The sequence below is a fragment of the Actinokineospora inagensis DSM 44258 genome (assembly GCF_000482865.1).
Lineage (GTDB): Bacteria > Actinomycetota > Actinomycetes > Mycobacteriales > Pseudonocardiaceae > Actinokineospora > Actinokineospora inagensis.
Map to the genome: position 1 here is coordinate 1 of NZ_KI519518.1, position 56588 is coordinate 56588.

General features: G+C 69.3%; 56 protein-coding genes and 4 tRNA genes (1 of these 60 running past the window's edge). 19 read left to right on the forward strand and 41 right to left on the reverse strand.

Annotated features, from left to right (window positions below; all coding sequences use genetic code 11):
• Positions 1 to 429 precede the first annotated feature (429 nt).
• Positions 430 to 816, reverse strand: coding sequence for a 50S ribosomal protein L7/L12 (gene rplL, locus H504_RS0129525; protein ID WP_026425735.1), 387 nt, complete (start codon positions 814 to 816; stop codon positions 430 to 432).
• A 61-nt stretch (positions 817 to 877) separates the two neighbouring features.
• Positions 878 to 1432 carry a 50S ribosomal protein L10 gene (rplJ, locus tag H504_RS0129530; RefSeq protein ID WP_026425736.1) on the reverse strand — a complete coding sequence of 185 codons (555 nt, stop codon included), beginning with the start codon at positions 1430 to 1432 and terminating at the stop codon, positions 878 to 880.
• A 263-nt stretch (positions 1433 to 1695) separates the two neighbouring features.
• Here rplJ and H504_RS39125 point away from each other — a divergent pair, with 263 nt between their 5' ends.
• A complete protein-coding gene (locus H504_RS39125; RefSeq protein ID WP_051386392.1) occupies positions 1696 to 2466 on the forward strand; it encodes a hypothetical protein in 771 nt (256 codons plus the stop codon).
• A 337-nt stretch (positions 2467 to 2803) separates the two neighbouring features.
• Complete coding sequence (locus H504_RS0129540; RefSeq protein ID WP_026425737.1) at positions 2804 to 3028, forward strand: hypothetical protein; 225 nt, start codon at positions 2804 to 2806, stop codon at positions 3026 to 3028.
• 43 nt (positions 3029 to 3071) lie between these two features.
• Here H504_RS0129540 and rplA read toward each other — a convergent pair whose 3' ends face one another.
• The 13 genes from rplA to H504_RS0129605 form a co-directional block, all read right to left on the reverse strand.
• Positions 3072 to 3797 carry a 50S ribosomal protein L1 gene (gene rplA / locus H504_RS0129545; RefSeq protein ID WP_026425738.1) on the reverse strand — a complete coding sequence of 242 codons (726 nt, stop codon included), beginning with the start codon at positions 3795 to 3797 and terminating at the stop codon, positions 3072 to 3074.
• A gap of 109 nt (positions 3798 to 3906) precedes the next feature.
• Positions 3907 to 4338: a 50S ribosomal protein L11 gene (gene rplK, locus H504_RS0129550; protein ID WP_026425739.1), complete on the reverse strand. Its 432-nt coding sequence runs from the start codon at positions 4336 to 4338 to the stop codon at positions 3907 to 3909.
• 112 nt (positions 4339 to 4450) lie between these two features.
• Positions 4451 to 5269 (reverse strand): transcription termination/antitermination protein NusG, encoded by an 819-nt coding sequence (gene nusG, locus H504_RS0129555; RefSeq protein WP_026425740.1) that lies wholly within the window; start codon positions 5267 to 5269, stop codon positions 4451 to 4453.
• 50 nt (positions 5270 to 5319) lie between these two features.
• Positions 5320 to 5742, reverse strand: coding sequence for a preprotein translocase subunit SecE (gene secE, locus H504_RS0129560; protein WP_026425741.1), 423 nt, complete (start codon positions 5740 to 5742; stop codon positions 5320 to 5322).
• A 65-nt stretch (positions 5743 to 5807) separates the two neighbouring features.
• A tRNA-Trp gene (locus H504_RS0129565) sits at positions 5808 to 5880 on the reverse strand.
• Between the two features lie 206 nt (positions 5881 to 6086).
• A complete protein-coding gene (locus tag H504_RS0129570; RefSeq protein WP_026425742.1) occupies positions 6087 to 7184 on the reverse strand; it encodes an aminotransferase-like domain-containing protein in 1098 nt (365 codons plus the stop codon).
• A 32-nt stretch (positions 7185 to 7216) separates the two neighbouring features.
• Positions 7217 to 7615 (reverse strand): MaoC/PaaZ C-terminal domain-containing protein, encoded by a 399-nt coding sequence (locus H504_RS0129575; protein ID WP_051386393.1) that lies wholly within the window; start codon positions 7613 to 7615, stop codon positions 7217 to 7219.
• Positions 7615 to 8073: a MaoC family dehydratase N-terminal domain-containing protein gene (locus tag H504_RS0129580; protein WP_026425744.1), complete on the reverse strand. Its 459-nt coding sequence runs from the start codon at positions 8071 to 8073 to the stop codon at positions 7615 to 7617. Before H504_RS0129580 ends, H504_RS0129575 begins: the two co-directional genes overlap by 1 nt.
• A 105-nt stretch (positions 8074 to 8178) precedes the next feature.
• Complete coding sequence (gene rpmG, locus H504_RS0129585; protein WP_026425745.1) at positions 8179 to 8343, reverse strand: 50S ribosomal protein L33; 165 nt, start codon at positions 8341 to 8343, stop codon at positions 8179 to 8181.
• Positions 8344 to 8506: 163 nt separating this feature from the next.
• Positions 8507 to 8579: transfer RNA gene (locus H504_RS0129590), tRNA-Met, on the reverse strand.
• Positions 8580 to 8641: 62 nt separating this feature from the next.
• Positions 8642 to 8714: transfer RNA gene (locus H504_RS0129595), tRNA-Thr, on the reverse strand.
• Between the two features lie 64 nt (positions 8715 to 8778).
• Positions 8779 to 11418, reverse strand: a complete 2640-nt coding sequence (locus tag H504_RS0129600) for a putative bifunctional diguanylate cyclase/phosphodiesterase (RefSeq protein WP_026425746.1) — start codon at positions 11416 to 11418, stop codon at positions 8779 to 8781.
• Between the two features lie 141 nt (positions 11419 to 11559).
• Positions 11560 to 12324, reverse strand: coding sequence for a PhzF family phenazine biosynthesis protein (locus H504_RS0129605; RefSeq protein WP_026425747.1), 765 nt, complete (start codon positions 12322 to 12324; stop codon positions 11560 to 11562).
• 905 nt (positions 12325 to 13229) lie between these two features.
• Here H504_RS0129605 and H504_RS42205 point away from each other — a divergent pair.
• Together H504_RS42205 and H504_RS0129615 are read left to right on the forward strand one after the other, a co-directional pair.
• Positions 13230 to 13736, forward strand: a complete 507-nt coding sequence (locus H504_RS42205; protein ID WP_026425748.1) for a sigma-70 family RNA polymerase sigma factor — start codon at positions 13230 to 13232, stop codon at positions 13734 to 13736.
• Positions 13733 to 14953: a hypothetical protein gene (locus tag H504_RS0129615; RefSeq protein ID WP_157440714.1), complete on the forward strand. Its 1221-nt coding sequence runs from the start codon at positions 13733 to 13735 to the stop codon at positions 14951 to 14953. The genes H504_RS42205 and H504_RS0129615 overlap by 4 nt, the downstream gene beginning before the upstream one ends.
• 44 nt (positions 14954 to 14997) lie before the next feature.
• Here H504_RS0129615 and H504_RS0129620 read toward each other — a convergent pair whose 3' ends face one another.
• Together H504_RS0129620 and H504_RS0129625 are read right to left on the reverse strand one after the other, a co-directional pair.
• On the reverse strand, positions 14998 to 15243 hold the full coding sequence (locus tag H504_RS0129620; RefSeq protein WP_026425750.1) for a hypothetical protein: 246 nt from the start codon (positions 15241 to 15243) through the stop codon (positions 14998 to 15000).
• A gap of 1234 nt (positions 15244 to 16477) precedes the next feature.
• Positions 16478 to 17572 carry an NsdA family TPR-like regulatory protein gene (locus H504_RS0129625; protein WP_245614506.1) on the reverse strand — a complete coding sequence of 365 codons (1095 nt, stop codon included), beginning with the start codon at positions 17570 to 17572 and terminating at the stop codon, positions 16478 to 16480.
• Between the two features lie 226 nt (positions 17573 to 17798).
• Here H504_RS0129625 and H504_RS0129630 point away from each other — a divergent pair, with 226 nt between their 5' ends.
• Together H504_RS0129630 and H504_RS0129635 are read left to right on the forward strand one after the other, a co-directional pair.
• Positions 17799 to 18254 carry a hypothetical protein gene (locus tag H504_RS0129630; RefSeq protein WP_026425752.1) on the forward strand — a complete coding sequence of 152 codons (456 nt, stop codon included), beginning with the start codon at positions 17799 to 17801 and terminating at the stop codon, positions 18252 to 18254.
• Positions 18251 to 18490 (forward strand): hypothetical protein, encoded by a 240-nt coding sequence (locus tag H504_RS0129635; protein WP_026425753.1) that lies wholly within the window; start codon positions 18251 to 18253, stop codon positions 18488 to 18490. Before H504_RS0129630 ends, H504_RS0129635 begins: the two co-directional genes overlap by 4 nt.
• A 156-nt stretch (positions 18491 to 18646) precedes the next feature.
• Here H504_RS0129635 and H504_RS37675 read toward each other — a convergent pair whose 3' ends face one another.
• Genes H504_RS37675 through H504_RS0129655 form a run of 4 tightly spaced genes read right to left on the reverse strand, consistent with a single transcriptional unit; the run spans position 18647 to position 21565 of the window.
• Positions 18647 to 20638, reverse strand: coding sequence for an FtsK/SpoIIIE domain-containing protein (locus H504_RS37675; RefSeq protein WP_157440715.1), 1992 nt, complete (start codon positions 20636 to 20638; stop codon positions 18647 to 18649).
• Complete coding sequence (locus H504_RS0129645; RefSeq protein ID WP_026425754.1) at positions 20635 to 20964, reverse strand: hypothetical protein; 330 nt, start codon at positions 20962 to 20964, stop codon at positions 20635 to 20637. Before H504_RS0129645 ends, H504_RS37675 begins: the two co-directional genes overlap by 4 nt.
• Positions 20961 to 21290 (reverse strand): WhiB family transcriptional regulator, encoded by a 330-nt coding sequence (locus tag H504_RS0129650; RefSeq protein WP_026425755.1) that lies wholly within the window; start codon positions 21288 to 21290, stop codon positions 20961 to 20963. The genes H504_RS0129645 and H504_RS0129650 overlap by 4 nt, the downstream gene beginning before the upstream one ends.
• Positions 21287 to 21565 (reverse strand): helix-turn-helix domain-containing protein, encoded by a 279-nt coding sequence (locus H504_RS0129655; RefSeq protein WP_026425756.1) that lies wholly within the window; start codon positions 21563 to 21565, stop codon positions 21287 to 21289. Before H504_RS0129655 ends, H504_RS0129650 begins: the two co-directional genes overlap by 4 nt.
• A 159-nt stretch (positions 21566 to 21724) precedes the next feature.
• On the opposite strand from H504_RS0129655, the gene H504_RS0129660 reads away from it, so the two are divergent.
• The 3 genes from H504_RS0129660 (at position 21725) to H504_RS43920 (ending at position 23374) form a co-directional block, all read left to right on the forward strand.
• Positions 21725 to 22102 carry a helix-turn-helix domain-containing protein gene (locus tag H504_RS0129660; RefSeq protein WP_026425757.1) on the forward strand — a complete coding sequence of 126 codons (378 nt, stop codon included), beginning with the start codon at positions 21725 to 21727 and terminating at the stop codon, positions 22100 to 22102.
• Between the two features lie 117 nt (positions 22103 to 22219).
• Positions 22220 to 22789 carry a hypothetical protein gene (locus H504_RS43915; RefSeq protein ID WP_342668810.1) on the forward strand — a complete coding sequence of 190 codons (570 nt, stop codon included), beginning with the start codon at positions 22220 to 22222 and terminating at the stop codon, positions 22787 to 22789.
• 45 nt (positions 22790 to 22834) lie between these two features.
• Positions 22835 to 23374 carry a hypothetical protein gene (locus H504_RS43920; RefSeq protein ID WP_483756973.1) on the forward strand — a complete coding sequence of 180 codons (540 nt, stop codon included), beginning with the start codon at positions 22835 to 22837 and terminating at the stop codon, positions 23372 to 23374.
• Here H504_RS43920 and H504_RS0129670 read toward each other — a convergent pair.
• The 3 genes from H504_RS0129670 to H504_RS0129680 all read right to left on the reverse strand — a co-directional run bounded on the left by H504_RS0129670 (position 23336) and on the right by H504_RS0129680 (position 25405).
• Positions 23336 to 23908, reverse strand: a complete 573-nt coding sequence (locus H504_RS0129670) for an NUDIX domain-containing protein (RefSeq protein ID WP_026425758.1) — start codon at positions 23906 to 23908, stop codon at positions 23336 to 23338. The two genes, H504_RS43920 and H504_RS0129670, sit on opposite strands and share 39 nt — an antisense overlap.
• A gap of 46 nt (positions 23909 to 23954) precedes the next feature.
• The gene (locus H504_RS0129675; protein ID WP_026425759.1) at positions 23955 to 25223 is read right to left on the reverse strand and encodes a tyrosine-type recombinase/integrase; all 1269 of its coding nucleotides are present in this window, start codon (positions 25221 to 25223) and stop codon (positions 23955 to 23957) included.
• A gap of 98 nt (positions 25224 to 25321) precedes the next feature.
• A tRNA-Tyr gene (locus H504_RS0129680) sits at positions 25322 to 25405 on the reverse strand.
• A gap of 159 nt (positions 25406 to 25564) precedes the next feature.
• On the opposite strand from H504_RS0129680, the gene H504_RS0129685 reads away from it, so the two are divergent.
• Both H504_RS0129685 and rfbA read left to right on the forward strand, forming a co-directional pair.
• Positions 25565 to 26056 carry a YajQ family cyclic di-GMP-binding protein gene (locus tag H504_RS0129685; protein ID WP_026425760.1) on the forward strand — a complete coding sequence of 164 codons (492 nt, stop codon included), beginning with the start codon at positions 25565 to 25567 and terminating at the stop codon, positions 26054 to 26056.
• Positions 26057 to 26282: 226 nt separating this feature from the next.
• Entirely contained in the window at positions 26283 to 27164 is an 882-nt protein-coding gene (gene rfbA, locus H504_RS0129690; protein WP_026425761.1) for a glucose-1-phosphate thymidylyltransferase RfbA, read from the forward strand.
• 772 nt (positions 27165 to 27936) lie between these two features.
• Here the strand turns inward: rfbA and htpX are convergent.
• From htpX to ddaH, 4 genes are all read right to left on the reverse strand, one after another.
• A complete protein-coding gene (htpX, locus tag H504_RS0129695) occupies positions 27937 to 28854 on the reverse strand; it encodes a zinc metalloprotease HtpX (RefSeq protein WP_281173677.1) in 918 nt (305 codons plus the stop codon).
• Positions 28855 to 28886: 32 nt separating this feature from the next.
• Positions 28887 to 29666, reverse strand: a complete 780-nt coding sequence (locus tag H504_RS37685; protein ID WP_169735480.1) for a siderophore-interacting protein — start codon at positions 29664 to 29666, stop codon at positions 28887 to 28889.
• Between the two features lie 44 nt (positions 29667 to 29710).
• Positions 29711 to 29845: a hypothetical protein gene (locus H504_RS43740; protein WP_281173678.1), complete on the reverse strand. Its 135-nt coding sequence runs from the start codon at positions 29843 to 29845 to the stop codon at positions 29711 to 29713.
• A 165-nt stretch (positions 29846 to 30010) separates the two neighbouring features.
• Complete coding sequence (gene ddaH, locus H504_RS0129710; RefSeq protein WP_245614507.1) at positions 30011 to 30868, reverse strand: dimethylargininase; 858 nt, start codon at positions 30866 to 30868, stop codon at positions 30011 to 30013.
• 75 nt (positions 30869 to 30943) lie between these two features.
• Between ddaH and H504_RS0129715 the strand changes: the two genes are divergently transcribed.
• The 8 genes from H504_RS0129715 to H504_RS39130 all read left to right on the forward strand — a co-directional run bounded on the left by H504_RS0129715 (position 30944) and on the right by H504_RS39130 (position 39975).
• Complete coding sequence (locus tag H504_RS0129715; RefSeq protein ID WP_026425764.1) at positions 30944 to 31393, forward strand: Lrp/AsnC family transcriptional regulator; 450 nt, start codon at positions 30944 to 30946, stop codon at positions 31391 to 31393.
• Between the two features lie 9 nt (positions 31394 to 31402).
• Complete coding sequence (locus H504_RS0129720) at positions 31403 to 32179, forward strand: enoyl-CoA hydratase (RefSeq protein WP_026425765.1); 777 nt, start codon at positions 31403 to 31405, stop codon at positions 32177 to 32179.
• A gap of 213 nt (positions 32180 to 32392) precedes the next feature.
• Positions 32393 to 34288 (forward strand): 2-oxoacid:acceptor oxidoreductase subunit alpha, encoded by a 1896-nt coding sequence (locus H504_RS0129725; RefSeq protein WP_026425766.1) that lies wholly within the window; start codon positions 32393 to 32395, stop codon positions 34286 to 34288.
• The gene (locus tag H504_RS0129730; RefSeq protein ID WP_026425767.1) at positions 34285 to 35343 is read left to right on the forward strand and encodes a 2-oxoacid:ferredoxin oxidoreductase subunit beta; all 1059 of its coding nucleotides are present in this window, start codon (positions 34285 to 34287) and stop codon (positions 35341 to 35343) included. Before H504_RS0129725 ends, H504_RS0129730 begins: the two co-directional genes overlap by 4 nt.
• 107 nt (positions 35344 to 35450) lie before the next feature.
• Positions 35451 to 36113, forward strand: a complete 663-nt coding sequence (locus tag H504_RS37690; protein ID WP_084468386.1) for a Crp/Fnr family transcriptional regulator — start codon at positions 35451 to 35453, stop codon at positions 36111 to 36113.
• A gap of 93 nt (positions 36114 to 36206) precedes the next feature.
• Positions 36207 to 37040, forward strand: a complete 834-nt coding sequence (locus tag H504_RS37695; protein WP_051386396.1) for a hypothetical protein — start codon at positions 36207 to 36209, stop codon at positions 37038 to 37040.
• On the forward strand, positions 37037 to 38926 hold the full coding sequence (locus H504_RS0129745) for a hypothetical protein (protein ID WP_026425768.1): 1890 nt from the start codon (positions 37037 to 37039) through the stop codon (positions 38924 to 38926). The genes H504_RS37695 and H504_RS0129745 overlap by 4 nt, the downstream gene beginning before the upstream one ends.
• Positions 38923 to 39975 (forward strand): hypothetical protein, encoded by a 1053-nt coding sequence (locus H504_RS39130; RefSeq protein WP_157440716.1) that lies wholly within the window; start codon positions 38923 to 38925, stop codon positions 39973 to 39975. The genes H504_RS0129745 and H504_RS39130 overlap by 4 nt, the downstream gene beginning before the upstream one ends.
• Here H504_RS39130 and H504_RS0129755 read toward each other — a convergent pair.
• From H504_RS0129755 to nuoE, 13 genes are all read right to left on the reverse strand, one after another.
• A complete protein-coding gene (locus tag H504_RS0129755) occupies positions 39972 to 40367 on the reverse strand; it encodes a sunset domain-containing protein (protein WP_157440717.1) in 396 nt (131 codons plus the stop codon). The two genes, H504_RS39130 and H504_RS0129755, sit on opposite strands and share 4 nt — an antisense overlap.
• 136 nt (positions 40368 to 40503) lie before the next feature.
• Positions 40504 to 42630 (reverse strand): sunset domain-containing protein, encoded by a 2127-nt coding sequence (locus H504_RS43425; RefSeq protein ID WP_026425770.1) that lies wholly within the window; start codon positions 42628 to 42630, stop codon positions 40504 to 40506.
• Between the two features lie 146 nt (positions 42631 to 42776).
• Positions 42777 to 43784: a polyprenyl synthetase family protein gene (locus H504_RS0129765; RefSeq protein ID WP_051386398.1), complete on the reverse strand. Its 1008-nt coding sequence runs from the start codon at positions 43782 to 43784 to the stop codon at positions 42777 to 42779.
• 143 nt (positions 43785 to 43927) lie between these two features.
• Positions 43928 to 45508, reverse strand: coding sequence for an NADH-quinone oxidoreductase subunit NuoN (gene nuoN, locus H504_RS0129770; protein ID WP_051386415.1), 1581 nt, complete (start codon positions 45506 to 45508; stop codon positions 43928 to 43930).
• Complete coding sequence (locus tag H504_RS0129775) at positions 45508 to 47133, reverse strand: NADH-quinone oxidoreductase subunit M (RefSeq protein ID WP_035306835.1); 1626 nt, start codon at positions 47131 to 47133, stop codon at positions 45508 to 45510. The genes nuoN and H504_RS0129775 overlap by 1 nt, the downstream gene beginning before the upstream one ends.
• Positions 47130 to 49037, reverse strand: coding sequence for an NADH-quinone oxidoreductase subunit L (gene nuoL / locus H504_RS0129780; RefSeq protein WP_035306926.1), 1908 nt, complete (start codon positions 49035 to 49037; stop codon positions 47130 to 47132). Before nuoL ends, H504_RS0129775 begins: the two co-directional genes overlap by 4 nt.
• A 63-nt stretch (positions 49038 to 49100) precedes the next feature.
• Positions 49101 to 49400 (reverse strand): NADH-quinone oxidoreductase subunit NuoK, encoded by a 300-nt coding sequence (nuoK, locus tag H504_RS0129785; RefSeq protein WP_026425775.1) that lies wholly within the window; start codon positions 49398 to 49400, stop codon positions 49101 to 49103.
• Positions 49397 to 50224 (reverse strand): NADH-quinone oxidoreductase subunit J, encoded by an 828-nt coding sequence (locus H504_RS0129790; RefSeq protein ID WP_026425776.1) that lies wholly within the window; start codon positions 50222 to 50224, stop codon positions 49397 to 49399. The genes nuoK and H504_RS0129790 overlap by 4 nt, the downstream gene beginning before the upstream one ends.
• Before the next feature lie 8 nt (positions 50225 to 50232).
• Positions 50233 to 50760: an NADH-quinone oxidoreductase subunit NuoI gene (gene nuoI / locus H504_RS0129795; protein ID WP_026425777.1), complete on the reverse strand. Its 528-nt coding sequence runs from the start codon at positions 50758 to 50760 to the stop codon at positions 50233 to 50235.
• The gene (gene nuoH / locus H504_RS0129800) at positions 50757 to 52055 is read right to left on the reverse strand and encodes an NADH-quinone oxidoreductase subunit NuoH (protein WP_026425778.1); all 1299 of its coding nucleotides are present in this window, start codon (positions 52053 to 52055) and stop codon (positions 50757 to 50759) included. The genes nuoI and nuoH overlap by 4 nt, the downstream gene beginning before the upstream one ends.
• Positions 52052 to 54493 (reverse strand): NADH-quinone oxidoreductase subunit G, encoded by a 2442-nt coding sequence (locus tag H504_RS0129805; RefSeq protein ID WP_026425779.1) that lies wholly within the window; start codon positions 54491 to 54493, stop codon positions 52052 to 52054. Before H504_RS0129805 ends, nuoH begins: the two co-directional genes overlap by 4 nt.
• Positions 54490 to 55782, reverse strand: a complete 1293-nt coding sequence (nuoF, locus tag H504_RS0129810; protein WP_026425780.1) for an NADH-quinone oxidoreductase subunit NuoF — start codon at positions 55780 to 55782, stop codon at positions 54490 to 54492. The genes H504_RS0129805 and nuoF overlap by 4 nt, the downstream gene beginning before the upstream one ends.
• Positions 55779 to 56588 carry the 3' portion of an NADH-quinone oxidoreductase subunit NuoE gene (gene nuoE / locus H504_RS0129815; protein WP_026425781.1) on the reverse strand. The gene runs 51 nt beyond the window's last position, so 810 of the gene's 861 nt are visible here — the last part of the coding sequence; its start codon lies beyond the right edge, outside the window — the gene reads right to left on this strand; it ends in the stop codon at positions 55779 to 55781. The genes nuoF and nuoE overlap by 4 nt, the downstream gene beginning before the upstream one ends.

The window sequence follows — 56588 nt, forward strand, 5'->3', positions numbered from 1 at the left end:
ACGGGTCCCGGGCGGCCCCCACCCATCCCGGGGGGCGTCCCCGAAGCCAGTCTACCGCCCCACCACCACCACAACCGACCCACGACGTTCCCTGTGGACACCCACCAGCTTGTGGACAACCCCGACCACCCCGGCCGGACACGACCGGCCGACGCCGCGCCGCCACCAACCACCCAATCCAGCGATTGACGCCCCCGCGCCACCCCCATACGGGTCCCGGGCGGCCCCCACCCATCCCGGGGGGCGTCCCCGAAGCCAGTCTACCGCCCCACCACCACCACAACCGACCCACGGCGCTCCCTGTGGACAACCCACCGGCCTGTGGACAACCCGGCTCGCGCAAGGCGGATCCCGAACCGCAACCCGGCAGGCCGGAAACGCCGCGAGGCCCGACACCACACCGGGTGTCGGGCCTCGCGGGAAAGCGAACTACTTGACGGCGACCTTGGCGCCCGCGGCCTCGAGCTTCTCCTTGGCGGCCTCGGCGGCCTCCTTGGCGACCTTCTCCAGGACGGCCTTCGGGGCGGCCTCGACCAGCTCCTTGGCCTCCTTCAGGCCAAGGCCGGAGACGATCTCGCGGACGACCTTGATGACCTGGATCTTCTTGTCCCCGGCGGACTCCAGGACGACGTCGAACTCGTCCTGCTCCTCGACGGCCTCGGCGGCGGCCGGGGCACCCGCGACGGCGGCGACGGCGACCGGGGCGGCGGCGGTGACCTCGAAGGTCTCCTCGAACTGCTTCACGAAGCCGGACAGCTCGAGGAGGGTCATCTCCTTGAACGCGTCGAGCAGCTCGTCGGTGCTGAGCTTCGCCATGGTGGCGTTCCTTTCACTGACACACCCGGGCTAGCGGGCGCGGATCTTCCGGGTGGGTACTTCAGCTCTCGGCTGCGGCGTCCTCGGCGGGCGCGCCGCCCTCGGCGGCGCGCTTCTCCTGCAGGGCCGCGGCAAGGCGGGCGATCTGCGAGGCCGGGGCGTTGAACAGCCCGGCGGCCTTGGCGAGGTTGCCCTTCATCGCGCCCGCCAACTTGGCGAGCAGCACCTCACGGCTGTCGAGGTCGGCGATCTGGTCGACCTCGGCGACGGTGAGCGGGCGGCCTTCCATGTAGCCGCCCTTGATGACCAGACCCTTGTTGTCCTTCGCGAAGTCACGCAGCGCCTTCGCGGCGTCAACCGGCTCGCCCTCGACGAAGGCGATCGCGGTCGGGCCGACGAACAGGCTGTCCAGGCCCTGGACCCCCGCGTCAGCGGCGGCCAACTGGACCAGGGTGTTCTTCGCGACGCGGTAGGTCGTGCCAGAGCCGAGAGCGCGACGCAGCGTGGTGAGCTGGGCCACGGAGAGACCGGTGTACTCGGTGATGACGGTGGCCGAGCTGGAACGGAACTTGTCCGCGATCTCGGCGACTGCACTCACCTTGTCGGGCTTCGCCATGGGTCGCCTCCTCTCGTGTTCGGTCGCAGGCCGACCCAGGAGACGAGAAACGCCCCGGCGCAGAACGGCACGGGGCGTGGCGGGCGGCGCGAGCCACCCGGTTGATCCGTGTCCTCCTGCGCGGGCCGCCCACATCTCGGTGGGACCTTCGCCTCCCGTTCGCACGGGAGGGACCAGCGGTCTTCGGTGAACCGGGGACAAGCGTACGCCCGGGTCGGCGCGGGCTCCAAACCGGGGTCGACGGACACGGCATGATGTGTGCCATGGTCGATCACGAGCCGCCGGACCCCGACCAGCACGCCGGACCGCCCGCGCTCCGGCCGAGCCACCCGCCCGCCGCGCCGCCCCCGATCCAGCCCGGCCCGCCGCCGGTCCACCCCGGACCGGCGCCGCTGCCGCCGGACCAGGAGCAGTGGCGGCAGTTCCAGGAGTTCCAACGGTTCCAGGAGTTCCAGCGCGCCAACCCGCCGCGCAGACCGCGCCCACGGTGGCTGCGGATCCTGCTGCACCGCTGGTTCCGCAGGCTGGCCTTCCTGCTCGTGGTGATCTTGGCGATCTCCTGGACGTACCAGCACTTCTTCGGCGGCCCCGACCCGGACCTCCCCGCCTCCCAAACTGGCGGCGGCAAAACCCACCGCACAGTCCTGTTCGCGACATCGCCGAAAGAAGCCGTCCGCGCCCTCTACGACAACGTCGCCCAGGACGTCCTCCCCGACGCGTGCACCCGCTTCGAGACGCAAGAGGTCGAGGACCAGTTCGCCCGCCACTTCAACGCCCCCGACTGCCCCACCGCCATCCAACGCCTGCACGCCGAGGTCACCCACGTCAACGACTACGCGGAACCCCGGTTCCCGGTCACCATGGACCTCGCCCCCCGCGCCGACGGCACCGTCGTGATCAGCTCGTGCGCCATGCAGGTCACCAGCGGCCCCCACCTCGGCCGCTTCACCCTGCACATCATCCCCGGCTCCCGCGCCGACCAGTGGACCATCAGCCACCACGACGCCGAACCCGACCCGTGCCCGAAGAACTGACCGAGCGACCGACTGCTACCACTACACCGTGGACGATGCACTGACCAGCGTCTTGGACGCGGGTGACAGTCGGCGCGCGAGCCGTGAACGACTCCGAACAGCGGGACTCCTGCTCGTTCCCGAGGTGACCGGCCAGGTGCCGACACGCGAAGAGGTGCTCGCCGCGGGCGCGGAATCCGGCGACTCCGTAAGCAAGGCACTCGAGGGGAACGGGCAAACCGGTGATCACCTGAAGTCGAGCGGATCACCTGTCAGGGTGACTAAGCCAGAAGGTGGACGGGAAGCCCAGACCACGGCATGACTCGATCGCAGTCCGCCGTTGCCTACCGTGCTCGGTATGGATGAGCGGGGGTATGACGGGCTGCAGGCGGTCGTGTTCCTGGCCGGGATCTACGAGGGCGTGTTGCCGTTCGTGTCGAAGGTGTTCGGGTGGGAGCCGATGTTGGCGCTTCCATTGCGGTTGCCGGGGCCGTTGTGGTGGATCGTGGCGGGGGCGGCGGTCGTGGTGTGCGTGACGTTGTTGGAGTTGTTGGACCGGGGCAAGAAGAAGGCCCGGCAATGAGAAACGGCCCCCACCGCGGTGGGGGCCGTTTTCCGAGCTACAGTCAGGAAGCCGGGGTGGCGTCCTCTTCGAGGAGGTTCCGCAGCTTCGCCGGGTCGACCGGGATGCCGGGGCCCATGGTGGTGGAGAAGGTGACCTTCTTCAGGTAGCGGCCCTTGGCGGCGGACGGCTTGGCCCGCAGCACCTCGTCCAGGGCGGCCGCGTAGTTCTCGACCAGCTTGGCCTGGTCGAAGGAGACCTTGCCGATCACCAGGTGCAGGTTGGACTGCTTGTCCACCCGGAAGTTGATCTTGCCGCCCTTGATCTCGTTGATCGCCTTGGTGACGTCGGGGGTCACCGTGCCGGTCTTCGGGTTGGGCATCAGGCCGCGCGGGCCGAGGATGCGGGCGATCCGACCGACCTTGGCCATCTGGTCCGGGGTGGCGATCGCGGCGTCGAACTCGAGCCAGCCGCCCTGGATGCGCTCGATCAGGTCTTCGGAGCCGACCGCGTCGGCACCGGCGGCCTCGGCCTCGGCGGCCTTGTCGCCGGTGGCGAAGACGATGACGCGGGCGGTCTTGCCGGTGCCGTGCGGCAGGTTGACGGTGCCGCGGACCATCTGGTCGGCCTTGCGCGGGTCGACGCCGAGCCGGATGGCGACCTCGACGGTCGCGTCCAGCTTGACCTTGGAGGTCTCCTGGGCGAGCTTGGCGGCCTCGAGCGGGGTGTAGAGCCGCTCGCGGTCGATCAGCTCGGCGGCCTGCCGGTAGGCCTTGCTGCGCTTTGCCATTGCTGTTCCTTACGAAGTGTGTGTGCGGCCGGTCGGGAAGCGGACCCGCCGCGCGCGGATCAGTTGTGGTGCGGGCCAGCGCGTGGCCCTCCCACGTGGTGCTGGGGTCTTATTCGACCGTGATGCCCATCGACCGTGCGGTGCCCGCGATGATCTTCGCGGCCTGCTCGATGTCGACGGCGTTGAGGTCGGTCTTCTTGGTCTCGGCGATCTCGCGCACCTGGTCCCAGGTCACCTTGGCGACCTTGAGGCGGTGCGGCTCAGCCGAACCCTTGGCGACACCGGCGGCCTTGAGCAGCAGCTTCGCGGCGGGCGGGGTCTTCAGCTTGAAGTCGAACGAGCGGTCTTCGTACACGGAGATCTCGACCGGGATGACGGTCCCGCGCTGGGCCTCGGTCGCGGCGTTGTACGCCTTGCAGAACTCCATGATGTTGACGCCGTGCTGGCCGAGCGCGGGGCCGACCGGCGGCGCCGGGTTCGCCTGGCCCGCGGTGATCTGCAGCTTGATGATCGCCGCGAGCTTCTTCTTCTTGGGGGGCATCTCGTGCTTCCTTAGTGCTTCCGGTGTGCGGCGCGCACGGCGCCGCGGTGGACATACCCAGGACGAATGGCCGCGTCCCGGTATGTCTGCCCGGCCCGATCGCTCGGACCGGTCAGATCTTGGAGACCTGGTTGAACGACAGCTCGACCGGGGTTTCCCGACCGAAGATCGACACCAGGACCTTGAGCTTCTGCCCGTCCGCGTTGACCTCGCTGATCGTGGCGGGCAGGGTCGCGAACGGGCCGTCCATGACGGTGACCGACTCGCCGACCTCGAAGTCCACCTCGACCGTCGTGCCGCGGCCCGACGTGCCGCCCGCGCCACCCTTGGCCGCCGCGGGCTTGGCCTCCTCCACCTGGGGCAGGAGGAACTTGAGCACCTCGTCGATGGTCAGCGGCGACGGCTTGGAGGTCGCGCCGACGAACCCGGTGACCCCGGGGGTGTTGCGCACCGCCGACCAGGAGGAGTCGGTGAGCTCCATCCGGACCAGGATGTAGCCGGGCAGCACCTTGCGCTGCACCTGCTTGCGCTGGCCGTTCTTGATCTCGGTGACCTCTTCGGTCGGCACCTCGACCTGGAAGATGAAGTCCTCCTGGTCGAGGGTCTGGATGCGGGTCTCCAGGTTGGTCTTGACCTTGTTCTCGTAGCCCGCGTACGAGTGCACCACGTACCAGTCGCCGGGGGCCGAGCGCAGCGCGGCGCGCATCTCGGCCACCGGGTCGGCGGGTGGGGCGTCGATCGGGGCCTGGTCGGCCGCGTCGTCCTCGTCCTCGGTCTCGCCCGCGGCTTCGGCCGCGCCGTCCTGCTCGGACTCCGCCTGCTCGTCCTGCTCGGGGTCGACCTGGGAGATGACCTCGTCGGTGTGCTCGGCGTGGTCCTCGGAGAGGTCGCTCGCTTCGCTCCCGTCGGGCACGCCGTTCTCGGAGGTCACAGTTGGTCTCGCTTCCTTTCGTGTGGCGCGCGGCCTGCTCGGCGCCGAACTCAGCCGAACAGCCAGAACACGCCCTTGCCCAGGGCAACGTCCAGGCCGGCGACCAGCGCGACCATGAAGGCCACGAACACCAGCACCACCGCGGTGTAGGTCAGCATCTGCTTGCGGGTCGGCCAGATGACCTTGCGCAGCTCGGACACGACCTCGCGGAGGAACCGGGCGAACCGGCCGAAGATCGAGCCGCGGCTCTCCTTGCGGTCCCTGGCCGGTGTCGGGCGGCCCTTGCGGTCCGCGGCCGGGGTGGCATCGGATTTGGCCTTCGCGGCGGGCGACTTGCCGCGCGCCGCGGGCTTGGTCTCGGCGTCCTCGCGGGCGGCCGGGCGAGCCGTGCCACGGCGCTCTCGCCGGGCGGCGGCGGTGGACGGACGCGACGGGCGTTCCTGCCCGGCTTCCGGCTCCTGGTCCTCGGCCACGCCATTCCTCCGCTCGGTGGGTTTACCCGGCCCGGCGCGGGGTCAGCCGGACCGGACGACAAACGCAGGGGCGACAGGAATCGAACCTGCAACCTGCGGTTTTGGAGACCGCTGCTCTGCCAATTGAGCTACACCCCTTCGCACCCCACCGACTCTACCCGGTGGACCACGTTCGGACGCACTCCACTATCCCCACCGAACGACGCATGGGGACTGTCGAGGCGTTCCAAGCACGGAAGCATACGGTACCCGCTTCCCGGCGCCGAAATCGAGTCCCGATCACGGCCCTGACCTGCCGGTTCGCCGCGGTGATGGAGATCACGGCGAACCGGCCGGACCGATCTTCAGGCGTCCAGCGACCGGACGGCGGCGGCGAGTCGGGCGATGCCCTCGTCGATCTCGTCGGCGCGGACCCCGGAGAAGGCGAGGCGCATGGTCGAGTGGCCGCCGTCGAGGAGGAAGTCGGTGCCCTTCACGAAGGTCACCCCGCGCTCCTCCGCGGCGGGCAGCAGCTTGGCCACGTCCACCGTCTCCGGCAGTTCGACCCACATGAAGTAGCCGCCCTCGGGGGCGGTGAACTTCGCCTCGGGCAGGTGCCTGGCCAGCGAGTCGCACAGCACGCGGACCCGCTCGGCCAGCGCGGCGTTGACGTTGCCGACCGCGTCGGTGAACCGGCCGCCGATGCTGAACTGGTGGACGATCGCCTGGGCCAGCATGTTCGGCGAGATGTAGGTGTTGGTCGCCGCCACCCGGATCTTGTCGACCAGGTCGGCCGGACCGACCAGGTAGCCGACCCGGGTGCCCGGCGCGACCGTCTTGGAGTACGAGCTGGCGTAGACCACCCGGCCGCGGCCGCCGTCGAGTTCCAGCATGGTCGGCAGCGACTCGCCAGCGAACCGGATCTTGACGTACGGGTCGTCCTCGAAGATCAGGAAGTCGTACCGCTCGGCCAGCTCCAGCAGCCGCTCGCGCTTGGCCAGGCTCAGCGTGTACCCGGCCGGGTTCTGGAAGTTCGGGATGATGTGCGCGAAGGTCGGCCGCAGCCCACCCTCCAGCAACCCCGCGAGCTCCTCGGTGTCGATGCCGTCGACCTGCAGCGAGACCGGGCGCACGTCGGCCTGGCGCTGGCGCAGGCCGAGCAGGGTGCGGTCGTAGGTCGGCCGCTCGACCACCACCGGCCGACCGGCGACGACGAGCTGGTCGAACAGGAACGCGTCCGCCTGCATCGACCCGTTGGTGACCAGCACCTGGTTCTCGGTGACGCCGTGCTGCTCGGCGAGCAGCTTGCGCAGCGGGGGGTAACCGACCGCGGTGCCGTAGCCGAGCGCGGCGCCGGGGTCCTTGGACAGTGCGGCGTCCGCGGCGATCTTCAGTCCGTCGACGTCGATGATGTCGATGGAGGGGGCACCGCGGGCGAAGGAGATGAGGTCGTTAGCTGCCACACCCGGAATCTAAACCAGCCCCGGGCGAGCCCTTACGGCCGCACCACCGCGATCGCCTTGCCCAGCACCGCCCGACCCTCGAACTTCGCGGACAGGTCGACCCGGATCGTCCCGTCGTCGTTCACCGCGCCGACCTTGCCGGACAGCTCGACCAGCGCGCCCTCGTCGTCGTTGGGCACCACGACCGGCCGGGTGAACCGCGCGGTGTAGTCCACCAGCGCGCCCATGCCCCAGTCGGTCACCACGCGCCCGGCCAGGGCCATGGTCAACATCCCGTGCCCGATGACGTCCGGCAGCCCGACGCCCCTGGCGAACGCCTCGTTCCAGTGGATCGGGTTGAAGTCCAGCGCCGCCCCCGCGTACTTCACCAGGTCGGCCCGGGTGATCCGCACCCGCAACACCGGCAGCGCGTCGCCCACCTGCACGCCCATCAGCCCTGCTCCTCGTCCGTGTCCCGCACGACCAGCAACGCCCGCGTGGTGACCCTCGGTTCGCCGTCCTCGGTGCGGATCTCGGCCCTGAGCGTGATGAAGTCGTTCCCCGCCCGCCGGGAGATGCTCTCCACCGTCGTCGTCAACGCCAGCCGATCACCCGCGACGACGGGCTGGTGGAAGGTGAAGCTCTGGTCCCCGTGCACCATCCGGCTGTAGTCCAGCCCCAGCTCGGGGTCGTTCACGATCTTGTTGATCGCCGCCAGGTTCACGATCGTGGTGAACGTCGGCGGCGCGACCACGTCGGCGTACCCCAAGGCCCGAGCGGCCTCGACGTCCAGGTACTCCGCCCGTAGATCCCCGATCGCCTCGGCGAACTCCCGGATCTTCTCCCGGCCCACCACGTACACCGAGTCCGGCGGGTACTCCCGCCCCACAAACCCCTGCTCCAGCGCCACGCGGCAACCCTACCCAACCCAAGACAGCACAAAGGCCACCCCGCACGACGACGAGATGGCCTCCACGCACCCGGCGCCCACCCGGCCGGGTGGGCGCGGACCCGACTAGCGGGTCTCCTTGTGCAGCTTGTGCGAACCGCAGTTCGGGCAGAACTTCTTCAGCTCGATGCGGTCCGGGTCGTTGCGCCGGTTCTTCTTGGTGATGTAGTTGCGGTGCTTGCAGCTCTCACACGCCAGCGTGATCTTCGGCCGCACGTCAGTAGAAGCCACAACAACCAGCCCTTCGAAAGATCAACCGAGGTACCCGAGAAGCCAAGGCCCCCCGGCGGGGGTCCGGGGGCTTGCCCCCGGCTGGGGTCTGGGGGTTTGACCCCCAGGACAATGACGGAGCGACTTGGTTGGCGCCTTCCGCCAACACACGTCGCCTATCGCGTAGCGGTGGCCGGACTTGAACCGGCGACACAGCGATTATGAGCCGCTTGCTCTACCGACTGAGCTACACCGCTATGACATGGTTCAGGCCGCGCCACACCGCTGTCGTTCCCGGTGTCTCGCGGCCGAACTGCCGAGCCCCTTTACGGAATCGAACCGTAGACCTTCTCCTTACCATGGAGACGCTCTGCCGACTGAGCTAAAGGGGCCGTGTCCCTGGGGACGTGGAGTACTTTACACAGCTCGTGGTGCAGTTCCAAAACGGGGGGTCGATCACGCGAGCAGGGTGAGCACCATCTCGTCGCGCAGCCCTCTGGCCTGCGTCGTTCTGGCCTGCAGCCAAGCTTCCAGGCGGCTCTCGGAGAGCGGCCGGGAGATCAAGTAGCCCTGGGCGACGTCGCAGCCCATGCCCGCGAGCTGGTCGCGGGCGGCGTCGTCCTCGACGCCCTCGGCGACGACGGTGAGGCCGAGGGAGTGGCCGAGCTCGACGATCGAGCGGACGACGGCGAGGTCGCCGAGGTCGGTGCCCATACCCAGCACGAAGCTCTTGTCGATCTTCACCTCGTCCACCGGGAGCTGGCGGAGGTAGGCCAGCGACGAGTAGCCGGTGCCGAAGTCGTCGACCGCCAGCACCACGCCGAGGGTGTGCAGCGCGCGCAGCACGGGCAGGGCGCGTTGCGGGTCGGCCATGACGCCGGACTCGGTGAGTTCCAGGGTCAGCAGTTCCGGCGGGACGCCGTGCCGGTCGAGCGCGGCGGCGACGCGCTGCGGGAAGTTGGGGTCGTCGAGGCTGCGGACCGAGAGGTTGACGGCGGCGGCGATGCGCAGGCCGCGGTCCATCCACTTGCGGACCCGGATCAGCGCCTGGTCCATCACGAACCCGGTGAGCGCGTCGACCAGGCCCGCCGCCTCGACGGCGGGCACGAACTCGTCGGGGTCGAGGCGGCCGAACTCGGGGTGGCGCCAGCGGACGAGGGCCTCGACGCCGAGGACCTGGCGGCTGGGCAGGGCGACCTTGGGCTGGTAGTGCACCTTGACCTGGCCGGTTTCCAGCGCGTGCCGGAACTGGGTGACCAGTTGGAAGCGGCGCAGGAAGATCTGGCCCATGGTGGGCAGGTAGGCCTTGACCGTGTCGCCGCTGGAGCGGGCGGCGCGCAGGGCGACATCGGCGCGTTGCAGCAGGGCGTCGACGTCGGACTCGGGCTGGTCGCCGTCGCCGGAACGCGGGGTGGAGTAGCCGACGACGGAGTTGGCCTCGACGGTGAGCCGGTCGACCGGGTACGGCGCGGCGAGTTCGGCGCGCAGCCGTTCGGCGATCAGGTGGGCCTCGTCGGTGGTGGCGTCGACCAGCAGGGCGGCGAACTGGCCGCCTTCCAGCCGGGCGAGCGCGACGTCCGGGCCGAGCGCGTCGCGCAGGCGGCGTCCGGCGGCGACGACCATGCGGTCGCTCCAGGCGTAGCCGAGGGCGTCGCTAACAGTGGACAGCACGTCGAGGTCGATCCGCAGGACCACTGAGTCGGGGTGTTTGCGCAGCGGTTCCCCGGCGGCGCGGCGGAATCCCGGCCGGTTGAGCAGGTTGGTCAGCGGGTCGTGGTAGGCGTCGTGGCGGAGGGTGGCCAGCAGCCGCCGGTTGTCCATCGCGGTGGCGAGGTGACTGGCCATGGTGCCGATGAGCCGGTGGTCGGCTTGGCCGAAGCCGCGCCAGCGGGAGAGCTTGTCGTGCGCCTCGACGACGCCGAGCAGGTGGCTCGCGCTGCGCAGCGGGACGATCAGCACCTCGTCGGCGGCGCGGCGGAGCAGGGCGTGCCGGATGTCCGGGGTGGCGTCGCCGCGGCGGAAGTGCCGGACGTGCGAGCCGGGCAGCCGGAGCAGGGCGTCGGCGCGGGAGCCGGTGGCCTCGACGTCGCGCACGTCGGGCGGGAGGTCGTCACCGGAGACGACGGTGTGCAGCGGCAGTTGGGGTTCGAAGCGGAGCCGGAGCACGACCCGGGCGGCACCCAACTGGTCCTTGATCCGGTCGGCGATGGTCTGCCACTCGTCGCTGTCCGCGATCTCGGCCAGGTCGTTGGGTTCGGTGCGGCCCAGCGACGGCTTGGCCGCGGCCTGGTGCCCGGAGCGGGCGACGATGAGGCTGATCTCGGACAGCGCCTCCAGGTCGCGCTGTTCGCGCAGCAGACCGGAGTAGGCGAGGTAGAGGGCGGACAGGCCCGCCAGCGCCAGGACCAGCAGCGGCCAGCCCGCCTCGGCGTGCACGACGACCTGGTAGCCGACGACCCCCATCGAGGCGTTGACCAGGCCCAGCACCAGGGTCCGCAGCACCAGCCGGACGGCGGCGTTGAGCCGCATCGTCCGACCGAGGACGCGGACGCAGACCAGTGCCAGCAGGGTGCTCGACAGCGGCGCGACCAGTGCGCCCGCCAGCACGCCCGCCCAGGCGGGCCCGATGCCCGCCAACGCGTCGTTGACCCACTTGGCGACGGCGAACGCGCTGGTGATCTCGAAGACCATCGCGCCTGCGTTGTAGAGGATGCGGTCCTGCACCCGGCGGACCAGCAGCGTGCCGACCCCGGCCAGCAGGTGCGCGGCCAACACGACCTCGAACGGGGCGACGAACAGCCCGATCACCAGCGGGATCTCGCAGAACGAGATGGACCAGGAGACGCCGCTGCGGACGTCGATGTTGATCGCGAGCTGCTCGGCGAGCAGGAAACCCAGCGCCAGCAGCAGACCGGTGACGACCACCCGCGGGGTGGCGGGCGAGGGCAGCCACCAGGACACCAGCGCCGCCGCGGTCACCGCGGACACCAGGACGAGGACGGAGAAGGCGAGGAACCGGCGATCCGGACCCTGGTCCTCGGTCTGCCACTGCGCGGCCACCCGCTCCTGCTCGGCCGCGCCAGGGTGGTCCGACATGCAACCTCCTCCGACGGCCGGTGGGTGGCCCTGCTGCACGCCCCACGCGTGCGGGGGCCCCGACGGCCCGCTGACTGTACCCCGATCAGGCGATCAAGGCACGTGTGCTAGTTACGCGCGGACACCGGGTTCAGCGGTCGGTCAGCAGCCCAACCGCCCGGTCAAGATCGTCACCGCCCGGCCGGTCAACCGCACCCGGTCACCGTCGAGCACCACCCGGACAATCCCGCCGCGCGCCGACAGTTGGGCGCCCACCAGTGAAGACCGCGTGAGTTCCCGCCCCCAGTAGACCGCGAGCGTGCAATGCGCCGACCCGGTCACCGGGTCCTCGTCGATGCCGACAGCCGGGTAGAAACAGCGGCTCACGAAGTCAGCCCCACGATCACCGGGTGCGGTGACAATCACCCCTCTGGCGGACTCCCGTGCGAACACAGAGAGATCAGGACGGACCGCCCGAACCTCGTCGGCCGAGGCAACCCGGACGAGGAAGTCCTCCCGCCCACGGCGAGCCTCCAGCACGGTCACTCCCGGCAACCCCGCCACCAACTCCTTGGGCGGCTCAACCGGCTGCAGATCATCGGCCGGAAAGTCCAGTTCCACACCGCCGTCTTTAGCGGAACACGACAGCACGCCACCGCGGGTCTGAAACCGCCGATCCCCACCCAGCACATGCGCCGCCGCCAACGTCGCATGCCCACACAGATCCACCTCCGCGACCGGGGTGAACCACCGCAACGGAATCGGATCCACACCCCGCACATCCACGAACGCGGTCTCCGAGTGCCGCATCTCCGCCGCCACCGCCTGCATCCACGCCGCGGGCCGGTCCTCGGTCAACAGCACAACCCCCGCCGGATTCCCCTTGAACGGCTCGTCGGTGAACGCGTCGACCACAAAAACATCCATGTCAACGACCGTACTGCGCTTGAACACCCCTCATAGACGCCACCAAGATCGACCCGCTGCTGCCCCCATTCACACCCCTGTCCCCCCGGCCACCTGCTCAAAGCCCCCGCCGCCCGATCCCAGCCCTCCCCACCGACCCACAGGCCCCCGCACCTCAATGTCCTCATCGCCCCCCGGAGGCGATGGCCACCCTCCTCAACCGCCGGCTCGACCTCATCCACTCATTCGGTGCCCCGGGACAACCTCAACTCCACCGCCGCCGTCGAACTCCCCACCCACCACACCGCCCCACAAAGCCCCGTAACGCCCACACGAACACCCCCCAGCAGTCCACCCACCCAACACAATCGAGCGAACCCAACCCCCACTGCTTGACACACACCCCCCACCCCACCCAAGGGCGACCCCCACCCTCCCGGGGGCGGCCCTCGATGCCAGCCTACCGGGGTTGAGCTGTGAAAACAGATCAACCCGAAGGCTGTGGACAACCGACGAGATTGTGGATAACTGAGCAGCAGCAGGCAGTGCGGGTCGCCGAGAAGGCGCGGCCGTGGGAGGCCGAGGTCCGGTGCGCCGATCCGTCCGGCGTGCCCAGGCAGGGGGTAGCTCCGAGGCGAGCCGGGTCAGATGGGCAGTGCGGATCTCCGTTAGGCACCACACGCACAGCGGGGCGAACGGCAGTGGGCAGCAGCCGCCCTGCCAACGAGAGCGCCAACAAGTCCGGCGTGAACAGGCAGGCGAACAGCAGGGGCCGCCAGCGCCTTGAACTCAGACGATCGACCCAGCACCGTGCCGTACAAAGCGCGCAACGGTCAGGTCGTCAACGCGTACCGCCGGGAACTTTCCACGCGGCGGCAACCATCCCAGGCCCGCGCGTGGTCTTAGGTCGTGAGGGAGGTGGCGGCGTGCGCGGTGTCGAGACCGGTTTCGACCAGTTTGTCCGGGAGCGGTACGACCAACTGCTGCGGTACGCCGTCATGCTCACCGGTCGCCGGTGGGATGCCGAGGAAATCGTGCAAGAGGCGCTGTTGCGGTGTCTGCGCCGGTGGCGTCGGGTTCCGGCGGACAACGCTGTCGCGTACGCGCGCAAGGCGATCTACCACGAGTTCTTGCGCGTGGCGAAGCGGAAGACGCCGGTGCCCTTGGACGAGTTGGTCGAGCAGGTGGACTTGGCGGACTTCGCGCATTCCGTGGTCGAGCGCGACCACGTGCTGATCGTGCTGCAGCAGTTGCCACCCCGGCAACGGGCGGCGGTGCTGGCCAGGGTCGTGCTGGACCTGTCGGAAGCGCAGGCGGCGACCGAGTTGGCCTGTTCGGTGGGCACGGTCAAGTCGTTGACCAGTCGGGGGATGGCGAAGGTGCGGCAACTGTGGGCGGCGGAGACCGCCACGCCGGGAAGGAGGGGGACGTGATCGCCGAGGAGCAGGACCGCGCCGCGTCCCGGTTGCGCGACGAACTCGGCGCGGTGTGCGTGCGGACGCGACCCGACCAGGTCGACCGGGTGTTGCGGCACGTGCACGGGCGCAGGCGGGCGCAGCGCCACCAGCGGATCCAGATGGTGGCGGCGTTGACGGTCGTGGCGATCGCGGTCGCCGGGGCGTTCGTGGTCGGCAGGCGCACCGACGAGTCCGCGGTGACCGTGGCCAGCACGGTCGGCGACTGGCAGTTGCGCGGCGACCTCGCGGGCGACCAGGCCCTGTTGACGTCGGCGGAGCAGGTGTGGCGGTCGTCGGCGAACCCGCCGTCGGGATCGGTGCGGCCGGTGTACGCGGGGGTCTCGCCGAACCTGTCGATGTGCTTCGCGGCCGTCGTGTTGATCTCCGCGGCGCCCGGGGGGACCGAGCAGGTCGCGTTCGTGACGACGGCGGTGTCGGTGAATGGCAAGCCGGACAAGGGAAAGCTGCTGTTGCGCGCGGTGACGACGGTGCCTGCGGCGCAGCGCGCGGTCGGGTTCCTCGCGGCCGCGCCCGCGGCGGAGGACGAACAGGTCACCGAGGGCGCGGCGATCGGGTTGGCGTTGACGGCACCGGGAACGACCGATGTGGACGTGTACACGTCGTCGGTCAACTTCCTGTCACCGTTGACGAACGTGCAACCCGGCGTCGCGTGGCCCGCGTTCGAGACCGGGGCGGGCGCGTGGAACTCCGAACTCGTGCTGGTCATGCCGAACGACAAGAAGGAGCGGTACCCCATCGCGGCGGGCATCAACGACGTCGAGGTCGGGCCGGTGACCATCCGGGTGGACAACCCGGCCAGAGCGGTGCGCGCAATCGGGGCAGGCGTGCGGCCCGGCGACGTCATCGCCACGACACAGGGCGTGCTCGGCGTGGTCAGCGACGCGAACGGCACCATCGACACGTCGCTGCCCAGGCTCGCCGCGGTCGGCAAGGTCGAGACCGCGATCTCCGCGATCCCCGGGCGGCTGCGCGACTCCAGCCGCGGCGTGACCTTCGAACCCACCGCGGCGGGACCACTCGCCGACGGCAACCGGCTCGTGCTGCTCGCCTGGAACCGCCCCGAGATCCTGGTCAACATCGGCACCATCCAGGCGTTCGGCCGCGGCTGGCTCACCAACCGGGCCGCCGAGCCGACCGGGGTCACGACAGCGCTGCGGGTGAGCGGGCCGTGACCACCGAGCGGGACCATCCGGCTGGGAGCGGTGCGCTCACCCGGTCAACTCGCCGACGCCCACCCGTTGCCCCACACCCGCACCGTCGGACTCCAGTCCTTCACGAGCCGGAAATAGTGCTCGTGGTACGGGTAGGTACCGGTCCAGCAATAGCCGTAGGCGTTGCCGTTGAGGGAGTAGCGGACCGTCGGGCCGACCTTGGTGTCGGTGCCGTACGCGTCCCACATCTCCACCTTGACCTCCTTCCCGAAATAGGTCGGATCGCTACCGCCGGTCCCGCGCAGGCTCACGCAGGCCCTGCTGTCGTTGGACGGCCAGAACGTCCGCGAGGTCAACGAAACCGAGAAGTCGAAAGTGAAGTTGAAAGGCAGTGGAGTAGCTTGAACAACCCCACCCCCACCGGTCGACCGATCCCGGCCGTCATCGGGCAACAACGGCAGTGTCGGCGCACCGGGACTGGGCCCAGCCGAAGTCGGCTTCGCCTCGACCACCGCCCCGACATCAGACCCACCACCCGCCGCGGCGGCCTGCGGCGCAACCGCGGAAACCGCGAATACTGACAACAGAACAACGACCAATCGGTGCGACGCCGCCATAGGTGAAACTCCCCGCGAGTAGGACCCGGAAGACAGGATGCGAAAGCTAGCCAGTCCCGCCACACCCGCACGTCCGGCGATCGGGTGACACGTCGCGAAAATAGGCCGTTGACCAGGCATAATGACGCAGATGGTGGTAGTGTCAATGGCCGTTGGGACGAGCTGAGACGACCGTTCGGGTCAGCGCGGATATTCTGTTAATTACCCGCAGCGACCACCGGTTGCCCCACTCGGGTCGCCCCCACCCCCGGGTCCCACCCGACCCACCATTTTCCGCGGGGTTGGCTCCCCCACGGAAAGCGCGTCCCCACCGCGCCGCCCTCGCGCGCGATGCGGACGCCCCCCCGGGACCGGCCACACTGTGCAGGGGTGTGGCCGGTCCCCCTTTCCCCACATCAAGCCCTCCAGCCATTCCCCCCAATACCTTCAGGGGTTCAACTCAACCAGCAACTCAAGCCCGCGATCGCCAATTGGTTATCTCGATGTGAGGGCCGACAGGCCCGAGCGAGCAACGCCGGGTCGGGAGAGATCGCACCGTGGGGGTTTGGGGGGTCGCCCCCCAATACAACAACGGCCGACCCGGCCCACGCTCTCCGTGGGCACAGGTCGGCCGAGGCCGTGGCGGGTAGAGGATTCGAACCTCTGTAGCTTTCGCGACGGATTTACAGTCGCCTGACCTGCGAAGATGTGGGCGAACACCGGGGCAGAGTTCACCCGGACGGGGCAGCGGAAGGGTGTCCAGAGGCATCAACCGGCACGGGTTCGCACCCAAACTCGCACCCAATGGAGAGCAGACCCGGCCGACGCCGCCGTGAGGGTGGGGACGAGCTGGTCAAAGGCGTTGAACGGGTCAGCAAACCCGGCATCCGGCTGGTTTGCGGTTGCGCCCGGGACTGGCGCGTGAGCAGGCAACCTGTTCGGACGCGGGCTAGACGAAGGCCAGTGCGCGCTTGACCTGCCTGGTGGAACCGATTTCCGCAGCAACCGAGGCTGCTTCCCTGGCATGCGAAGACGCTCGGTCAGGCTCGTTCAGGGAGCAGTGCACGACGGCCAGGTCTATGCGTAGACCGGCGGCAGCGCGGACGAACGTCGGGTCGAGATCTGCCAAGGCTGCTTCGAGTACCGCTGGTGCTTCTCGCTTCCCCAGGCGGGCGAGGGCGTGGCCACGCCAGCGGGCAAGGTGGATGGCGTCGAGCGCGACGTATGGGCCGGTTGTCTCTGGGGTGGAGAGGTACTTGTCCGCTAGATCGAAGCTGGTCAGGCTGGCCCTCTCGTCACCAACTGCGGCGTGTGCCTCGCCGAGGGCGGCGAAGCACCACGAGCGTATTGACGGTGCGAGTTTCATCGCTCGGGGTAGATCCAGGGTGCCGACGAGATCGACTGCGGCCGTGGGGTGGTCGAGGTCCAGCAGCACGACGGACTGCTCGGCGGTGGCGTGGACCAGCCAGTTCGGGTCGGGGATTTCGCGGGCGGCGGCCTTGGCGTCTTCGTAGTGGCCCCATGCTTGCTGGGGGTTCCCCAAGTCAAGGGCTTGCCATCCTGCCAACGTGCAGAGTTCCGACTCGACGGTCGCCAGGGAGGCGCGGGTGTCGGGGCGGAGGCTGTGGGTTCTGAGGTGCCGGACTTGCTTGATCTTGGCCTTGACTTCGTCGTGGGTGACAATGGCGCCGAACTGGCGGTCCAGGCGGCGAATGCTGTTGAGCTGGCCGCGAAGCAGGTGAATCACCGATGCGTCGACCCGGCCGGAGAGTTGGACGAGGTGTTGGAGTTCAACGGCCGAGTTGTCTGAGGCAGGTAGGTCAGGGGGCCGCAGCAAGGCACTGATGTCCCGTTCGAAGAAGCGTTCGAGCAGACGGGCGGTGGCGGGGCGGATTGGGCCGAGTGGGGAGCCGTTGGGACGGCGGCCTGCGACTAGGCGCTGGAGATGACGGGTGCTGAGGGTGCCCGGCTCGCCTGAGTCGTAAGCGAGGCGGTCGAGGGCTTCAGCGCATTCGTCGAAGGTCAGGTTGCGGTCTCTGATCAACTTTTCCAGCAGGGTTCGCGCAGGTCTCTGGGGCATTGCTCCACGTCCGCTGATGTCGTGTGCATGTCGTTCGCAGGTCCTTCCCCGTGGAGGGCGCTGACGGAACGCTGATGTCAGTGTTGCACGGATAGCACATGGCAGGGGAGGTGGCGACGGGGGTGGAAGCAGATGCGCACCTGCGACGGGCGGGTGTACGTACGCTACGAAATCCGAGGTGGACCGTGGCATGAACGATCGACACAGCCCACCCGACATCAGTCCTGATGCGTTTGAGGACTTGCTGGCCAGCGCAGCCCAGGCGATCACGACGCACCTGAAGATCTACCGGCTGCCAACTCCGGGACGGATCGACATCACGTGCGTCCAGTCGGGCCTGATCAGCGCCCACGTGATCATCGATGGATCGCTGGCACTGGCCGAGATGTGCGCGGACTTGCTCGCGTGGCGGAACACCCTGACCGATCGCGGACTCATGTTCGTGCCGGAAAACGAATTCATCGAACCGATGTTCCGGCTGAAAGGGAAGCTCTACAAGGGCTGCGAGGTGACCGTGGAGGCGCGCACGGGCACGGACGGCATCCCCTCCGGGGACGAACTCGACACACCGCAATCGATCGTGGATTGGCTGCACGCGACGGCAACCACGATTGGCAAGCAACAGACGACGGGAGACGGATCATGAGCAACGTTTTCGGACAGGGGTACTCCGCGAGCATCGCGCTCGTCATCGACTTCTGCGAGATCACCACCAATGTGACCAGGGCAGGCACCGAGATCGACTTCAACGCGGCCGACGACTTCTCGATCATGTTCAGCCCGCGCGGGCTCGACAACCTGATCGCGAAGGCCACCGCCGCTCGCGAGGAATACCGGAAGCAGTATGGCCAGCACGCCGCGCCCGAGTCGGCGATGGTCTAGAGCAGGCTGGACCCGCTGTGACGGCGGCTGCCGGACCACTCGACAGTGGTCCGGCAGCCGCGTTTCGCGTCTTCGTGACACAGTCCGGCGAGCCGTCACAGGTGTCACAACGATGATTTCCGCTGATCAGAGGCTCCCGCCAATCACAGACAGGCGTCACAGAATGGCAGGGGAGGTGTCGTCCGGTGACGCTGCGCGGAGTCGGTCAACAGCGTCCCTGATCTCGGGGACCAGGTAACCGCGCACCTGCCGAACACCGTCTGCTGTGGTGATCCGGTCTCGGGTCGAGGCGCAGCCGTGGTCGCTCATCTGCCTGCCGAGCGCGCCCGCTTCGAGTCCCAGCGCCTCGGCCAACTCAGCGGTCGGGATGAAGTCCCGGCCGTCACCGTGGTGATCGACGAACTCCACCACCTGAGCGAGGACCGCCGGGATCGGCGCGGACACGACCGTGTGGACTGTCTCAGTGGGTGCAGGCTCGCCGTTGGCGTGGCCGGTCAAGGTGCCTTCATCGACACGCTGTGCCCGCCCTTGTTCGCAGATGGCCCGCCAGTCGTCGTTGGGCATGTAGAAGGTCCGCACGGTCGTGGCCAGGACGTCACCGCTCGTCTCGCCGTCCGGGCGGAGGATGCCGACGCCCTTGTGGGATGGGAGTAGGCGGCTCGCGTCGTAGCCCCTGGTGTTCATCTGCTCGCCCAGGACGATGTTGCTGTCGCGCCAGTCCATGACCCGCAGGGCAAACCGCGATCCGAGCACAGCGCGGAGTCCAGACGGGATGGTCTTCGAGTCGGGACGTTGCGTCGCCAGCACGAGGACCAGTCCGGCCGCCGGTCCCTTCTTGGCCAGCCACGTCAACTGCTCGCCGATGTGCTCACCGACCGGCATGCGCCTGCTGGCTACGTCCACGATGGTGTGATCTTCCAGCGGGACTTGGACCTCATCGATGACCACAGCCGTGATGGGCATGCCCAGTGCCTTGTCTCGCGACATGGCCGGGGTCACCTTCGACTCGGGGCACACGACATCGTCCATTGTGCGCATCCGGCGGTACCGGGCCTGGATCTCAGCGGTCAACTCAGCGAGCCAGCCCACCAGTTCCAGTACATGGGCCGCGTCGTCTCCAGACATGAACCGGTGGGCCACAGATCCGGCGGCGTCCCAGTCCTTACCTGCCTTGAAGTCCGCGACGTAAAGTCGGGTGTACGGGTCCAACACGAGTCCCGCCACAGCTAGCCGTGCGGCGAAAGTCTTGCCCTGCCTCGGGATCGCACCGACCAGCAGCGATGTCCACACCAGAGGTAGATCAACCTGCCTACCCCGAGCGTCCCGTCCGAACGGAACCGGGCGCCAAGCGTCCCAGCGATCGGTGACGCGTAGCGGCGTTCGCTCAACGGGCTTGTCGTACGGGTCGGAGTCTGCCACCCACATCGCCACCCGACCTGCGTGTCCGCCGTTACCTCGGACTCGTTCCACGACCAACTGCAACTCATCGACGGCCAGTGCTGATGCCAGGGCTTCACGGCTTCTGATCACGTCCGCCGCCTTCCTGGTCGCCGGAAGGTCGACGGTGACCGCCCACCCGGCACCCTGCCGGATGGGACGCTCGACCAAGCGCAGCGACTCATCCTTGCCGATCAGCCGTGCGTCGCGGAACGCCTCCGCCAAAGCCAGCGGATCGACGGTCCACGCCAAACTTCGAGGACCGGGCAGGACAGCCTTCCGTCCAGGTGAGCCATCCCGTCGCCGCCCGGTCATCGCCAACACTGACGAGAAGACGGCCGCGACGGCCCACCACACCAGATCGCCATAGAGCACGTCCAACACCGTGATGGTGCTCGCCGACAGCACTGTGAGTCCTGCGCTCATCCGGTACCGAAGCAGCGTCAACTCGCGAATCTCCCTGAACTTGTCGGCAAGCTTGTCCTGCTGTTCGGCCGCTTGACGGAAGTCGCGCACCGTCACCCATGCCCGCCACCAGCGAGCGACCACGACAAGCCCACGCAACACGGCACGCACATACCGCCACGGCAGCCCGAGGAACCACGCCGAGCCGTCTCGGAACCCTTGACGGAGATGAGCACGGTCCTTTGTCCAGGCCGGGAGGGGCAGCCGCACGATGGCGGCTGCCCCTCGGACACGACCTACCGTCATCGCTTCCCACCGCGACGCGGCGAGTCGGTGACGACGGTGAGCAGCCGAACCAAGGTGCTCGCTGTGAACAGGGCAGGCAGGCCGAGCACCACGGCGACCAACGTGGTGTTGTCCTCCGCGTAGGCGATGACCACCCACTGAACACCGGTGATCATGCCGCCCAAGACGAGCACCCGACCGAACAGCGACACGGCACGGGCACCAGCTCGGGCAGCAGTAGCGGCGGCCCGTGCCTTGCGGACGCCAGACCGCCACACGAGCAGGACGCCCAGCGCGATACCAGCACCTGCGAACAGGGCCATCGGCGTGATGGTGATCGGGTTCATCCCTGGTCACCTCCCAGGCGGCGTACGAGCCACACCGCGTAGACGGCTTGTCGATCCTCGACGTTCAGCGCTCCCCACACGCCGAGAGAGGCGCCTCCGACCAGGCGGAACTCTGACTCCAGGCACTCGTTCCGCACCAGGCAACCGGCGCAGATGCGCGCGGCCAGTTCCCGGTCGGAGAGGACATCGCCGGTGAAGTCGGGCGCTTGCCCGTCGGTGTAGACCGACATGCAGGCACCGTCTCTGGTCACGACATCCCACAACACTTCGTCGGGTACTTGTGCCAGCGGGTCCAAGGCCGCTGCGGTCTGTTCCTCGAAGGTCACCAGGTCCCCCCGGTGAGTCGCTGGACTTCCCGGGCGGTGCGACGTTCGGCAGCGACCCGGCCCGGGTCGACCAGGCCACCGGTGTCGGCGGCCTCGGCGATGAGCTTGTCGAGCGCGGCAGACGGGACGACGTAGCGCGACCTGACTCGCAGGGCGGGGAAGCCGTCTTCTCGGATCGCCCGGTAGAGGGTGGCCGGGTCGACGCGGAGGATCTTGGCGGCTTCGCGGACGGTGTAGAAGACGGGACTGCTGACACCTGGCATGACTGTGTCCATGGCCGAATTTCCCCTAGAGAACATATAGCGCTGACATTGAGCCTGATTTGCGACAACATCAGCGACTTTGCCGACATGCAGGATCGACGACCCGAGTTGGGCCGCGTACGAATTGGCAGCGCGCTAATCTCGCGGCAGAGGCGGAGCGCGGAGGAATACGTGGCGGAGGAGTGGTCTGCGGTCGCGGCGGCGATTAAGTCGCGTTCGCGCGAACTCGGCCTGCGCCAGAAGCAACTGGCGGAACGGTCGCAAGTGTCGCAGGCCATCATCCGCGAGTTGGAGAACCACACGGTGGAGCGCCGCCGCAACACCAAGACGCTGGAAGCGCTGTCGATCGCGCTGGAATGGCACCCGGGTCACCTGTACGCGGTGCTCCTCGGTCGCGAACCACTGCGACCAGGCCAGACCGGCGACCAGACCACCGACCTCATCCTCGCGCGGCTGGATGCGATCCAGGACCGTCTCGAAGACCTCAGCGATCGGATGGACGGCCTGACGATAGATGTCGTCAGCCTGGTCAACCGGCCCGACAAGTAGCGCCGATGACCGGACACACGATGACTGTTCCCTGTCCACACTTACAAGAAACGGCATCCGCGCACCGATAGAACAGGTGGCCGGAGTTAACCGCAGGCTCGATAATTCCAGTTAACTTTGCAGGTCAGCACGATTATTCGGGGGTCGGCGCTGATGGCGGCGACAAGACTGCAGGCAGTTCGAAAGTCGCTGGGGTACTCGGCGGACGCGGTGATCGGGATGCTCCACCAACGGGCGTCCATGCTCGGCGAATCCGTCATGTCGCGGGCGAGTCTCAAGACCAAACTGTCCCGTTGGGAGAATGGGCACGAGGCGGTCAGCCTGCCCGTGTACCAGCGCCTGTTCCGCGACATCTACGGCCGTACGAACGAGGAACTCGGCTTTCCACCGGAGGAAACCGACGTCGAAGCAGCGGAGCTTCGCGCCCGGCTTGGCGCGGCGAGAACGGTCGACTCGGCGACGATCGACCTGTTCCGGCGCCAAGTCGACCACGCCCGCCACGTCGACCGGCGATTCGGTGGAATCAGCCTGCTCGACCAGCTTCGGAACCTGATCAAGCAGATGGAAGACCTGCTGCGGTACGGCCCCCAACGTGGCCAACGTGAGGCATTGGCGGCTGTGCTGGTGGAGGCATCGACGCTGGCGGGCTGGGAGTCGCTGGACCGGAACGCGACCAATCAGGCATAGGCGCACTACGAACGGGCCAAGGCCGCAGCGCGTGCGGCGGGTTCGGTGCCACTGCTGGCCCACGCCGTGGCCGAGCAGGCATACGTGCTGATCGACGTCAACGAAACGGCTTTGGCGGTTGGTCAGGTTGGCGAGGCACGGAGCCTCGCCGAAGGCGCCGCTACCCCGCTGCTGCGCTCGTGGGTTGCGGCGGCACACGGTGAAAGCCTCGCCATGGCAGGCCATGGCGATGAAGCACTTGAGGCGTTTGACGACGCGAATGCGCTGCTGCCGAACGATCCGGTCGACCCGGATCTGCCGTTCGTCTTCCTCGGCGGCAGTCACCTTGACCGGTGGCGCGGCAACACCCTGGCAGGTCTCGGGGACCCCGACGCGATAAGCCACCTGGTCGACGCGTTGTACCGGACTCCGCCGGACTTCCTCCGCGCCCGGGTCACCATGCTGGTGGACTTGGCTTACGCCCACGCCGCAGCAGGTGACCGCACGGCTGCCCAGTCCTACGCCCGGGAAGCCCGCCGCCTGGGCATGCAGATCAAGACCGACCGGCTACTCCGCAGGCTCAGCCAACTCGTTCTGCCGTCGTGAGTTCAGGTAGTGGAGCAAGGCCACCAGTGTCCCGGACCCCAACAACTCCTGCCGCTGAGCCAGTTCGGTGACCCGGCTGAGCGGCACCCACTCCACCCGACCGGTCTCTTCGGTGTCCGTGGGGTCGCCGATGTGGTCAGCGGAGCGCCACAGGAACACATCGACCGGCGCGGTCACCTGCCCCGGTAGCGGCTCGAAGCTGATCAAGTGCTCGGCATCACCGGTCGGACGCCAGCCACTCTCCTCCGCCGCCTCGCGAGCGGCCGTGGCGACAGCCTCTTCACCATCGTCGACCAGGCCGCCGAGAAGTTCGTATCCCCACTGGCCGGTCGGGAAGCGGTAGCGCCACAACATCAACGCCTCGTCGCGCTCGTTCACGATCAGCGCGATGGCGATCCGAGCAAGGTGCACGACGTGGTAATCCCACCGCTCGCCATTGGGCGCCTCGACATCAGCGAGCCCGACCCGCACCCACCGGTTGTCGTAGACAGTTCGCTCACCGAAGACCGTCCAGGCACCGCGCTCGTCGCTCACGCGGACACGATACCGACGTGACCCGTGGGTGCGGACTACGCGTTGATCATGGCTTCGAACGGCGCTTGGGCATGCGCGACGCGAGGATCTCGGCGGCCTTGCGGTCAGCACCAGCCACCCAGGCCGCGTAGACGCGCAACGTCGTGGCGCCACCTCCGCCGTGTCCCAGGCGGCCGGCCACCGTCCGGAGGTCCACACCTGCGGTCAGGAGTTCGGTCGCGGAGTAGTGGCGGAGTTCGTGGATGTGCGTCTCGATGCCCAGCTTCGTTGCCATGTACTTGTACCGGCCGGAGACGCTGTCCGGCTTGCACGGAACACGCGGGTCAGGGTTCCGCGCGCCCACGAACACGTACAGGTCACCGGTGAATTCGATGTTGAGGGCCGCGCATCGTTGACCGCACCGCTGGCGCAATTCACGCAGCAAGACGGCCGTTTCCGTGTCCAGCGCGATCCGCCGCATCTGGTGAGTCTTGGTATCTTTGATCTTCTTGATCCCGCCGCGATCGATGTAGCTCTGGCGGATCTCCAGCACGCCCAGGTCCAGGTCGATGTGGTCCCACCGGAGCGCGCAGACCTCCCCGCGCCGCATCCCGGTGGTCATGACCAGCCAGACCAGCGTCCCCCAATCGTCGTCGACCTCGAACGCGGCTTCGATCAGCAGAGCGGCTTCCGCCGCCGATGGCGGGTTCGGCTGGGACGGGCTCTGACGCGGACGCTGGGCCTTGCGCGCGGGGTTGTCGTCCAGCCATTCCCAGCGCACGGCCGCCGCCAACGCACCGCTGATCACAGCGTGGATCTGCCGCACGGTCGACGCCGCCAGTGGCTTGCACATGTGCGGCTTGCACCCGACGCTGAGGCAGTCGTGAAGGCCGGTGGACTTGTGGGCGACGAACGGCTTGCCGTCGCATCGGTCACGGCACCTGCGGAGTTCAGCGTTGAACGACTCCAGGACGCGAGGGGTGATCTTGCGAGCGGCCAAGGCGCCTAGGGCGGGCCGTATGTTGCGCTCGATGTAGCCCCGATAGCCCGCGCGGGTGCTGTCTTCCATCTCGGCGACCTTGAGCCACTCTTCAAGTACCTCGCCGAGCGAGATAGAGGTCTCGGTGACCCGCTGCTTCTCGACTTGGGCGAGCAGGCGGGTAAGGACCGTGTTGGCTCGCTTGTAGGCAGCCTTGTCGTTGCCCTTGACCGACTCGCGGAGGTACGAGCGCTTGCCAGTGACCGGGTCATCGCCCGCGTAGACGACTACGCGGAGGTTGGACCCGCGCTGCTCGATGCGACCGCGCTGGCGGGATTCATCTGGCAAAACAGGCATGGCCTTGAGTGTACGTTCGCACCCAAAGCCGCACCCAAAGATCATCTTCGCCGAGGCGGACGATCTACTATTCGGTTATATGTCCTGGTCAGGACACGTGGTGGCGGGTAGAGGATTCGAACCTCTGTAGCTTTCGCGACGGATTTACAGTCCGCTCCCATTGGCCGCTCGGGCAACCCGCCGGGGTCCGGGTGGTGCCGGACGTGCGGAACCTTACCCAATGGGTCTGGGTGAGTTCCAGCGGGGACCCCCCTGCGCGACCGGGGACCCCCTCCTGGGTGGTGGCGGCGGTAGCATCCGTGCCGTCGGTGAACAACCCCTAGCGCGGAGGTGCGAGGCACGTGGCGGACCCGTCATTCGACGTGGTGAGCAAGGTCGACCGGCAGGAGGTGGACAACGCGCTGAACCAGGCGGCCAAGGAGCTGTCCACGCGGTTCGACTTCCGCGGTACCGGGGCGAAGGTGAACTGGGCAGGCGATGAGGCGATCACCTTCGAGGCGGACACCGAGGAGCGCTGCGCGGCCGCGATCGAGGTGTTCAAGGAGAAGCTGATCAAGCGGGGGATCTCGCAGAAGGCGTTCGACGTCGGCGAGCCCGCGCCGTCGGGCAAGGTGCACAAGGTGACCGGGAACCTGGTGCAGGGGATCTCGGCGGAGAAGGCCAAGGAGATCGCGAAGAAGGTCCGCGACGAGGGCCCGAAGGGCGTGCAGGCGCAGATCCAGGGCGACCAACTGCGGGTGTCCGGCAAGAAGAAGGACCAACTGCAGGAGGTCATCGCGCTGCTGAAGGGCGCGGACTTCGGGATCGCGCTGCAGTTCACGAACTACCGGTGAGGCGCGGCGGGCCCGCACCGGGCCCGCCCCTCCCCGGTTTCCACTGTGAGTGATGATTGGGCCGTCACCATCGAGGGTGGCGTGGGTCACCGGTAACTGTGTGTGCGCTAGGGGCGATGCACTGACGGGGCGTCGTCGCCGAACAGGGGATGCGGGCGTCTCTACCGTGGGTAGCCTCGGCTTGGTGGACAACCAACCGGTGCGCTCGGACACGACAGGAGCCGTGATGAAGGGCATCGTCCTCGCCGGGGGGAGCGGGACCCGGCTGCACCCGATCACGCAGGCCATCTCCAAGCAACTGCTGCCGGTCTACGACAAGCCGATGATCTACTACCCGATCTCGGTGCTGATGCTGGCGGGCATCCGGGACATCCTGATCATCTCCACCCCCGCCGACCTGCCCAGTTTCGCACGCCTCCTCGGCGACGGCACCCAGTTCGGCGTCCGGTTCAGCTACGCCGAACAGGCCCACCCCAACGGCCTGGCCGAGGCGTTCATCATCGGCGAGGACTTCGTCGGCGACGACCACGTCGCCCTCGTCCTCGGCGACAACATCTTCTGGGGCCTGGGCTTCTCCCAGATGATGCAGGCCAACACCACCAACCTCGACGGCGCCGTCCTCTTCGGCTACCCCGTCAAAGACCCCCAGCGCTACGGCGTCGGCGAGGTCGACGCGGACGGCAAACTCGTCTCCATCGAGGAAAAGCCCGCGCACCCCAAGTCCAACCGCGCCATCACCGGCCTGTACTTCTACGACAACGACGTCATCAAGATCGCCAAGTCGCTGACCCCCTCGGCCCGCGGCGAACTCGAGATCACCGACGTCAACCTGGAATACCTCCGCCAGGGCCGCGCCCGCCTCCTCGACCTCGGCCGCGGCTTCGCCTGGCTCGACACCGGCACCCACGACTCCCTGCTCGAAGCGGGCCAGTTCGTCCAGGTCCTCGAACACCGCACCGGCGTCCGCATCGCCTGCCTCGAGGAAATCGCCCTCGACCGCGGCTTCATCACCCCGGACGAGTGCTACGCCCTCGGCACCAAACTCGCCAAATCCGGCTACGGCGACTACGTCATGACCGTCGCCCGCGCCGCAGGCGCCACCGCCTGACCCGCCCCGTCCCCACACCCTGACGACGAGCGCAGAACGAGCCTCACGACAACCCCGACCAGCCCATCTGTACTGAGGTGCTGCGACTCCTGAAGCCCCCAGACGGCGGAGCCGATCTTGAACCTTGCGGCAGAGGCGAACAAGTCAATCGCCGGATTCGGGCGAGGTCGGCGGGCCGGTCAACGAACAACCCTCCACCTTGTCCACAGGCAAGGCCGCGTCCTCCCGCCCGCCCTTCGCAACCGGTAGACTGGCACCGGGGACGCCCCCCGGAGAGGGTGGGGGCCGGGGTTGGATTTTGCGGGGGTGGGGCGGGGTGTCAATAGCTGGATCGGGTGGGGGCGTTGGCTGGCGAGTTGCTGGTGACGGGGTCGTGCGCGCAAGTGTGGGGGGTGGCCGCTGGAACCGTTGCGCGACAGCCACTTGGCGCTGCTGCCGATGAGAGGCGAGCGCTTGGGCGAATGAGGCCAGGGCGGTAGCGGGCTGGCCCTTACCGCCTGGCCTCATTCCGCGCAGCGGCCCCACTCCACTCTTGCTCGCCCCCACCCCGCCCAGGCCGGAATCCGCTCTGCGCCAGGCTCCATTTTCGCGCCTTACCCGCAGGCACCTGCACTCCACCATCTCAACGTCGGTCAGCGCCTACACCTGTGGCGCTTGGCCCACTTCTTCCAGCAACTCCTTGCCCCCATCCCCATGCCTTCGACGCCCAGGGTGGAACTCGGCGAGGAGTGAGAGCAGGCGCGGGGGCCAGGGGGCCGAGCGACAAGGGACGTCAGGCGGGTGGGGGGAGTTCCCGGGCCAGGCGTTCGAGGCGGGTGATGCGGTCGGCGATGGGGGGGTGGGTGGCGAAGTGGCGGGAGACGCCGTCGCCGGGGCGGAAGGGGTTGGCGATCATCAGGTGGGAGTGGACGGCGACGGCGGGTTCGGGGGCGAGGGGGGCCAACTGGGTGCCGTGGTCGAGTTTGCGCAGGGCTGAGGCGAGCGCCAGTGGGTCACCGGTGAGGCGGGCGCCGGATTCGTCGGCCTGGTACTCGCGGGAGCGGCTGATGGCCAACTGGACGAGGGTGGCGGCGATGGGGCCGAGCAGGGCGATGAGGAGCAGGGCGATGGGGTTGGCGCGGTCGTCGTCATCGTCGCCGAAGATGCCCGCGAACATGGCGAGGTTGGCGAGGATGCTGATGGCGGCCGCCAGCGCGCCCGCGACGGACGAGATGAGGATGTCGCGGTTGTAGACGTGGGACAGCTCGTGGCCGAGGACGCCGCGGAGTTCGCGTTCGTCGAGGAGGTCGAGCAGGCCGGTGGTGCAGCAGACAGCGGCGTTGCGCGGGTTGCGGCCGGTGGCGAAGGCGTTCGGGGCGGCCGTGGGACTGATGTACAGCCGGGGCATGGGCTGCCGGGCGGCGGTGGCCAGTTCGCCGACAATCCGGTACAGCGCGGGCTGTTCCCATTGCGACACCGGACGGGCCCGCATCGCGCGCAGGGCGAGCTTGTCGGAGTTGAAGTACGCGTAACCGTTGACGCCGACCGCGATCAGCACGCCGACGACCAGCGCGGTGCGGCCGAAGAAAGAGCTGACGACCAGGATCAGCCCACTCATCCCGCCCAGCAGGAGGGCGGTTCGCAGTCCGTTGTAGTGCACGTCCGCCCCCTTCCGCGCGGCACCGGCGATGTCCGCGTGTCCAACGCGCACGTGGGGTGAGAAGTTCCAACCGGACAGTCGGTCTAGTTGCCGCTCTCCCCGAGCCGCCAGTACGTGGTGGGGCGGACCCGCGGCCGCGGGTAGCCGCGGCCGTCGAGCAGGTGCGCCCGGACGGCCAGCATCGCGGTCCGCTCGCCCGCCAGCCAGACCTCGGGGACACCACCCGGCAGGTCGGCGGCGCTGATCGCGTCGACCAGAGCGGTGCTCTCACCCGCGGGCACCCCGCCGCGGTGCAGCCAGGTGATGCCGTTGACCTGCTGTTCCTCGGTTTCGTCCGCGACCTCGACGAAGGCAAGCACCGGCTTGTCCGGTGGCAGGGCTGTGAGAATCGCCGCAATGGCGGGCAACGCGGTCTCGTCGCCCGCGAGCAGGTACCAGTCGGCGGCCGGGTCGGGCTGGTAGGCGGGCGACGGGCCCACGAAGATCATGTCGTCGCCGGGCTGGACCCGCGCGGCCCACGCCGACGCCGGGCCACCGTCGCCGTGCAGCACGAAATCGATGTCGACCTCGTTGGTGACCGGGTCGTGCCTGCGGATCGTGTATGTCCGGGTCAACGGCCGAACCCGCGCCCACAATCCGCGTGCCGACTCCAGGGTCAGCGGCTCGGGCAGCACGGTGCCCTCGGGGTAGAGGTACAGCATCACGTTCTGGTCGGTCCCCGCCCCGGCCAACGACGCCAACGACTCGTGCCGGACCGTCACCCGGGCCAAGTGCGGAGTCACCCGCTCGACGCGCACCACCGGAACGCGCCACAACCGGGTCTCTTGCCTGCGGGAACGCCTGCGGGACTCATTCGTGCTCATCCCGCCCATCCTCGCGCCCACCCCACCCCGGGCGCGCACCGGGCTCAGCGCTTGGCGGCGCTGAACACCGGGTTCTCCACCGACGGCCGCTGCACCGGCACCGCCTTCGGCTGCTCAACCGGCGCACTGCTCTGGAACACCGGAACCTGCGGCTTCTGCGGACGCGGAGTAGTGCTCATGGAAATCCTCTCCAGACAACGATCTGACGGCGCTGAAGTGCCCAGCGACCGCCGTGCCCTAACAGCCTCGTCGCAATCACACCACAGCGCCACGACATTTCCCGCTCACACGACCGGCAACGACTTGGACCATGCCTGATGTTCGCGATGCGCGACGCCGAGTCGTCAGCCCCTGATTTCCATGGTGCAGCACTTGGGGCCGCCGCCGGATTTGCGGAGTTCGGTGATGTTGATGGGGTGGGGGGTGTAGCCGTGGGTGGCGATGGCGGCGGTGAGGGCGGTGGCTTCTTTGGGGATGACGACGTTGCGGCCGTCGGAGACGGCGTTGAGGCCTAGGCAGGCGGCGTCTTCCTCAGTGGCGAGGATGGCGTCCGGGTAGAGGCGGCGGAGGAGGCGTTGGGTGCCCGGGGAGAAGGCGGCGGGGTAGTAGGCGATGTGGGCGCGCGAGCCCGGTGTGGCCTCGGTCAGCACGAACAGCGCGACGTCGAGGTGGTAGTAGCGGGGGTTGACCAACTGCAGTGACACCACGGGGACGCCGAGGACTTCCTGGGCTTCGGCGTGGGCGCCGGGGTCGGTGCGGAAACCGGTGCCCGCCAGCAGCAGGTCGCCGGTCCAGACGAGGTCGCCTTCGGCTTCGTTGGTCTTGGTGGGCATGACGATGTCGCGGTAGCCGTGGTCGAGGAACCAGGTGCGGTAGAAGTCGGCCTCGGCGGTGCGTTGGGGGGCGCGGAAGCGGGCGCCGAGGACGACGCCGTCCACCACGGTGCCCGAGTTGGCGGCGAAGACCATGTCCGGGAGGCCCGGCTGCGGCTCGATCGTGTCGACCCGGTGGCCCAGCCGCTCGTAGGTGTCCTTCAGCACGGTCCACTCGGCGATGGCGGCGGCGGTGCTCACCGGGCGGGTGGGGTCCATCCACGGGTTGATCGAGTACTCGACCGCGAAGTGCGTTGGCTCGCACATCAGGTAGCGCCGCGCGGTGGCGACGCGGGCCGCGGTGGGCTGGCGGACGGGTGCCGAGGTCATGGATCGAAATGTAAGCCCGGTCCACGCCTACCATCAATGTCGCTCAGTCGCCCTCCAACCGGCATTATGTTGCGCATGGACGTCATCGATCAGCGAATCATTGCGCGGCTGGTGGCCGACGCGCGGTCCAGCTACGCCGAGATCGGGAAGGCCGTCTCGCTGTCCGCGCCCGCGGTGAAGCGGCGGGTGGACCGGTTGCTGGAGGCGGGGGTGCTGCGCGGCTTCACCGCCGTGGTCAACCCGGAGGCGCTGGGCTGGGGCACCGAGGCGTTCGTCGAGGTGCACTGCCAGGGCAACGTTTCGCCGGACCGGATCAGGCAGCGGTTGGAGCCGCTGCCCGAGGTCGTCGCCGCGTACACGGTGTCCGGGGCGGCGGACGCGATCGTGCACCTGCGGGCCGCGAACATCCACCACCTGGAGGACGCGCTGGAACGCCTGCGCGCGGTGGACATGGTGTCCCGCACCGTTTCCACCGTCGTCCTCTCCACCCTGCTGGAGCGACCGCCCGCGCCGGAGCACGGATAGGGTCCGGGCATGACCGTCCAGCTCCAGCGGCGCGACGGCGTCGCCGTGCTCACCCTTGACGACCCTGAGCGGCGTAACGCGCTGACCCTGGCGAGCTCCGCGCGGCTGGCCGAGTTGGTCGCCGAGTGCGAGGCCGACCCGGGCGTGTCCGCCGTCGTTGTCACCGGCACCCCGCCCGCGTTCTGCGCGGGCGCCGACCTGACCGTGCTCGGCGAGTCCCGGGAAGAGGGGTTGCGCGGGATCTACGCGGGGTTCTTGGCGGTCGCCCGGTGTGCGCTGCCGACGATCGCGGCGGTCGGTGGGGCGGCGGTCGGCGCGGGGCTGAACCTGGCGTTGGCGGCCGACGTCCGGATCGCGGGACCGGGGGCACGGTTCGACGCCCGGTTCCTCCAACTGGGCATCCACCCCGGCGGTGGGATGACCTGGATGCTGCAGCGGCTGGTCGGCCCGCAGACCGCGACGGCGATGACGCTGTTGCGGCACGTGCCCGACGCGGCCGAGGCGCGGCGGGTCGGGCTGACTCTGGCAACGGTTGACGGCGACCACGACGCCCTCGTCCGGACCGCCGTGGACATGGCCGCACCGGCGGCGAAGGCGCCACGCGACCTAGTGCTCTCCATCAAACGGTCCATGCGCGCGACCGCGGCGCAAACCCGCCACGACGACGCGATAGAGACCGAGCTCACCGCCCAGGTCGACTCGATGGATTCTCCCGAGTTCGCCCAGCTCCTGGCGGAGATGAAGGCGCGCATCTCGACCAGGGCCGATCGTCCGGCATCCAACTGACCGGGCGCGGGTGTCCACCATCCGGGATAAGTGTGACCAAGAGTTACACTCAAACTGGGACCGCACCGGCCCCATACCCGATACTTTGTGGCGGGGGTCTCCCGGGGGACTGTGATCTGCAGCGCGTTGCACGGGTCCGGGGTCCCGGGATGCCTACCGTTGGACGAGGCACGACCAGTAGCCGGGTGTCAGGAGAGAGGGATCGGCCAGCTCATGAGCACAGGTGTGGACGGTGGCGCCGCCGCCACCGGTACCCCGCGATCGGTCACCAAACTCGACCGAGTGGTGATCAGGTTCGCCGGGGACTCCGGTGACGGCATGCAGCTCACCGGCGACCGCTTCACCTCGGAGGCCGCGGCCTTCGGCAACGACCTGTCCACCATGCCCAACTTCCCGGCGGAGATCCGCGCACCGCAGGGCACCATCCCCGGTGTCTCCAGCTTCCAGGTGCACTTCGCCGACTACGACATCCTGACCCCGGGCGACCGGCCGGACGTGCTCGTCGCGATGAACCCGGCCGCGCTCAAGGCCAACATCGCCGACCTGCCCGCGGGCGGCACCCTCATCGTCAACACCGACGAGTTCGTCAAGCGCAACCTGACCAAGGTCGGCTACGCGGCCAGCCCGCTGGAGGACGACTCGCTCGCGGCCTACCAGGTGCACCAGGTCGCGATGGCCACCATCACGCAGAACGCGCTCGCCGACACGGGTCTCGGCAAGAAGGACGCCGAGCGCTGCAAGAACATGTTCGCGCTCGGGCTGCTGTCGTGGATGTACCACCGGCCGACCGAGGGCACCGAGCGGTTCCTGCGCGAGAAGTTCGCCAAGAAGCCGGACATCGCCGAGGCGAACGTGCTGGCCTTCCGCGCGGGCTTCTACTACGGCGAGACCACCGAGGCGTTCGCGGTCACCTACGAGGTCGCGCCCGCCAAGCTCGCCCCCGGCACCTACCGGCAGATCACCGGCAACACCGCGCTGGCGTACGGGATCGTGGCGGCGGCGCAGCAGTCGAAGCTGCCCGTGCTGCTCGGCACCTACCCGATCACCCCGGCGTCGGACATCCTGCACGAGCTGTCCAAGCACAAGCAGTTCGGCATCACGACCTTCCAGGCCGAGGACGAGATCGCGGGCATCTGCGCGGCACTGGGCGCCAGCTACGGCGGCGCGCTCGGCGTCACCTCCACCTCCGGCCCCGGCGTCGCGCTCAAGTCCGAGACCATCGGCCTCGGCGTGATGACCGAACTGCCGCTGATCGTGATCGACGTGCAGCGCGGCGGGCCGTCCACCGGGCTGCCGACCAAGACCGAGCAGGCCGACCTGCTGCAGGCCATGTACGGCCGCAACGGCGAGTCCCCGGTGCCGATCGTCGCGCCGCAGTCGCCAGCCGACTGCTTCAAGGCCGCGTTGGAGGCCACCCAGATCGCGCTGACGTACCGCACCCCGGTGCTGCTGCTCTCCGACGGCGCGGTCGCCAACGGCTCCGAGCCCTGGCTGGTCCCGGACGTCGACGACCTGCCGGACCTGACGGTGGAGTTCGCGACCGAGCCCAACTCCCCCGACGGCACGGCGTTCTGGCCGTACCTGCGCGACCCGGAGACGCTGGCCCGCGCCTGGGCGGTCCCCGGCACGGCCGGGCTGCAGCACCGCATCGGCGGGCTGGAGAAGGCCGACGGCACCGGCAACATCTCCTACGAACCGGACAACCACGACCGCATGGTCCGGCTCCGGCAAGCCAAGATCGACGGCATCCCGGTACCCGACCTGGAAGTCGACGACCCGACCGGCAAGGCGCGGGTCCTGGTGCTGGGCTGGGGCTCCTCGTACGGCCCGATCGGCGCGGCCTGCCGGCGGGTCCGCAAGCTAGGGCACTCCGTGGCCCAGGCGCACCTGCGCAACCTGAACCCGTTCCCGGCCAACCTGGGCGCGGTCCTGCGCTCGTACGACAAGGTCGTGGTCCCGGAGATGAACCTCGGGCAGCTCGCGCTGCTGCTGCGCGGGAAGTACCTCGTCGACGTCGTCAGCTACACCAAGGTCGCAGGCCTTCCGTTCAAGGCCGAGGAACTGCAGAACGTGCTCACCGACATCGTGAAGGGGGTCGATGCGGCATGACCACGATCGACTTGGGGCTCCCCGGACTCGCCGGGGTGCCGACCGCCGACGAACCGCAGAAGGCCAAGGACTACAAGTCCGACCAGGAAGTCCGCTGGTGCCCCGGCTGCGGCGACTACGTGGTGCTCAACGCCGTCCAGTCGTTCCTGCCGACGCTGGGGCTCAAGCGGGAGAACATCGTCTTCATCTCCGGCATCGGCTGCTCGTCGCGCTTCCCGTACTACATGAACACCTACGGGATGCACTCCATCCACGGGCGCGCCCCGGCCATCGCCACCGGCCTCGCCACCGCCCGCCCGGATCTCTCGGTGTGGGTGGTGACCGGCGACGGCGACGCGCTGTCCATCGGCGGCAACCACCTGATCCACACGCTGCGGCGCAACGTGAACCTGAAGATCCTGCTGTTCAACAACCGGATCTACGGGCTCACCAAGGGCCAGTACTCGCCGACCTCCGAAACCGGCAAGGTCACCAAGTCCACCCCGATGGGCTCGCTGGACCACCCGTTCAACCCGATCTCGCTGGCCCTGGGCGCCGAGGCGTCCTTCGTTGGCCGCGCCATCGACTCCGACCGGGCCGGGCTCACCGAGGTCCTGCGCCAAGCCGCCGAACACCGCGGCTCCGCGCTGGTCGAGATCTACCAGAACTGCCCCATCTTCAACGACGGCGCGTTCGACGTCCTGAAGGACGCGGGCGAGGCCGAACAGCGCCTGATCCCCCTCCAGCACGGCAAACCCATCCGCTTCGGCGCCAACGGCGAGTACGGGGTGGTCCGGGCCGGGTTCGGCTCACTCGACGTCGCCAAGGTCAGCGAGGTCGGCGAAGACGCCCTGGTCGTGCACGACGCCCACGCCGAGGACCCGTCCTTCGCCTTCGCACTGTCCCGACTGTCCACTCAGGACCTCAGCCACACGGTCACCGGCGTCTTCCGTTCGGTCACCAGGCCAACCTACGACGACGCTGCCCGCGCACAGGTGGACGACGCGAAAGCATCCCGAGCCGCCGACCTGGGCTCGCTACTGCGCGGCAAGGACACCTGGACCGTCATCGCCTGACCATTCCACGTCGTCGAGCCCCCGGCCTCCGTCGGGGGCTCGACTGCTTTCGGGTGATCGTCAGACCGCGCGCGGGCGGGATGCGGTAAGCATCGGACGTGAACCGTGTGACTTCGCGGCCCGTGCGGGGGTTTCGCGAACTGCTGGGCGAACAGAAGTGGGCGGGCCTGCTCGACCACGGGGTGGAGCGGACCTACCCGCCCCGGTCGACCCTGATGCGCCAGGGCGAGCCGGGAACCTGGCTGCTGGCCGTGGTATCCGGCCGGGTCAAGGTGTACGGCACCGAACCGGACGGCGGCAGGCTGCTGATCGCCCTGCGCGCGGCCGGTGACCTGATCGGCGAGATCGCCGCGCGAACGGCGAACCCGCGCACTGCCACAGTGGAGGCCATCGACCGGTGCACGGCGCGGCTGCTGTCCGCCGAGCAGTTCACCGTCTTCCTCGACCGGCACGACGGCCAACGCGCCCTTGGCGACTACGTGATCTCGAAGCTCTCCCAAACCGTGCCGTACGAGATGGAGTTGGTGCACTTCAGCGCCGAACGCAAGATCGCGCGGCTGCTGCTGGAGGTGCTGGCGCTCGCCGACGACGCCGCGGTGGACCCGGCCCGGATACCGTTCTCCCAACAGGAGCTGGCCGACGCCCTGGGCATGGTCCGCAGCACCGTCGCGCAGTACCTCCAGCGGTTCAAGGACTCCGGCGCGTTGGCCCCGGGACCGCGGCTGACGGTGGCCGACCCGGGCCTGCTGCGCGCCTTCGCCGGGGTGTGACCCGGATCCCACTCGAACTGTCCGACGACGGACAGTTCGGTCAGACGAGTCCCGCGATCCTCTCTCGTGCACCGGAACACGAGGAGGACAACCGTGGCCGACCTGCCGCCCTACCGGGCGCTGCTGGTGGTGGACGTCAAGGGCTTCGGCGGCGTGGAAAGCCGCAACCACGCCGAGATCACCGAGCGGGTACCACTGATCCTGCGCGCGGCGTTCCAGCGCTGCGGCCTGGGCGACGACTGGGACGAGAAGCGGTTCGGGTTCACCACCGGAGACGGCTACGCGGCGGGATTCCCGTCCACGCTGTTGCCGCGGTTGCTCAAGCCGCTGCTGCAAGCCCTGCAAGACGAACTGGACTACCGGGACCGGGTGCGCGCGGACCCCGTTCCGCTGCGGATGCGAGTCAGCGTGAACGTCGGCCCGGTCACCGACACCGGTGAAGGGCTGATCAGCGAGGGCAGTGGGACCGCGCGGGTGGAAACACACCGGTTGCTCGACGCCGAGCCGGTGAAAGCCCTGCTGGCCCGCTCCGGTCCGAACACCCGGGTCGTGGCGGTGGTGTCGGCTCGTGCCTTCCACGACGCCGTGGCGGGCGGGTACACCGATGAACCGCGCGAGTTGTACGTGCCTGCACCGGTGGCGGTGAAGGAACTGACCGACCTGGCTTACCTGCGGGTGCCTTCCCCTACCGGCGACCTGTTGCGTGAGGGGTTCCTTCCCCGAACCGACGAACCGGTGCAGACTCCGCAGGACCGCCTGCCCGAAACCACGAACAGCGCGACGAACGTGCGGGGGAACGTCACCCAGGGCCGTGACCACATCAATCACAACATCAACGTCAACTCCCCGAGCAACATCAACAGCGGTTCGGGGCCGCAGCTCAACGGTTCGGGTACCCAGTACTACGACCACCGCAGCTCGACATGACGATCAACTCCAACCATGACGTCAACGCACCCTCGAACATCAACAGCGGCACCGGGCCCCAGCACAACCACTTCTACGCACCGCAACGGAGACGACGAGAGCCGCGGTTCTTCTCCACCGAGGAGATCCGACGGCTGGCCGGGCGGTTCGTGGTCCCACCGGGCTTCCCGGCGGACGCGTTCACCCGGTCCAGCACGATCCTGATCACCGGTCCGAACGGCGCGGGCAAGGTCACCGCCGCGCTGATGCTGTTGACCGACCGGGGAAGCGCCGACGTGGCGCTCCGGGTGCTCGACGACCAAGCCCCTGACCCCGATGATCCGGTCCTGGACGCCAACGAACTCCGGCAGGACGACCGGCTGCTGCTCAACCTTTGCGACGTACCGGAAAGCAGGGTTCGCGAGTTGCGGCCCGAACTTGAGGCGTATCTGGCGGCGGTGGCACGAGCACAGGCCCGCCTCGTCGTCGTGGCCGGTATCCGACAACTGCCCTGGCTACCGGATTCCCTTGTCGCACAGCAGCGACAGATCCAGCGGCCGGACGGCACGGACGTGCTGCGCGAGCATTTGGCCGCCGAGGGCATCCGACTCCCGACCACACTGTCGCAGCTGGAGCGGTTGTCGGACTACCTGACCGGATCGCCCTACGACATCGCCGAACTCGCGCGGACGACGGTCCAGGCCCGTGATCACGGCGACGGCGACGACCCGGTCGCCTGGTTGCGGTCCGCCCTGGCTGCTCGACTCGACCGGGCCGACCAGGCGGCGAACCTGTTCATCAACCACCAGGAAGCAGGCACGCGCGTCCTGATGGCGACGGCGGCGTTCCTGTCCGGCGCACCGCTGGACGCGCTGGTCGCCGCGGAGGCCATGTTCGGCCGCATGGTCAAGCTACCCAGGGACGACCAGCACGCCATGGCGGGCGCGCACCTGGCGGAGCGGATGGGTGAGGTCGGGCTGCACGCCGACGGGCGGCGCACCGTGGCGTTCACCCAGTTGGAGATGGACTCCGCGCTGCGCACGCACTTCTGGACCTACTTCCCGGATCTGCGGCCCACGGTCGAACTGTGGGTGCGGGAGGTGACCGGAGCCTCCGTGCTGCCAGGGGAAACGGCGGACAACCTGCTCACCCGCTATGCCGATCTCCTGCTCACGACCGGGAACGGCCTGCGGTTGACGAAGCTGGCCGAACACTGGTCCACCACGCCGAAGCGCCGGGAGCACCCCGAACTGGCGGCTCGGGCACTGCGGATCGGGCTGCGAGACCCCGAGTGGTCCGGGCGGTTCCGCGAGTTCGTGTACGACCGGTCACGGGCCCGGGATCTGAAGTCCGAGTTCGCGAAGGTCCTCATCACAGCGTGCGAACAGGACATCGCGCCCAACCGGCCGCCGCAGGCGCTGGTGCGGCTGCACCACTTCACCAGGCACAGCGACCCGGACGTCCGAGCCCTGGCCCACGACACGCTGATCCGCGCGGTGCACCGGTACGGGTTCCAGCGCTGGCTGCTGTACCGGTTGTGCCGCTCCGAGAACCTGAGCGACACCGATCGGGCCATCGTGCTCGACCTCCAGATCCCGCCCGCGATGGCAGGCGAGTACCACACCAGGCGGAACCTGCTGACGCTGTGGCAACAGATCTTCCGGGACACCACGCGCACCGACCGACCCGACCTGCTGTGGGAGTGGCTCGGTCGGGACCCGGAGCTGGTGATCGAGGCGTGCGGGGGGCGGGCGAACCTGCTCAACGAGCTGTACCTGCTGGCCCGCGACCAGGTACGCCACGCCGTCGACCGGAGGTCGGCCGTGGCGCGGGCGAACACCGTGCTGCGGCACGTCGACGCCGCGCTGGGAATCGACGACTACACCAACGAGAGAGGACAGGGATGAGCAGGGACATGACGAGGGTGGCCGTGTGGGGAGCGATTTCCCTGCTGCTACCGGTGTTCGCGGGCGCGGTCTTCCAGTGGGACGCGTGGATCACTCCCGTGGTCGTGATCGTCCTGCTCGGCGTGACCGCGTTGGCAACGCGGGAACAGTGGCGGCAGGCCAGCCATCCGCCGAGGGTGGAAGAACCGGAACCGGTTTTCCGGCCGCTGCCGCCCCCGGTCGAGCCGCCGCCTCCGCCTCCGCCTGCCGCCCGGGTGGTGACGTCGGTGGGCCTGGCCAGCTCGGTCGAGGGGATTCCGTTCACCTTCGGGTGCACGGTGCAGTGGCAGGGGCTCGGGCACGCGGCCGTACACACCGATCCGGAAGCGCTGGCCGTGCAGGCTGTGCTCGACCGGGCCAGGCAGGTGACCGCGCGGCATCACCCCGAGGACAGCGGCACCGTGCACGCGCTGACCGCCGCGCTCGGACACGTCGCGCCGGACGCCACCCGCGCGGTCACGGCGTGGGCGTCGTCGATCACCCTGACCATCGGCGACGAGTACCGCTCCTACGTGCAGGAACTCGCCGCTCTGCGCAGGCAGCAGCAGCTCGACCGGTTGCACATCGACCACGAGCGGACAGTGCGGTCCTACCTGAGCGACGACGTGCTGACCTCGGTCGGCAGCACCGTCGTCTGGTGGCTGGCCAAGGACCAGACCAAGGTGCGGGAGACCGTCGACCTGATCGGGGCGCTGGCGCACCTCTCGGCAACCGCCAACAACGCCGAGCCGGACCTGCGGTACCGCCACGACCACCGGCCCGAGCCGATCGCCACGCCCATCATCATCAACGGCAGTGAGAACGGCAACGGACACCATCCGGTCGCGGGGAGCGATCTGCTACCCGACCCGGACGACAACGAGAACGCCCTGTTCGGAGTCAACCAGGCCAACCTGTTGGAGCGGCACGGCTTCACCGACCTGGCCGACGAAACCCGCAAGCGGTACGGGGTCGAGGACTGGGGCAACCCGGGAGACGAGCCCGGGGAAGACCCGCGGCCGCAGGACTAGAGGTCGCTGGGTTCGGCTGGGGTGGTGGCGTTCCAGGGGACGAAACCGGCGCGTTCGGCGTCGGTGGGGGTGCGGAACCAGACGGTGGCGGTGGTGGTGGGGTAGGCGGGGGATTCGGTGGTGTGGAAGACGCCGTGGGTGCCTTTGACGGTGTAGTCGGTGGAGGGGGCGGTGCCGTCGGGGCCTGCGGGGGCCGCGGGGGCGTCGTAGGCGTCGTCGAGGGTGCCGGAGACGCGGGTGTACTCGGCGTCGCGGGACTGGAGGGGGATGCGGACCTTGGGGGTCGGCATCACCCACGGGGGGCGCGGCGCGGCGGCTCTGGTGAGGAAACGCCAGGTGAGGGCGATGCCGAGCAGGAAGGACAGCACGCACCAGAGAAGTGGTCGCCGCATGGGTGCCTCCTCGTGGCCGTCGCCGGACGGGTTCACGGCCTGGAAACCCTTGTATCACCCAGCGTGGGCGGCTGCCACCCAGGCACGGCCGTGCGCCGCCGCGCGTCGCACCAAAGGGTGACCCCCGGACCGGGGGTCAGCCGAGGGGGCGGAAGCCGACCCGCTCGGCGTCGGCGACCGAGCGGAACCACACCTCGGCGACCGTGCGGTCGAACTTCGGCGACTCCGGCGAGCAGTAGCGCAGCGCGGTGACGCTGGCCTTCACCGTGTACTCGCTGGACGGCGACCGGCCACCGGGCAGCGGCATCGCCGAACCGGGGCCGAACGGGCCGGGCGGCACGAACGGGTCGACGCCGGTGGGCGGCGACTGCTGCAGCGTGCGGGCGCCACGCAGCCGGTTCGGCGGCGGGGGCGCGGGCTTGCTCGCGCCGGAGGTGTCCGCGGGCAGGATCGGCTCGAACAGAGACCGCTCGCGGTCGGACGTGGCCGTCGCGGTGCGCGCGACCTGCGGCTCAAGTGCCGGGGCGGCGACGGGGGCGGGCGGGGCGGCCGGGGACGAGGTCTGCACGCCGAACGGGAACCGGGTCTGCGGCTTCGCCGGGACCCGCTTCGGCAGCAGACCCGCACCCCGCTCCTGCTGGGCCTGACCGTAGGCCAGGGTGGGTTCGATGGGCTGCTGGAACCCCGGCTGCTCGGTCACCACCGCCCGCGCCGGTTCGGGTATCGCCACCTCGGCCGCGGCGTGCGCGGGCCTGCGCTCCAGGTCCGACTCCGGCTCGGACGTCCACGCGGGCTCGGCGGAGCGCCACGGGGACTCCGGCTCGGCGGACCCGCGCGCGGGCTCGGCCAGCCACTCGGCGCCCTTGTCCTGGCGCCACGGCTCGACGGTGTCGGCGGGCTGGTAGCGGGTGTTCTCGGCGGCGGGCTCGAAAGACCGGTCTGCGTCGTCAGTGTGGTCGGGCGCGGGCTCGTCGTCGTGGATCGCCGGGACGAACTGCGTCTGGTCGACGGAGGCGATGGCCGGGGCGTCGCGGCGCTCGTCGTCCTCGCGGTCGGCGGACTCGTCGAATCGCTCGTACTGCGTGGCCTCGTTGTATGTGGCCTCGTTGTATTGCGTGGCCTCGCTGTACTGGGTCGACCCGTTGAACTGCGCAGGCTCGCGGTACTGCTCAGGCTCGTCGTACTGAGTCGACTCGCCGTACTGCGCGGGCTCGCTGTACTGCGTCGGCTCGTTGTACTGCGTCGACTCGTACTGGGCGGCCTCATCGTGCTGCGCGGGCTCACCGTGCTGCGTGGCCTCGTCGTACTGCGTGGACCCGTTGTACTGGGTGGGCTCGTGGTGCTGCGCGGCCTCGTGGTGCTGGGCGGGTTCCTCGGCGGGGCGCGTGCCGTAGCGGGCCACCTCGGTCGGGTCCAGGTAGCCGGTGCGGTCGAAGTCCGGCTCGTCGTCCAGGTCGTCGACCAGCGAGTGCTGGTCGGCGGACTCGTCGAGCTCGCGGATCAGTTCCGCCGGGATCGGCGTGGTGTGCTGGGTGAAGATCGTGCCGCGGTCGTCGTCGCGATCTTCGTCGTCGTAGTCCTCGGCGTCCTCGGCAGTGGAGCGCTCAGCGACGGCGGCGGGCTGCTCGTGGTCGTCTTCGGCGTAGTACTCGGCCTCGGTGGACTCGTCCAGGTCGTCGACCAGCCGGTCGTGCCTGCCCGCGGGGACCGGCTCGTCGGCGCGCTCGGCCTCGTCCAGGTCGGCCTGCTCGGTGTCGCGGTGCTCGGCATCGAGGTCAGCGGTGTGCTCGGCGGCGTCGGCCTCGTCGACCAACTGGTCGGACTGGGGCGGGTCGGCGAACCAGTCGCGCTCGGTCTCGTCGGCGGCGGGCCGGATGAACTGGGTGGCCTCGACCGACGACGGCTCGACCCGCCGGGCGTGCTCGACCGGCTCGATGTCGGTCAGCGACGGCTCACCGGACGGGGCGGGCATCGCGCGCAGGCCGTTGTCGTCCTCGTCGGACAGCGTCAGCAGCCCGCGGCGGATGTCGTCGCCACCCGCGGCGACCCGCTGCTCCACCGGTTCCGCGTGGAACCCGGGGACCATCGAGTAGCCGCTGTCCTCGGCTGCGGGCAGCGCGTCGCGCCTGCGGGACTGGGCGAGCTGGTCTTCCAGCTCGACGACGCGCCTGCGGGCGGGGAGGGCGACAATGGCCCAGCACAGGGCCGCACCGACCAGGAAACCGGCGAGGCTCCACACCCACACCTGCCCGAAGAACGGCATCGCCGACCTCTCCCTCCCGGCCGCGTCCGGACCGACGCGTCACACGGTTGTCCAAGCCTAGGGGAGGTTACTGCGACGCGTCGGACCACCGGCGGCATGCCGCGCAATTAGCCGCTACGTCACAGTGGGCCAGCCAAAACGGTGCCTCAGCGGGTTCGCGCGACTACATAACGTGTCAGCAGTTCCATCGCGTCGCGGGCGGCGCACGGGGGCAGGTCGCCGAGCGCCGCGTACCCGCGTTCGACGTAGGTCCCCAGCGTCTGGCGGGCGCGTTCCAGCCCGGCTGACCGGCGCAGCCGCTCCAGGGCCTCCTCAACCGCGTCGTCGGCGGCGATCGGGCCGGACAGCAGCTCACCCAACCGGGGATCATCCCCTTCAGCGATGGCGTAGAGCATCGGCAGGGTCAGCACCCCCTCGCGCAGGTCGGTGCCCGGGGTCTTGCCGGACTCGTGCGCCGGGGAGGCGATGTCGATGATGTCGTCGGAGATCTGGAACGCGGCGCCGATGATCTCGCCGAACCGGTGCAGTGCCTCGACCTCGGTGCGCGACGCACCGGAGAACAGGCCGCCGTAGCGGCCGGAGGTGGCGATCAGCGACCCGGTCTTCTGCCCGATCACCGACAGGTAGTGCTCGACCGGGTCGTCCGCGCCGGGGCCGACCGTCTCGCGCATCTGCCCGGTGACCAGTTCGCGCATGGTCTCCGCGATCACCCTGGTGGCCTCCGCGCCGAGGTCGGCGACCAGCATCGACGCGTGCGCGAACAGGAAGTCGCCGGTCAGGATGGCCACCGAGTTGTTCCACCTGGCGTTGGCGGACGCGTCGCCGCGGCGCATGGTGGCCTCGTCCATGACGTCGTCGTGGTAGAGCGTGGCCAGGTGCACCAGTTCCACCGCCACCGCCGCGGTGACCACCTGGTCGGTCGCGCCGTCGTTGAACTCGGCGGCCAGCAGGGTGAACAGCGGCCGGAACCGCTTGCCGCCTGCCTTGAACAGGTGCAGGGCCGCCTCGTCGACGAACTCGAAGTCGCTGTGCACGACCTCGCGCAGCATCGACTCGACCCGGGCCAGACCGCCCGCGACCGTGCCGACCAGACGGGGGTCGGCCTGGTCGAGGCCGAGGAACGCGGGGATGCCGGAGTTCTCGGTGGTGGTCACGGCAGCGGCACTCCTGATCAGCGTTCGGCTGTGGAATCCCGAGCCTACTTGGCACCCCGGCGCACACCGCCCCGGATGTCTCGAAGGCCACCCCCGCGCGGCGCGGGGGTGGCCTTCGTCAAGACAGTCCGGAACGCCCGGGTCTAGTGGATCGCGAAGACCCCGCTGCCCGCCCAGTCGAGTGCGAACGCGGGCGCGACACCCAGCAGCAGCGTGACGATGACGCCGAGGGTGATGGCGGCCGTGGTGAACGCGCCGGGCACGGTCACCGAGGGGCCGTCGGCGGCGGGCTCGCTGAAGTACATCAGCACGATCACCCGGAGGTAGAAGAACGCGGCGACCGCGGAGGCGATCAGCGCGATCACCACCAGCGGCGCCATCCCGCTGGCGACCGCGGCCTGGAACACCACGAACTTGCCGACGAACCCGCTGGTCAACGGGATGCCCGCCAGGGCAAGCAACAGGAACGTGAACACACCGGCCACCAGCGGCGAGCGCTTCGCCAGCCCCGCCCACTGCGACAGGTGCGTCGCCTCACCGGACGAGTCGCGCACCAGGCTGATCACGCCGAACGCGGCGAGCGTGGTGAAGCCGTAGGTCAGCAGGTAGAACAGGGTGCCGGACAGGCCCTTGTCGGTCAGCGCGATCGCGCCGATGAGCAGGAAACCCGCGTGTGCCACCGACGAGTACGCGATCATGCGCTTCACGTCGGTCTGGGTCAGGCCGAGCACCGCGCCGATCAACATCGACACGATCGCCACGCCCCAGAGCACCCCGCGCCACTCCCACTGGGTGGAGCCGAAGGCGACCTGCAGCACCCGCAGGATCCCGCCGAACGCGGCGACCTTGGTGCAGGCGGCCATGAACGCGGTCACCGGGGTCGGCGCACCCTGGTAGACGTCCGGGGTCCAGGTGTGGAACGGGCCGACCGACGCCTTGAACAGCAGACCCACCACCAGCAGGCCCATCCCGGCGAACAGCAGCGTGTCCGAGCGGTCCGAACCGGCGGCAGAGGCGGCGATGTCGCTCAGCCGCACCGAACCGGCGTAGCCGTAGAGCAGCGCGACGCCGTAGAGGAAGAACGCCGAGGCGAACGCGCCGAGCAGGAAGTACTTGACCGCCGACTCCTGGGACAGCAGGCGGCGACGGCGGGCGAGGCCGCACATCAGGTACAGCGGCAGCGACAGCACTTCCAGCGCCACGAACATGGTCAGCAGGTCGTTGGCCGCGCAGAAGGTCATCATGCCGCCGAGCGCGAACAGCGTCAGCGGGAAGACCTCGGTCTGCATGCCGGTCGAGGCGACCTGCGCCCGGTCCTGGACGGTGCCCGGCCGGATCGCGGCGGACGCGACGAACGCGCCGCCCGGCTCGACCGAGCGGTCCGCGATCAGCAGCACCGCGCCCAGCGTCAACGCCAGCAGGGTGCCCCACAGGAACAGCGTGGGCCGGTCGACCGCGAGCGTGCCGAACATCGCCGTCTCCCCCGCGGCAGGCGCGTCGGAGACGTAGGTGACCAGCTTGACCGCGGCGGCCGCGAGGGTCAGCAGCGCCAGCGCCACCTGCGCGGGCCAGCGCAGGTGCCGGGGCAGCAGCGCCTCGAACAGCACGCTCAGGCAGGCCGCGCCGAGCACGATCAGGATCGGCCAGATCGCCCCGATCGGCGGCGCCTCGATCTTCGCTGGCTGTGCGGGCTGCGCTTGCGCGAGCACCAGCACGGAGGTCATCACCGACACTGCAACTGCCTCTCTCCGGACTGGACAGCCTGGACCGGGTCGACCAGCGCCGCCTGGCACATGGTGGCGTTCACGGCCGGGGTCACGATGTCGAGCACCGGCTTGGGGAAGATCCCCAGGCCGACGATGAGCAGGACCAGCGGCGCGAGCACCAGCTTCTCCCGGCCGCTGAGGTCGCCGATCGCCCGCTTGGCGCCCACCTCGGGGTCGACCATGGTGCCCGGCCCGCCCGCGGCGCCGACCAGCGCGTTGCCGCGCAGCGGGCCCTGCATGACCCGCTGGTAGAGCCACAGCACGTAGAGCGCGGCGAAGATCATGCCGACGGTGCCGATGATCGTGTACACCGGCGCGTTCGGGAACGAGCCGACCAGCACCAGGAACTCGCTGACGAAGGAGCTGGTGCCGGGCAGCGACAGCGAGCTCAGGCCCGCGATGAGGAACAGCGCGGCGAGCACCGGGGTCAGCTTGGCCATGCCGCCGTAGTCGGCGACCCTGGTGGAACCGCCGCGGGCGATCACCATGCCCACCACCAGGATCAGCATGCCGGTGGCGATGCTGTGGTTGACCATGTAGGTGACCGAGCCGGTCAACGACTGCGAGCTGAACGCGAAGATGCCCAGCGCGATGAAGCCGAAGTGGGCGATCGACACGTACGCCAGGAACCGCTTCATGTCCCGCTGGCCGGTGGCCAGCATGGCGCCGTAGATGATCCCGGCCACCGCCAGGACCAGCACCAGCGGCGCGAGCTTGCGGCTGGCGTCGGGGAACATCGGCAGCAGGTAGCGCAGGAAGCCGAAGGTGCCGACCTTGTCCAGGATGCCGACCAGCAGCACCGCTACCCCGATCGGCGCCTCGGCGGTGGCATCCGGCAGCCAGGTGTGCAGCGGCACCAGCGGCGCCTTGACCGCGAACGCGATGAAGAAGCCGAAGAACAGCCAGATCTGGGTGGACAGCGGCGCGTCGTGCACCACCTGGACCAGGGTGGCCCAGTCGAAGGTGCCCTTGCCGAGCTCGTTCCCGGCCATCACGTAGCAGCCGATGACCGAGGCCAGCATGATCAGGCCGCCGAGGAACGAGTACAGGAAGAACTTCACCGCCGCGTACTGCCTGCGCTGGCCGCCGTAGGAGCCGATCAGGAAGTACATCGGGATCAGCATGATCTCGAACAGCACGTAGAACAGGAACACGTCGGTCGCGGCGAACACGCCGACGGTCAACGCCTGCTCCAGCAGGATCAGCGCGAAGAAGCCGCCCTTGCTGCGGCCCTCGGGCAGCTTGTCCGCCCAGCCCGCGCCGATCACCAGCGGCACCAGCAGCCCGATGACCGCGATCATCACCAGCGCGATGCCGTCGACGGCGAACGAGATGTGCACGCCGAAGGACGGGATCCAGTCGAACGAGAACGACTGCTGCAGCCGGGCCCCGCTCGGCTCGAACCGGAACCAGGCCACCAGGCCGAGCACGAACTCGACCACGGAGAACCCGAGCGCGGCGGCCTTGGCGGTGCCGTCGTTGCCGCGCAGGGCGACCACGACGACGGCGCCGAGCAGCGGCAGCAGCAGGAGCGCCGCCAGCAGCCAGGACCCCGCCGAGGAGACCGACGTGGGGTTGGTCATGCGAACCTCACCATCAGCAGTGCGGCGATCACCAGGATCGACCCTCCGAGCATGGACAGCGCGTACGAGCGGACGAAGCCGGTCTGCAGCCTGCGCAGCCGGCCGGAGCTGCCGCCCAGGCCCGCCGCGATGCCGTTGACCAGGCCGTCCACGCCGCGGTTGTCGACGAACACCAGGAACCTGGTGAGCCAGACGCCGGGGCGGGCGAACAGCGCCTCGTTGAGGTGGTTGCCGTACAGGTCGGCGCGCGCGGCGCGGACCGGGAAGGACACCCGCTCGGGGCGGGCGACCGGCTGCTCACCGCGGCCGAACAGGGCGAAGGCGATGCCGGCGCCGATCGCGGAGATCACCACGGTGAGGATGGAGACGACGGTCGCCGAGAGCGGGCCGTGCTCCTCCTGCAGCTTGCCGACGGCGGGTTCGAGCCACTCCGGCAGCATCCCGGACAGGATGCCGCCCGCGGCGACCGAGCCGATGGCCAGGATGATCATCGGGACGGTCATCGTCGGGCCGGACTCGTGCGGGTGGTAGGCACGGCCGTCCGCGGACTTCAGGTTCTCCCAGCGCGGCTTGCCGAGGAACACCAGGATCAGCAGGCGGGTCATGTAGAACGCGGTGAGTCCCGCGCCGAGCAGCGCGATGCCGCCGAAGACCCAGCCCCGGGTGCCACCCTCGGCGAGCGCGGCCTCGATGATCGCGTCCTTGGAGAAGTAGCCGGACAGGAACGGGAAGCCGATCAGCGCGAGGTAGCCCAGCGTCCAGGTGACGAAGGTGATCGGCATCTTCTTGGCCAGGCCGCCGAGCCGCCGGATGTCGCCCTCGTCGTTCATGCCGTGCATCACCGAACCGGCGCCGAGGAACAGCCCGGCCTTGAAGAAGCCGTGGGTGAGCAGGTGCAGGATGCCGAGCGCGTACCCGGCCGGGCCGAGGCCGACGGCCACGATCATGTACCCGATCTGGCTGACCGTGGAGTACGCCAGGACCTTCTTGAAGTCGTCGTAGGCGCAGCCGATGACGCAGCCGAGCACCAGGGTGATCGCGCCGATGATCATCACGACCAGTCGGGCGTCGGCCGCCTGCGCCAGCGAGTACAGCGGGCTGGACCGGGCGATCAGGTAGACACCGGCGGTCACCATCGTCGCGGCGTGGATCAGCGCGGACACCGGGGTCGGGCCCGCCATCGCGTCCGGCAACCACGCCTGCAGCGGGAACTGGCCGGATTTACCGCAGGCACCGAGCAGCAGCAGGATGCCGATCGAGACGATGACCCCGGTGGACTGGTGGCCGATCTGGGCGAACACCACGTCGTACTGGGTCGACCCCATGTTCTTGAACATCAGGAAGATCGCCAGCGCCAGGCCGACGTCGCCGACCCGGTTCATCAGGAACGCCTTCTTCGCCGCCGTGGCCGCGAAGTCCTTGCCCTGGTACCAGCCGATCAGCAGGTAGGAGGCGAGGCCGACGCCCTCCCAGCCGAAGTAGAGGGTCACGAACCCGTTGCCCAGCACCAGCAGCAGCATCGCCGCGACGAACAGGTTCAGGTAGGCGAAGAACCGCCGCCGGTCCCGGTCGTCGGACATGTAGCCGACCGAGTAGATGTGGATCAGCGAGCCGACCCCGGTGATCAGCAGCACGAAGGTCAGCGACAGCGGGTCGAGCCGCAGGCCGAACTCGACGTTGAGGCTGTTGACCGGGATCCAGTCGAACAGGTGCAGGTCGCGCGTGCGCGCCGCCGCGTCCAACGAGGTGGTGCTGAAGAACAGGATGAGGCCGTAGACGAACGCCGCGACGACGGTGGCGATGCCGAGCAGGTGCCCCCACTTGTCGGTGCGGCGACCGCCGAGCAGCAGCACCACGGCCCCGAACGCGGGCAGCACGAGCAGCAGCCACGCCGCATTCGCCACCCCGGACGCCTGCTGCACCTCGGCAGCGGCGAGGTTGATGGTTCCCGTCACCGGAGGTTCCCCTTAGTACTTCAGCAGGTTGGAGTCGTCGACCGAGGCGGTGCGGCGGGTCCGGAAGATCGACATGATGATGGCAAGACCGACCACGACCTCGGCCGCGGCCACCACCATGACGAAGAACGCCATGATCTGGCCGTTGAGCGAGCCGTTGATCCGCGCGAAGGTCACCAGCGACAGGTTCACCGCGTTGAGCATCAGCTCCACGCACATGAACACGACGATGGCGTTGCGGCGCACCAGGACGCCGACGGCGCCGATGGTGAACAGCAGCGCGGACAGCAGCAGGTAGTACGTCGGGGTCACGACTCCTCCTTGCCTGGGACGAGCGCGCGGGCGTCCGGGCCGGGCAGGGTGCCCGCGACGGCCTTGCGCTCCTCGTCGAGCTTCGCCGAGGCGGTGGCGTCGATGAGCCGGGACAGCGACTCCTCGGCGACCGAGCCGTCGGGCAGCAGCGCGGGGGTGGCCACCGAGTTGGAGGTGGCGAACACGCCGGGGCCGGGCAGCGGCGACGGGCGGTCGTGCTCGCCGCGGAAGCGGGCCTCGACCAGTTCCTTCTGCGTCTTGCGGCCGCGCAGGTGGCGCTCGACGTAGCCGAGCACCATGGCGCCGACGGCGGCGGTGATCAGCAGCGCCGAGGTCAGCTCGAACGGGAACACGTAGTCGGAGAACAGCGCCCGGCCGATGTTGGCGACGTTGCCCTTGCCGCCGTTGGCCGTCTCACCGGCGAGGCCGACCGGCCGGACGTCGTTGAGCGCGCGGGCGACCGCGGCCACGACCAGCACGGCGAGCCCGACCCCGAGCACGGTGGCCCACAAGCGCTGCCCGCGCAGGACTTCCACGACGGAGTCCGACGAGTCCCGGCCGACCAGCATGAGCACGAACAGGAACAGCATCATGATCGCGCCGGTGTAGACGATGATCTGCACGAACCCGAGGAACGGGGCCTGCTGCACCAGGTAGATCACGCCGAGGCTGAGCATGGTCAGCACCAGGAACAGCGCCGAGTGCACCGCGTTCTTGGCGAAGATCATGCCGAGCGCGCCCGCGAGCGCCAGCGGGCCGAGCACCCAGAAGGACACGGCCTCGCCGGTGGACACGTGGTTCGCGGCTTCCTGGGCCAGCAGCATGGTGGCGCTCACTTGGTCGCCTCCGCGTTGCGGGCCAACTGCGGGCCGTTGACGTAGTAGTCCTGCTCGTTGTCGCCGAGGCGCATCGGGTGCGGCGGCTGCTCCATGCCGGGCAGCAGCGGCGCCATGAGCTGTTCCTTGGTGTAGATCAGCCGCTGCCGGTCGTCGTCCGCGAGCTCGAAGTCGTTGAGCATGGTCAGCGACCGGGTCGGGCAGGCCTCGATGCACAGGCCGCAGCCGATGCAGCGCAGGTAGTTGATCTGGTAGTCGGCGCCGTAGCGCTCACCGGGGGAGAACCGCTGCTCGTCGGAGTTGTCGCCGCCCTCGACGAAGATCGCGTCCGCCGGGCAGGCCCACGCGCACAGCTCGCAGCCGACGCACTTCTCCAGCCCGTCCGGGTGCCGGTTGAGCTGGTGGCGGCCGTGGTAGCGGGCGGCGGTGCCGGGGAAGTTCTCCGGGTACTCCTCGGTGACGACCTTCTTGAACATCGTCGAGAAGGTGACCCCGAAGCCCTTCAGGGGGTCCAAGATGCTCACTGCTGCGCCTCCTTGTCCGCGCCCGCGCCGACCGCGGCCTTCTCCCGCCTGCGCCGGGTCCTCGGCTTCAGGTCGGCCTTGGTGGGCACCTGCAGATCCAGCGGCGGGACCGGGTAGCCGCCGCCGGTGACCGGCACGACCGGGCCGTCCGAGCCGGGCGCGGTGCGCTCGGGCAGCAGGAACGCCAAGCCGATGAGCACCAGCAGCACGATGCCGCCGGTGACCAGGATGGTGTTGGTGGAGATCTCCGCCTCGTTGCGGATCGCCCGCTGGGCGACCACCAGCAGGATCCACACCAGGTTGGCCGGGACCAGGACCTTCCAGCCCAGCTTCATGAACTGGTCGTAGCGCATCCGGGGCAGCGTGCCGCGCAGCCAGATGAACACGAACAGGAAGACGGCGGTCTTGCCGAAGAACCACAGCAGCGGCCACCAGCCGGTGTTGAAGTAGTTGTGGTCGATCAGCGAGATCGGCCACGGCGCCATGTACCCGCCGAAGAACAGCGTGGTGCAGAACGCCGAGACGATGACCATGTTGACGTACTCGGCGAGGAAGAACAGCGCGAACTTCATCGAGCTGTACTCGGTGTGGAACCCGCCGACCAGTTCGGACTCGGCCTCGGGGAGGTCGAACGGGGCGCGGTTGGTCTCGCCGACCATCGAGATGAAGTAGATGACGAAGCTCGGGATCAGCAGGTAGAAGTACCAGCCGCCGTGCTGCGCGTCGACGATGTCGCCGGTGGACAGCGACCCGGAGAACAGGATGACCGCCACGATGGACAGGCCCATCGCGATCTCGTAGGAGATCACCTGCGCCGCCGAGCGCAGACCGCCGAGCAGCGGGTACGGCGAGCCGGACGCCCAGCCCGCCAGCACGATGCCGTAGACGCCCATCGACGAGCAGGCCAGCACCACCAGCACGCCGACCGGCAGGTCGACCAACTGCAGCACGGTGCGCTCGCCGAAGATGGAGACCTCCGGGCCGAACGGGATCACCGAGAACGCCACGAACGCCGGGATGGTGGACATGATCGGGGCCAGGAAGTAGACCTTCCGGTCCGCCGTGTCCGGGATGATCTGCTCCTTGAACGGGAGCTTGATCGCGTCCGCGATGGACTGGAACCAGCCGCCGGGGCCGACCCGGTTCGGGCCGGGCCGGTGCTGCATCCTGGCCACGATCTTGCGCTCCAGCACGATCATCGCCATGGTCGAGAGCGCGCCGAGCAGCAGCAGCACCACCGCCTTGATCAGGATCAGCCAGATCGGGTCGTCGGCCAGGAGTTCTGCCCTGGTCATGAGTTGCCTCCACTCACCGTCACCACGGCGCCGTGGCCGACCCCGAGGGTGCGGCGCACGGTCGAGCCGGGCGAGTTGCCCGGCAGCCAGACCACGCCGTCGGGCAGGTCGGCGATCTGCACCGGGACGGTCAGCGCGCCCCGGTCGGTCGACACGGTGGCGGTCCCGGCCACCCCGAGGTCGGTCGCGGTCTTGGCGTTGAGCCGGGCGAACACCGGTCGGGCGGTGCCCGCCAGGTGCGGCTCGTCGTCCTGCATGGACCCGTTGTCCAGCAGTTGCCGCCAGGTCGCCAGCACGGCCTGCCCGGCGGCCGGTTCGGCCACAGTGGACGGTGCGACGTCCGGGGCGGCCGCGCTCGTGGCGACCGAGCCGAGCCGGGTCAGGTCGGCGCCGCTGGCAGCGGGGGTCTGGGTGAACAGGTCGACGTCCATCTCGACGGCGAGCGAGTCCAGCACCCGACCGTCCGGCAGCGCGCCGGTGCCCTCCAGGGTGTGCCCGAACGCGCGGCGGCGGCCCTCCCAGTTGAGGTAGCTGCCGGACTTCTCCACCGCGGGGGCGATCGGCAGCACCACGTCGGCGAGCGCGGTCGCCGCGCTGTGCCGCAGTTCCAGGCTCACCACGAACCCGGCCTCGGCGATGCCGCGCACCGCGAGCTCCGGGTCGGCCAGGTCGAGCGGGTCGACCCCGCCGATGACCAGCGCGTCCAGCTTGTGGTTGTCCAGGGCGGTCAGGATCTCGTCGGTGGACCGGCCCGGGGTGGCGGGCAGCGCCCCCTCGGCCAGGCCCCACGCCTGCTCGACGGCGGCGCGGGCCGCGGCGTCGGTGACCAGGCGGCCGCCGGGCAGCAGGTTCGGCGCGGCGCCCGCGTCGAGCGCGCCGCGCTCACCGGCCCGGCGCGGGATCCAGGCGACCTTGGCGCCGGTGGCCGCGGCCAGCCGGAGCACCGCGGTCAGCAGGCCGGGGACCTGGGCGGCGCGCTCGCCGACCAGGATGACCGACCCGGCCGCGCCGAGCGCCTCGGTGACGTCCGGGGCGTGCGCGGCGAGGCTGTCCAGTGCGGCGGGCTCGCTGCCCGGCACGCAGGCCAGCAGGGTGCCGTTGGTCTTGGTGACGCTCGGGGTCGTCCACTGGCCCAGGTGGAACACCCTGGTCCGGTTCTTCCTGGCCGCCTTGCGCAGCCGCAGGAACACGATCGGCGCCTCTTCCTCCGGGTCGAGCGCGACCAGCAACGCGGCCGGTGCCTTCTCGATGCCGGTGAAGGTGACCCCGGTGTCCGGCGTCGTACCGACCACGGTGGACGCCAGGAAGGCCAGCTCCTCGGCCGAGTGCGGCCGGGCGCGGAAGTCGACGTCGTTGGTGCGCAACGCGATCCGGGCGAACTTGGCGTAGGCGTAGGCGTCCTCGACGGTCAGCCGACCGCCCGCCAGCACGCCGACGCCGCGGCCGTCGCGGGCCTTGAGCAGCCCGGCCGCGGCGACCTGCAGCGCCTCGGTCCAACTGGTCTCGACCAGCTCACCGGTGCGCTCGTCGCGGACCAGTGGCCGGGTGACCCGGTCGCCCGCGTTCGCGTAGCGGAACGCGAACCGGCCCCGGTCGCAGATCCACTCCTCGTTGACCTCGGGGTCGTCGCCCGCGAGCTTGCGCATCACCTTGCCGCGCCGCCAGTCGGTGCGCTCCGCGCAGCCCGACGAGCAGTGCTCGCAGACGCTCGGGGTGGACACCAGGTCGAACGGGCGGGACCGGAACCGGTAGGCGGCGCTGGTGAGCGCGCCGACCGGGCAGATCTGGATGGTGTTGCCGGAGAAGTACGACTGGAACGGCTTCTCCTCGGCGATGCCGATCTGCTGCTGCGCGCCGCGCTCAAGCAGCTCGATGAACGGGTCGCCCGCGATCTGCGCGGAGAACCGGGTGCAGCGCTGGCAGAGCACGCAGCGCTCGCGGTCGAGCAGCACCTGGGTGGACACCGGGATCGGCTTGGCGAAGGTCCGCTTGGTCTCGACGAACCGGGATTCGGTGCGGCCGTGCGCCATCGCCTGGTTCTGCAGCGGGCACTCACCGCCCTTGTCGCAGATCGGGCAGTCCAGCGGGTGGTTGATCAGCAGCAGCTCCATCACGCCCTGCTGCGCCTTGTCCGCCACCGGCGAGGTCCGCTGCGTCCGCACCACCATGCCGTCGGCGACGGTGATCGTGCAGGATGCCTGCGGCTTGGGCATCGGCCGCCCGCCCATCTCGACCTCGACCAGGCACTGGCGGCAGGCACCGGCCGGGTCGAGCAGCGGGTGGTCGCAGAACCGGGGGATCTGGATGCCCAGCCGCTCGGCGGTGCGGATGACCAGCTCGCCCTTGGGGGCGTCCACCTCGTTGCCGTCGATGACCAGCCGCACGTGCCCGTCCGGCACCGGCCTGGTCGCGGTGGGGTTCTCGGGCGCGATGGTCATGACTGCGCTCCTACGAGTGCGCGGTTCTTGTCGCAGAGCGCCAAGAACTCGTCCCGGAAGTACTTGATGCCGCTGGTGATCGGGCTGACCGCGCCGTCACCGAGCGCGCAGAACGAGCGGCCCAGGATGTTGTCGCAGATGTCGAGCAGCGTGTCGATGTCGGACTCGGTGCCCTTGCCATCGACCATCCGCTCCAGGATGCCGGTGAGCCAGTAGGTGCCCTCGCGGCACGGGGTGCACTTGCCGCACGACTCGTGCTCGTAGAACTGGGTCCACTTCATCACCGCCCACGGCACGGACACGGTCTCGTTGAAGACCATCACCGCGGTGGTGCCCAGCATCGACCCGGCGGCCGCGGCGCCCTCGAAGTCCAGCGGGACGTCGAGGTGCTCGGCGGTGAACATCGGGGTCGAGGAGCCGCCCGGGGTCCAGAACTTCAGCGGGACGCCGTCCTTCATGCCGCCTGCCAGCTCCAGCAGCTCGCGCAGCGTGGTGCCCAGCGGCGCCTCGAACTGGCCGGGGTTGGTCACGTGCCCGGAGATCGAGTAGATCTTCGGGCCGGGGGACTTCTCGGTGCCCATGGTGCGGAACCAGTCGGAGCCGCCGTTGATGATGAACGGCACGCTGGCGATGGTCTCCACGTTGTTCACCGTGGTCGGCGCCGCGTAGAGACCGGCGGCGGCGGGGAACGGCGGCTTGAGCCGGGGCTGGCCGCGGCGGCCCTCCAGCGAGTCCAGCAGCGCGGTTTCCTCACCGCAGATGTACGCGCCCGCGCCCGCGTGGACGGTGATCTCCAGGTCGAACCCGGAGTCCAGGATGTTCGCGCCCAGGTAGCCCGCCGCGTGCGCCTCGCGGACCGCCGCGTTGAGGCGGCGGATGCAGTGCAGGGCCTCGCCGCGCACGTAGATGAAGCAGTGGTGCGACCGCATCGCGTAAGAGGCGATGATGCAGCCCTCGATGAGCGAGTGCGGGTCGGCCATCATCAACGGGATGTCCTTGCAGGTCCCCGGCTCGCCCTCGTCGGCGTTGATCACCAGGTAGTGCGGTTTGTCCTCGTTGGGCGGCATGAACGACCACTTGATGCCGGACGGGAAACCGGCACCACCACGGCCACGCAGACCGGAGGCCTTCACGACCTCGACGAGCTGTTCCGGGGTTCCCGCGAGCGCCTTGCGCAGCGCGGTGTAGCCCTCCAACTGCTCGTAGGTCTTGATGGACCAGGAAGTCGGGGACAGCCAACGCTTGGTCAACACCGGGGTGACCGGCGCGGGCTTGTTCGCGGTGGTCACTTCTTCTCCACCTCCGGAAGCGGCGGGTTCGGCATGGCAGGAGCGGTCCACCCGCGGTCCTCGGCCAACTTGGCGCCGCGCAGGGTTTCCACCGCCGCGCTCGGGCCGTCCACAGTGGACCGGTAACCGGCCTCGTCGTCCGGCCAGAACCCGGCCAGCTCCAGCTCCGCGGTGCGGAAGTCGCGCAGCGGCGCGCCCCGGGTCGGCGCGGGCTTCTCGCCGCGCTGAAGCGCCTGGACCAGGTCCAGCGCCGTCTCCGGGGTCTGGTTGTCGTAGAACTCGTAGTTGACCTGGATCACCGGGCCGAGGTCGCAGGCCGCCAGGCACTCGGCGTGCTCCAGCGTGATCGACCCGGTCGAGCCCGGCTCACCCGCGGTCTCGTTGTGCCCCAGGCGCTTGCCGCCCTCGCCGAGGTGCTCACCGAGCCGCTGGTAGATCTCGTCGCCGCCCAGCACCGCGCACAGGGTGTTGGTGCACACGCTGACCAGGTGCTCACCGCAGGTCTTGCGCTTGTACATGGTGTAGAAGGTCGCGACCGCGCTCACCTCGGCCGCGGTCAGGTTCAGCTCGCGCGCGCAGAACTGGATGCCCGCTTGGCTCACCCGACCCTCGACCGACTGCACCAGGTGCAGCATCGGCAACAGCGCCGACCGCGACTGCGGGTACCGCGTGATGATCGCCCGCGCCCGCTCGGTGGTCACCCCGTCGAAGACCGACAGGTCCTCGACCACCTCGGCGACCAGGTGCCCGGCCGGGACCGGGGACACCCCCAGCACGTCGGTGTCCGGCGCGCTCGCCTGGTGGGT

Coding starts and splice junctions, on each gene's coding strand:
- rplL (WP_026425735.1), bottom strand. CDS start 816: ATGGCGAAGCTCAGCACCGACGAGCTGCTCGACGCGTTCAAGGAGATG.
- rplJ (WP_026425736.1), bottom strand. CDS start 1,432: ATGGCGAAGCCCGACAAGGTGAGTGCAGTCGCCGAGATCGCGGACAAG.
- H504_RS39125 (WP_051386392.1), top strand. CDS start 1,696: ATGGTCGATCACGAGCCGCCGGACCCCGACCAGCACGCCGGACCGCCC.
- H504_RS0129540 (WP_026425737.1), top strand. CDS start 2,804: ATGGATGAGCGGGGGTATGACGGGCTGCAGGCGGTCGTGTTCCTGGCC.
- rplA (WP_026425738.1), bottom strand. CDS start 3,797: ATGGCAAAGCGCAGCAAGGCCTACCGGCAGGCCGCCGAGCTGATCGAC.
- rplK (WP_026425739.1), bottom strand. CDS start 4,338: ATGCCCCCCAAGAAGAAGAAGCTCGCGGCGATCATCAAGCTGCAGATC.
- H504_RS0129575 (WP_051386393.1), bottom strand. CDS start 7,615: ATGGGCGTGCAGGTGGGCGACGCGCTGCCGGTGTTGCGGGTGCGGATC.
- H504_RS0129600 (WP_026425746.1), bottom strand. CDS start 11,418: ATGTCGGACCACCCTGGCGCGGCCGAGCAGGAGCGGGTGGCCGCGCAG.
- H504_RS0129605 (WP_026425747.1), bottom strand. CDS start 12,324: ATGGATGTTTTTGTGGTCGACGCGTTCACCGACGAGCCGTTCAAGGGG.
- H504_RS0129630 (WP_026425752.1), top strand. CDS start 17,799: ATGAACGATCGACACAGCCCACCCGACATCAGTCCTGATGCGTTTGAG.
- H504_RS0129635 (WP_026425753.1), top strand. CDS start 18,251: ATGAGCAACGTTTTCGGACAGGGGTACTCCGCGAGCATCGCGCTCGTC.
- H504_RS37675 (WP_157440715.1), bottom strand. CDS start 20,638: ATGACGGTAGGTCGTGTCCGAGGGGCAGCCGCCATCGTGCGGCTGCCC.
- H504_RS0129645 (WP_026425754.1), bottom strand. CDS start 20,964: ATGAACCCGATCACCATCACGCCGATGGCCCTGTTCGCAGGTGCTGGT.
- H504_RS0129655 (WP_026425756.1), bottom strand. CDS start 21,565: ATGGACACAGTCATGCCAGGTGTCAGCAGTCCCGTCTTCTACACCGTC.
- H504_RS0129675 (WP_026425759.1), bottom strand. CDS start 25,223: ATGCCTGTTTTGCCAGATGAATCCCGCCAGCGCGGTCGCATCGAGCAG.
- rfbA (WP_026425761.1), top strand. CDS start 26,283: ATGAAGGGCATCGTCCTCGCCGGGGGGAGCGGGACCCGGCTGCACCCG.
- H504_RS37685 (WP_169735480.1), bottom strand. CDS start 29,666: ATGAGCACGAATGAGTCCCGCAGGCGTTCCCGCAGGCAAGAGACCCGG.
- H504_RS43740 (WP_281173678.1), bottom strand. CDS start 29,845: ATGAGCACTACTCCGCGTCCGCAGAAGCCGCAGGTTCCGGTGTTCCAG.
- ddaH (WP_245614507.1), bottom strand. CDS start 30,868: ATGACCTCGGCACCCGTCCGCCAGCCCACCGCGGCCCGCGTCGCCACC.
- H504_RS0129715 (WP_026425764.1), top strand. CDS start 30,944: ATGGACGTCATCGATCAGCGAATCATTGCGCGGCTGGTGGCCGACGCG.
- H504_RS0129720 (WP_026425765.1), top strand. CDS start 31,403: ATGACCGTCCAGCTCCAGCGGCGCGACGGCGTCGCCGTGCTCACCCTT.
- H504_RS0129725 (WP_026425766.1), top strand. CDS start 32,393: ATGAGCACAGGTGTGGACGGTGGCGCCGCCGCCACCGGTACCCCGCGA.
- H504_RS0129730 (WP_026425767.1), top strand. CDS start 34,285: ATGACCACGATCGACTTGGGGCTCCCCGGACTCGCCGGGGTGCCGACC.
- H504_RS0129745 (WP_026425768.1), top strand. CDS start 37,037: ATGACGATCAACTCCAACCATGACGTCAACGCACCCTCGAACATCAAC.
- H504_RS39130 (WP_157440716.1), top strand. CDS start 38,923: ATGAGCAGGGACATGACGAGGGTGGCCGTGTGGGGAGCGATTTCCCTG.
- H504_RS0129755 (WP_157440717.1), bottom strand. CDS start 40,367: ATGCGGCGACCACTTCTCTGGTGCGTGCTGTCCTTCCTGCTCGGCATC.
- H504_RS43425 (WP_026425770.1), bottom strand. CDS start 42,630: ATGCCGTTCTTCGGGCAGGTGTGGGTGTGGAGCCTCGCCGGTTTCCTG.
- nuoN (WP_051386415.1), bottom strand. CDS start 45,508: ATGACCTCCGTGCTGGTGCTCGCGCAAGCGCAGCCCGCACAGCCAGCG.
- H504_RS0129775 (WP_035306835.1), bottom strand. CDS start 47,133: ATGACCAACCCCACGTCGGTCTCCTCGGCGGGGTCCTGGCTGCTGGCG.
- H504_RS0129790 (WP_026425776.1), bottom strand. CDS start 50,224: ATGCTGCTGGCCCAGGAAGCCGCGAACCACGTGTCCACCGGCGAGGCC.
- nuoH (WP_026425778.1), bottom strand. CDS start 52,055: ATGACCAGGGCAGAACTCCTGGCCGACGACCCGATCTGGCTGATCCTG.
- H504_RS0129805 (WP_026425779.1), bottom strand. CDS start 54,493: ATGACCATCGCGCCCGAGAACCCCACCGCGACCAGGCCGGTGCCGGAC.